The organism is Massilia pseudoviolaceinigra (assembly GCF_030846505.1).
Classification (GTDB): domain Bacteria; phylum Pseudomonadota; class Gammaproteobacteria; order Burkholderiales; family Burkholderiaceae_D; genus Telluria_A; species Telluria_A violaceinigra.
The window spans coordinates 107,792-165,462 of record NZ_JAVCWL010000014.1; the positions used below are offsets into that span (position 1 = coordinate 107,792).

The 57,671-nt window shown below is 64.6% G+C and carries 47 protein-coding genes (2 of these 47 running past the window's edge); 14 read left to right on the plus strand and 33 right to left on the minus strand.

The features are described 5' to 3' along the window. Window positions 1-152: the start of a putative bifunctional diguanylate cyclase/phosphodiesterase gene (locus tag RBA40_RS15565; protein ID WP_306648731.1), read on the minus strand. Its footprint begins 2,875 nt before the window's first position; only the first 152 of its 3,027 coding nucleotides appear in the window; it begins with the start codon at window positions 150-152; its stop codon lies off the left edge, out of view. A 102-nt stretch (window positions 153-254) separates the two neighbouring features. Further along, window positions 255-1,037 (minus strand): hypothetical protein, encoded by a 783-nt coding sequence (locus tag RBA40_RS15570; protein WP_306648732.1) that lies wholly within the window; start codon window positions 1,035-1,037, stop codon window positions 255-257. 201 nt (window positions 1,038-1,238) lie between these two features. On the opposite strand from RBA40_RS15570, the gene RBA40_RS15575 reads away from it, so the two are divergent. Further along, window positions 1,239-1,583, plus strand: a complete 345-nt coding sequence (locus RBA40_RS15575; protein WP_099877789.1) for a zinc ribbon domain-containing protein YjdM — start codon at window positions 1,239-1,241, stop codon at window positions 1,581-1,583. Between the two features lie 77 nt (window positions 1,584-1,660). Here RBA40_RS15575 and RBA40_RS15580 read toward each other — a convergent pair whose 3' ends face one another. The 10 genes from RBA40_RS15580 to RBA40_RS15625 all read right to left on the minus strand — a co-directional run bounded on the left by RBA40_RS15580 (window position 1,661) and on the right by RBA40_RS15625 (window position 13,894). Further along, entirely contained in the window at window positions 1,661-1,897 is a 237-nt protein-coding gene (locus RBA40_RS15580; protein ID WP_306648733.1) for a hypothetical protein, read from the minus strand. Window positions 1,898-2,071: 174 nt separating this feature from the next. Next, window positions 2,072-2,314 (minus strand): hypothetical protein, encoded by a 243-nt coding sequence (locus RBA40_RS15585; protein WP_306648734.1) that lies wholly within the window; start codon window positions 2,312-2,314, stop codon window positions 2,072-2,074. Further along, window positions 2,311-3,381 (minus strand): DUF3667 domain-containing protein, encoded by a 1,071-nt coding sequence (locus RBA40_RS15590; protein WP_306648735.1) that lies wholly within the window; start codon window positions 3,379-3,381, stop codon window positions 2,311-2,313. The genes RBA40_RS15585 and RBA40_RS15590 overlap by 4 nt, the downstream gene beginning before the upstream one ends. Window positions 3,382-3,455: 74 nt before the next feature. After that, entirely contained in the window at window positions 3,456-6,164 is a 2,709-nt protein-coding gene (locus RBA40_RS15595) for a nitrate reductase (protein WP_306648736.1), read from the minus strand. A gap of 13 nt (window positions 6,165-6,177) precedes the next feature. After that, a complete protein-coding gene (locus RBA40_RS15600) occupies window positions 6,178-7,419 on the minus strand; it encodes an NAD(P)/FAD-dependent oxidoreductase (RefSeq protein ID WP_306648737.1) in 1,242 nt (413 codons plus the stop codon). Beyond that, on the minus strand, window positions 7,416-7,763 hold the full coding sequence (gene nirD, locus RBA40_RS15605) for a nitrite reductase small subunit NirD (RefSeq protein ID WP_306627106.1): 348 nt from the start codon (window positions 7,761-7,763) through the stop codon (window positions 7,416-7,418). Before nirD ends, RBA40_RS15600 begins: the two co-directional genes overlap by 4 nt. A gap of 10 nt (window positions 7,764-7,773) precedes the next feature. Continuing rightward, the gene (nirB, locus tag RBA40_RS15610; RefSeq protein ID WP_306648738.1) at window positions 7,774-10,308 is read right to left on the minus strand and encodes a nitrite reductase large subunit NirB; all 2,535 of its coding nucleotides are present in this window, start codon (window positions 10,306-10,308) and stop codon (window positions 7,774-7,776) included. Between the two features lie 11 nt (window positions 10,309-10,319). Further along, the gene (locus RBA40_RS15615) at window positions 10,320-11,624 is read right to left on the minus strand and encodes an MFS transporter (RefSeq protein WP_306648739.1); all 1,305 of its coding nucleotides are present in this window, start codon (window positions 11,622-11,624) and stop codon (window positions 10,320-10,322) included. A gap of 418 nt (window positions 11,625-12,042) precedes the next feature. Beyond that, window positions 12,043-13,188: a CmpA/NrtA family ABC transporter substrate-binding protein gene (locus tag RBA40_RS15620; protein ID WP_306648740.1), complete on the minus strand. Its 1,146-nt coding sequence runs from the start codon at window positions 13,186-13,188 to the stop codon at window positions 12,043-12,045. 34 nt (window positions 13,189-13,222) lie between these two features. Beyond that, complete coding sequence (locus RBA40_RS15625; RefSeq protein WP_306648741.1) at window positions 13,223-13,894, minus strand: ANTAR domain-containing response regulator; 672 nt, start codon at window positions 13,892-13,894, stop codon at window positions 13,223-13,225. 145 nt (window positions 13,895-14,039) lie between these two features. On the opposite strand from RBA40_RS15625, the gene RBA40_RS15630 reads away from it, so the two are divergent. Beyond that, window positions 14,040-14,540 carry a SixA phosphatase family protein gene (locus RBA40_RS15630; protein ID WP_306648742.1) on the plus strand — a complete coding sequence of 167 codons (501 nt, stop codon included), beginning with the start codon at window positions 14,040-14,042 and terminating at the stop codon, window positions 14,538-14,540. Window positions 14,541-14,734: 194 nt separating this feature from the next. On the opposite strand, the gene RBA40_RS15635 is transcribed toward RBA40_RS15630, so the two are convergent. From RBA40_RS15635 to RBA40_RS15645, 3 genes are all read right to left on the minus strand, one after another. Continuing rightward, window positions 14,735-15,637, minus strand: a complete 903-nt coding sequence (locus RBA40_RS15635; protein ID WP_306648743.1) for an AraC family transcriptional regulator — start codon at window positions 15,635-15,637, stop codon at window positions 14,735-14,737. A 460-nt stretch (window positions 15,638-16,097) separates the two neighbouring features. After that, a complete protein-coding gene (locus RBA40_RS15640; RefSeq protein ID WP_306648745.1) occupies window positions 16,098-16,949 on the minus strand; it encodes a universal stress protein in 852 nt (283 codons plus the stop codon). A gap of 247 nt (window positions 16,950-17,196) precedes the next feature. Beyond that, window positions 17,197-18,306: a porin gene (locus RBA40_RS15645; protein ID WP_510184485.1), complete on the minus strand. Its 1,110-nt coding sequence runs from the start codon at window positions 18,304-18,306 to the stop codon at window positions 17,197-17,199. A 99-nt stretch (window positions 18,307-18,405) separates the two neighbouring features. Here RBA40_RS15645 and RBA40_RS15650 point away from each other — a divergent pair, with 99 nt between their 5' ends. The 3 genes from RBA40_RS15650 to eutC all read left to right on the plus strand — a co-directional run bounded on the left by RBA40_RS15650 (window position 18,406) and on the right by eutC (window position 21,859). Next, a complete protein-coding gene (locus RBA40_RS15650; RefSeq protein WP_306648747.1) occupies window positions 18,406-19,623 on the plus strand; it encodes a metal-dependent hydrolase in 1,218 nt (405 codons plus the stop codon). 74 nt (window positions 19,624-19,697) lie between these two features. Continuing rightward, window positions 19,698-21,068, plus strand: coding sequence for an ethanolamine ammonia-lyase subunit EutB (locus RBA40_RS15655; protein WP_306648788.1), 1,371 nt, complete (start codon window positions 19,698-19,700; stop codon window positions 21,066-21,068). Then, window positions 21,065-21,859 (plus strand): ethanolamine ammonia-lyase subunit EutC, encoded by a 795-nt coding sequence (eutC, locus tag RBA40_RS15660; RefSeq protein ID WP_306648748.1) that lies wholly within the window; start codon window positions 21,065-21,067, stop codon window positions 21,857-21,859. The genes RBA40_RS15655 and eutC overlap by 4 nt, the downstream gene beginning before the upstream one ends. 47 nt (window positions 21,860-21,906) lie before the next feature. Here eutC and RBA40_RS15665 read toward each other — a convergent pair whose 3' ends face one another. After that, window positions 21,907-23,259 carry a trypsin-like peptidase domain-containing protein gene (locus tag RBA40_RS15665; protein WP_306648749.1) on the minus strand — a complete coding sequence of 451 codons (1,353 nt, stop codon included), beginning with the start codon at window positions 23,257-23,259 and terminating at the stop codon, window positions 21,907-21,909. Window positions 23,260-23,389: 130 nt separating this feature from the next. Beyond that, entirely contained in the window at window positions 23,390-25,753 is a 2,364-nt protein-coding gene (locus RBA40_RS15670) for a penicillin-binding protein 1A (protein WP_445352053.1), read from the minus strand. 358 nt (window positions 25,754-26,111) lie between these two features. On the opposite strand from RBA40_RS15670, the gene RBA40_RS15675 reads away from it, so the two are divergent. After that, the gene (locus tag RBA40_RS15675) at window positions 26,112-26,612 is read left to right on the plus strand and encodes a hemerythrin domain-containing protein (RefSeq protein WP_306648752.1); all 501 of its coding nucleotides are present in this window, start codon (window positions 26,112-26,114) and stop codon (window positions 26,610-26,612) included. Window positions 26,613-26,798: 186 nt separating this feature from the next. On the opposite strand, the gene RBA40_RS15680 is transcribed toward RBA40_RS15675, so the two are convergent. Then, window positions 26,799-28,895 (minus strand): carbohydrate-binding protein, encoded by a 2,097-nt coding sequence (locus RBA40_RS15680; RefSeq protein WP_306648753.1) that lies wholly within the window; start codon window positions 28,893-28,895, stop codon window positions 26,799-26,801. A gap of 422 nt (window positions 28,896-29,317) precedes the next feature. Between RBA40_RS15680 and RBA40_RS15685 the strand changes: the two genes are divergently transcribed. Then, a complete protein-coding gene (locus RBA40_RS15685; protein WP_306648754.1) occupies window positions 29,318-29,896 on the plus strand; it encodes a KGG domain-containing protein in 579 nt (192 codons plus the stop codon). 146 nt (window positions 29,897-30,042) lie between these two features. On the opposite strand, the gene RBA40_RS15690 is transcribed toward RBA40_RS15685, so the two are convergent. From RBA40_RS15690 to modA, 5 genes are all read right to left on the minus strand, one after another. Next, window positions 30,043-32,019 carry a helicase-related protein gene (locus RBA40_RS15690; RefSeq protein ID WP_306648755.1) on the minus strand — a complete coding sequence of 659 codons (1,977 nt, stop codon included), beginning with the start codon at window positions 32,017-32,019 and terminating at the stop codon, window positions 30,043-30,045. A gap of 370 nt (window positions 32,020-32,389) precedes the next feature. Continuing rightward, window positions 32,390-32,776 (minus strand): winged helix-turn-helix domain-containing protein, encoded by a 387-nt coding sequence (locus RBA40_RS15695; RefSeq protein ID WP_306648756.1) that lies wholly within the window; start codon window positions 32,774-32,776, stop codon window positions 32,390-32,392. A 6-nt stretch (window positions 32,777-32,782) separates the two neighbouring features. Then, a complete protein-coding gene (modC, locus tag RBA40_RS15700; protein WP_306648757.1) occupies window positions 32,783-33,880 on the minus strand; it encodes a molybdenum ABC transporter ATP-binding protein in 1,098 nt (365 codons plus the stop codon). After that, window positions 33,874-34,548 carry a molybdate ABC transporter permease subunit gene (gene modB / locus RBA40_RS15705; protein WP_306648758.1) on the minus strand — a complete coding sequence of 225 codons (675 nt, stop codon included), beginning with the start codon at window positions 34,546-34,548 and terminating at the stop codon, window positions 33,874-33,876. The genes modC and modB overlap by 7 nt, the downstream gene beginning before the upstream one ends. 6 nt (window positions 34,549-34,554) lie before the next feature. Continuing rightward, entirely contained in the window at window positions 34,555-35,298 is a 744-nt protein-coding gene (gene modA / locus RBA40_RS15710; RefSeq protein ID WP_306648759.1) for a molybdate ABC transporter substrate-binding protein, read from the minus strand. 259 nt (window positions 35,299-35,557) lie between these two features. Here modA and RBA40_RS15715 point away from each other — a divergent pair, with 259 nt between their 5' ends. Further along, on the plus strand, window positions 35,558-37,264 hold the full coding sequence (locus RBA40_RS15715) for a methyl-accepting chemotaxis protein (RefSeq protein ID WP_306648760.1): 1,707 nt from the start codon (window positions 35,558-35,560) through the stop codon (window positions 37,262-37,264). Window positions 37,265-37,367: 103 nt separating this feature from the next. Next, complete coding sequence (locus RBA40_RS15720) at window positions 37,368-37,964, plus strand: hypothetical protein (RefSeq protein WP_306648761.1); 597 nt, start codon at window positions 37,368-37,370, stop codon at window positions 37,962-37,964. A 4-nt stretch (window positions 37,965-37,968) separates the two neighbouring features. Here the strand turns inward: RBA40_RS15720 and RBA40_RS15725 are convergent, their stop codons facing one another. The 5 genes from RBA40_RS15725 to RBA40_RS15745 form a co-directional block, all read right to left on the minus strand. After that, on the minus strand, window positions 37,969-38,373 hold the full coding sequence (locus tag RBA40_RS15725) for a DUF1801 domain-containing protein (RefSeq protein WP_306648762.1): 405 nt from the start codon (window positions 38,371-38,373) through the stop codon (window positions 37,969-37,971). A 39-nt stretch (window positions 38,374-38,412) separates the two neighbouring features. Next, window positions 38,413-38,994 (minus strand): hemerythrin domain-containing protein, encoded by a 582-nt coding sequence (locus tag RBA40_RS15730; protein WP_306648763.1) that lies wholly within the window; start codon window positions 38,992-38,994, stop codon window positions 38,413-38,415. A 119-nt stretch (window positions 38,995-39,113) separates the two neighbouring features. After that, window positions 39,114-40,487 carry a GH1 family beta-glucosidase gene (locus RBA40_RS15735; protein WP_306648764.1) on the minus strand — a complete coding sequence of 458 codons (1,374 nt, stop codon included), beginning with the start codon at window positions 40,485-40,487 and terminating at the stop codon, window positions 39,114-39,116. Between the two features lie 230 nt (window positions 40,488-40,717). Next, the gene (locus RBA40_RS15740; RefSeq protein WP_306648765.1) at window positions 40,718-41,731 is read right to left on the minus strand and encodes a LacI family DNA-binding transcriptional regulator; all 1,014 of its coding nucleotides are present in this window, start codon (window positions 41,729-41,731) and stop codon (window positions 40,718-40,720) included. A gap of 92 nt (window positions 41,732-41,823) precedes the next feature. Beyond that, window positions 41,824-43,059, minus strand: coding sequence for an ABC transporter substrate-binding protein (locus tag RBA40_RS15745; RefSeq protein ID WP_306648766.1), 1,236 nt, complete (start codon window positions 43,057-43,059; stop codon window positions 41,824-41,826). A 169-nt stretch (window positions 43,060-43,228) separates the two neighbouring features. Here RBA40_RS15745 and RBA40_RS15750 point away from each other — a divergent pair, with 169 nt between their 5' ends. Together RBA40_RS15750 and RBA40_RS15755 are read left to right on the plus strand one after the other, a co-directional pair. Further along, window positions 43,229-43,921, plus strand: a complete 693-nt coding sequence (locus RBA40_RS15750) for a DUF6445 family protein (RefSeq protein ID WP_306648767.1) — start codon at window positions 43,229-43,231, stop codon at window positions 43,919-43,921. A 183-nt stretch (window positions 43,922-44,104) separates the two neighbouring features. Continuing rightward, window positions 44,105-44,647, plus strand: a complete 543-nt coding sequence (locus RBA40_RS15755; protein WP_306648768.1) for an outer membrane beta-barrel protein — start codon at window positions 44,105-44,107, stop codon at window positions 44,645-44,647. A 110-nt stretch (window positions 44,648-44,757) separates the two neighbouring features. Here the strand turns inward: RBA40_RS15755 and RBA40_RS15760 are convergent, their stop codons facing one another. The 5 genes from RBA40_RS15760 to RBA40_RS15780 form a co-directional block, all read right to left on the minus strand. Then, window positions 44,758-46,278: a tryptophan halogenase family protein gene (locus RBA40_RS15760; protein WP_306648769.1), complete on the minus strand. Its 1,521-nt coding sequence runs from the start codon at window positions 46,276-46,278 to the stop codon at window positions 44,758-44,760. Between the two features lie 137 nt (window positions 46,279-46,415). Beyond that, window positions 46,416-49,067 (minus strand): TonB-dependent receptor, encoded by a 2,652-nt coding sequence (locus RBA40_RS15765; RefSeq protein ID WP_306648770.1) that lies wholly within the window; start codon window positions 49,065-49,067, stop codon window positions 46,416-46,418. Between the two features lie 342 nt (window positions 49,068-49,409). Then, complete coding sequence (locus RBA40_RS15770; RefSeq protein WP_306648771.1) at window positions 49,410-50,183, minus strand: SDR family oxidoreductase; 774 nt, start codon at window positions 50,181-50,183, stop codon at window positions 49,410-49,412. Next, complete coding sequence (locus RBA40_RS15775) at window positions 50,180-50,656, minus strand: hypothetical protein (protein ID WP_306648772.1); 477 nt, start codon at window positions 50,654-50,656, stop codon at window positions 50,180-50,182. Before RBA40_RS15775 ends, RBA40_RS15770 begins: the two co-directional genes overlap by 4 nt. 112 nt (window positions 50,657-50,768) lie before the next feature. After that, entirely contained in the window at window positions 50,769-51,656 is an 888-nt protein-coding gene (locus tag RBA40_RS15780) for a hypothetical protein (protein WP_306648773.1), read from the minus strand. Window positions 51,657-51,857: 201 nt separating this feature from the next. Between RBA40_RS15780 and RBA40_RS15785 the strand changes: the two genes are divergently transcribed. The 3 genes from RBA40_RS15785 to tagF all read left to right on the plus strand — a co-directional run. Then, complete coding sequence (locus tag RBA40_RS15785; RefSeq protein ID WP_306648774.1) at window positions 51,858-52,697, plus strand: M15 family metallopeptidase; 840 nt, start codon at window positions 51,858-51,860, stop codon at window positions 52,695-52,697. Window positions 52,698-52,832: 135 nt separating this feature from the next. After that, window positions 52,833-56,699, plus strand: a complete 3,867-nt coding sequence (gene tssM, locus RBA40_RS15790) for a type VI secretion system membrane subunit TssM (RefSeq protein WP_306648789.1) — start codon at window positions 52,833-52,835, stop codon at window positions 56,697-56,699. Further along, on the plus strand, window positions 56,696-57,671 hold the 5' portion of the coding sequence (tagF, locus tag RBA40_RS15795; RefSeq protein WP_306648775.1) for a type VI secretion system-associated protein TagF. It continues 11 nt past the right edge of the window; 976 of the gene's 987 nt are visible here — the first part of the coding sequence; it begins with the start codon at window positions 56,696-56,698; its stop codon lies off the right edge, out of view. The genes tssM and tagF overlap by 4 nt, the downstream gene beginning before the upstream one ends.

The following is a 57,671-nucleotide window of genomic DNA, read 5'->3' on the forward strand; positions in this document are numbered from 1 at the left end:
CGGTATTGGTTGTTCCAGAATGCCAGCGCCACGATCGAGAGTAGCGCAATGCCCAGCGGAACGAGATAAAAGGAGAGCAGGCGCAGCAGCGCTTCGAGAGCGCGATGTACGCTGTCGGGCAGCATGCGGGACGAAGAAGTCGACATTGACATGAGCGGCATCCGGCTACACAACAAGCGCCGCCATTCGTTGCTGTTAGGCGGCAATCATGTCAAAGCATACATCGTAACCGTCACGCCGTCCCGCTTGATTTCCTACGCGGCGAGCCCAACAACAACAGCGCCCGACGCCTGCTGACCACGCGGCAAGCCATGTTTCCAAGCAGAAGGCGCCTGGCGGCCGAGATCGATGTCTGGATGGCGCGTGTTGCAAAAGAAATCGAGCAAGGGATGGCGCGCCGCTTCCCAGCGCTCCTGGCCGCTGGCGATGTCGAAGTACATGATGCGATGCGGCAGGTTGCCCACATGGCGCAGGGTCACGGGCTCCCGGCTGGCAAACACATCGGTGAACAGCAGTTGCTCGTACTGGCGGTCGATCGGCGCACGGCCGCTGACGACGGCCGTGTCGACCCCGCTCTGTTCGCAATGCTCGAAGCACGCCTTGATCAGGGCCAGCTTGACTTGGCGGCCGATGCGTCCTTCCACGATGCCGAGTCGGGTCACCTCGGCCAGGCGCTGGGTTGACAGCCACAGCGGCAGATCGACCGACGTTTCCAGATGCAGCGGCTGGCGAAAGTTGGTCTGGACGCGCGTGCTGCCGAGCGCGCTGCCATCGGCCTTCGATTCGGCCAGCAGGATCACGGTGTCGCCGTCGTAATCGGCCGCTTCGGGTTGCTCAAGCGAGCGCGCGAAATCCGGCAGGTGGCGGGCGTAGGCTGCGTGACGCACGGCCACGGCCTTGCGCAGGTCGGCCTCGGTACGCACCGGCCGCACGGTAAAGGGTAGCAGTTCGATGGCGACCGGGGCACCTACCCCGGCACGGCTGAAGACGGGTTTGGCTGCCGGCTGACGAGTATTGTTGAATACGATATTTGCCACGGTCCTGCTCCTCATTCTTGTGGGAATCGATTGATTCTCTAAGGCAATTATCAGAGTTATCATCGGATTCAAAGCTGGAAGAAGAGCCATCTTTACATCACTGTTTACGAGAAGCATTGCCTTAAATCAATATGCAACTGGTCGTACAAGGCCGACGCCCTGTATACTCAGGCCCTTTCAAGCCAAAACAGGACGTTTCCTATGAGCGCACTTCCACCCTGCCCTAAATGCAATTCAGAATTTACTTACGAAGATGGCAGCAATCTGGTCTGCCCGGAGTGTGCCCACGAATGGAGCGCGCAGGAAGGTGCAACGGCGGCCGATGACGGCCCCAAGGTTTATCGCGATGCGGCGGGAAATGTGTTGCAAGACGGCGACACTGTCACCGTAATCAAGGACTTGAAGCTCAAGGGATCTGGCGGCACCGTCAAGATGGGCACCAAAGTCAAGAACATCCGCCTGGTCGACAGCGACCACGACATCGACTGCAAGATCGACGGTTTCGGCGCCATGAGCCTGAAGTCGGAGTTCGTCAAGAAAGTATAGTGCCAGCAGGCGCCAGACGCCGCAATGTCAGACCGCCGCCCTGACAGGTTTGCGGACAAGGCGGCATCGCGAATTGTCTAGTCGCCGTCGAGGGCATTGCCGATATCATCGAGGTCGGCGACATCGCGATCACGGCCGTACTCGTCGCTCCGACGCCGTCTTCCGTACCAGATCAGCAGTATGCCGATCAGCACCAGTGGCGCACCACCGGCTTGCCACTCCCATCCCGGCCGGTCGAAGGTCATCAGCAACACCATCAAGCCTGCGATAACGCTCAGGATCCCGGTCCAGCCAAGTAGGTCATCTTTGTTCATGCGGCACTCATCATTAGCATTAACATTAACAGGATATACGGCAGGAACACCACGCCCACATCGTCACGTCGCGCCTTCAGAAAAACAGCAGCCGCGGGAACGGGTTAGCGAGATTGGCAACAGCAACAAGGAAAACCTGGCAAAACCCGGTTCTGACCTCGCGCTGCGCAGAAACTAGTCCCCGTTCATGACATCGGCGATATCGTCCTGGAAGCCATCACCGATTATATCGTCGTAGCGGTCGTCGCTACGTCGGCGGCGATTGGAGCGGTAAATCAGCAGGAGGCCGATCAGTACCAACACCGCGCCGCTCGCCGGCCAGGTCCACCCCGGCCGGTCAAACGTCAGCAGCACAATCATCAAGCCTGCAATACTGGTCAGATAACCGGTCCATTCCATCGCGGTGAACTTATTCATGCGACACTCAGCATCAGAATCAAGCCGATATACAGCAGGAACACCACGCCCGCGATGCACAACAGCGCCAGGGTTCGCCAGACAGCTTCACCACGGCTGAGCGCATAGGCGCCGCGCAGTTGCAGGAACATGTGCACCGGCGGCAGGCACACCACCACCGCCCCGGCCAGGGTGCCGAAGCCGGCATGGCCGATCGCAAATACCAGCGCGAACATGAGCGCCATGAACGACAGCGAGTACAGGGAAAACACCGCGTGGTCATACATTGTCACGCCGCGCCGCCGGAAAAACAGCAGCCACAGGAAGGGAAGCGAGATCGGCACCAGCAAGAAGGAAAACTTGGCGCCGCTGCTCTTGAGCTTATACAAGGTCAACTCGGGATTGTCGGCCGCCTGCTTGACGGCGCCATTGAAGGCTGGCCAGCTGGTTTGCACCGACAATTTGTTCGATGCCAGCGTAACGCCGCCTTTGCTGGCGATGACGCCGGTTTTATCGAATTCCTTCAGCACATTCTCGGCTGCGATCACGTCGGCCGTGGCTTCCGCCAGCGCTTCCTTGTCAGGCCGGCTGACCTCGGCAGTACGCAGCGTGGCCCGCGATGTCTCCACATCGCGCACCAACCCGGCGCGCGTTTGTGCGGTCGCTTCCGGCGAGCCGGACCGGTTCACGCCCGACTTGCCACCAGTCAGCGACGCGACAAAGAACAGAAAAAACACCAGGAACAGGAACAAGGCCAGCGGCGAGACGAAACGGGTGCGCTGGCCATCGATGTAGCGCCGCGTGAGCTGGCCCGGCCTGGCAACAAGCATGGGAATGGTGCGCCAGCCCTTGGCGTCGAAATGCAGGATGCCGTGCAGCACCTCTTCGCCCAGGTGCAGCAGCGACTTGTGAACGTGCGCGTGCTGCCCGCACTGATGGCAAAACGCGCCCGCCAACGTCGCATTGCAATTGGCGCAGCTCGTCGCGTGTTCGTGAGCACCGTGCGCGGGCATGTGCATGCTATCCACCTCGCGCGCCACCAGCGGCGCTGCGGCCAATTCCCGCGCCGCTTCCAGTTCCATCGCCATCGTTGTGTTCCCGCAGATAATATTATTTAATGCGGGCAATAATATCATTCACATCATAGCCTTGGACAACAATTTCAGGCAGCTTCGCGTGCCCGGGTTTGGATTAGCAAGACTTTGATTTCCGGCACACAGGAACCGCAATTGCCGCCTGCTTTCAGGCAGGCTGTCACTTCCGGCACCGTCTTCAGGTCGTGGCTGACGATGGCATCGCAAATCGTATTGCGGCCCACTGCGAAACAGGAACACACGGTCGGCCCGGTGTCAAGCCGCATGCCCAGAGCCTGCCCGGCCAGCAGGCCGGCGCGGTCGAGCTGCGTCAGGGACTCGCTGGCGAACAGGCTGGCCAGCCAGGCGCGCGCCGGCAGGTCGGTACGCGGCGACAGGAAGATGCACTGTTCGATGCGCTCTCCCACCACGTGCACCGCGCGGTACACCCCATCGCTGGCGTCCTCGTAATCGAGCCAGTCTGCGTCATCGGTGACGCCGAGCAGCGCACGCGCCCATGCGGCCCGGTCGCGCAACTGGCCGCGTCCCGCCATTTCGTAGCGCGCAAAGCCGCGTCCCTGCACCCGCGTCCAGTGCGCGACCTGATCGAGCGCCAGTTCGCTGCGGCTGAGGACAAACGCATGCCACGCCACCCCGAAGCGCTCCACCTGCACCGGCGTATGCTTGAATTCCGGCTCGCCCGACACTGGATCGACCACCGGGTTGACCACGGTGCCAACGCGCGCGTCGGACGCCGTCTGGCCGTTCCAGTGAATCGGCACGAACACCGACCCGCGCGCGATGCCGCCGCCGTGCTGCACGCGTGCCACCATGGCGCCCCACTGGCTCGATACGCGCGCCAGTTCCCCTTCACGCACGCCGTACAGGAGCGCATCTTGCGGATGCATGTCGATGAAGGCTTCGGCCGTATGATCGGCCAGGCGCGGGGCGCGGCCGGTGCGGCTCATGGTGTGCCACTGGTCGCGCACGCGTCCCGTGTTGAGCACCAGCGGATACTCGGGATCGACCGGGTTGGCCGGTGCGCGCGGCGCCGTGGCGATGAAGCGCGCCTTGCCGTCGGCGTGAGCAAAGCGGCGGTCCGCGAACAGGCGCGCACTGCCTTCCAGGGCGCCATCGGCGCCGCGCCGCACCGGCCACCGCACCGATTCGAGCTTGTCGTATTGCGCTGCCTGCAGGCCGCACAGCCCGGACAGGTTAAGCACGCGCCGCTGCGCGCCTTCGTTGCGGAACACGGTCAGGCGCGCATGTTCGTCGAATACCTCGTGCGCGCTGGCGAAATCGAAACCGTCGAAGCCCAGCCGCCGCGCCACATCCGCCAGGATGCGCCAGTCCGCGCGCGCTTCGCCCGGCGCCGGCAGGAAGGCGCGCTGGCGCGAAATCAGGCGCTCGGAATTGGTGACCGTGCCATCCTTTTCGCCCCAGCCCAGTGCCGGCAGCAGCACGTCGGCAAAGGCATTCGTGTCGGTGCTGGCGATAATGTCGGACACCACCACCAGCTCGCACTTTTCCAAGGCGCGCTGCACCTGATTCGCGTCCGGCATGCTCACCATCGGGTTGGTGGCGATGACCCACACCGCCTTGACAGTCCCCTCCTCGATCGCCTTGAACAGGTCGACCGCCTTCAGCCCTCCCTTGGCCGCGATACGCGGCGACGACCAGAAGGTTTGCACGGTGTCGCGGTGCTGGGGATTGTCCAGGTCCATGTGCGCGGCCAGCATGTTGGCAAGGCCGCCCACTTCACGCCCACCCATCGCATTCGGCTGGCCGGTGATCGAAAATGGCCCCATGCCCGGCTGGCCGATGCGGCCCGTGAGCAGGTGGCAGTTGATGATGCTGTTGACTTTATCGGTGCCCGCCGACGACTGGTTCACGCCTTGCGAGAACGCCGTGATGACTTTCGTGGTCGCCGCGAAGCCGCCATAAAAGGCCATCAGGTCGTCGGGATCGACGCGGCAGTGGCGCGCCACGGCCAGCGGATCGGCGCAATCGACCTGCGCGGCATCGAGCGCCTGTTGCAGGCCGCTGGTGTGGGCCTCGATGAAGGCGGCGTCCCGCACGCCCGTGCGCGCCAGGTAGCTGAGCAAGCCGTTGAACAGCCACACATCGGTACCGGGTTTGACCGGCAGGTGCAGGTCGGCCAGCTCGCAGGTGGCGGTGCGGCGCGGATCGATAACGACAATCCGTACTTCCGGGCGCGCTTCCTTGAGGCGCGCGATGCGCTGGAACAGGATCGGATGGCACCACGCCGTGTTCGAGCCGACCAGCACCACCATGTCGGCCAGGTCGAAGTCTTCGTAGCAGCCCGGCACCAGGTCTGCCCCGAAAGCGCGCTTGTGGCCCGCCACGGCCGACGACATGCACAGGCGCGAATTGGTGTCGATGTTGGCGCTGCCGATATACCCTTTCATCAGCTTGTTGGCCACGTAGTAGTCTTCGGTCAGCAGCTGACCGGACACATACAGCGCCACGGCGTCGGGACCGTGTTCGTCGATGATGGCGCGCAGGCCGCCGGCGACGCGCTCGAGCGCTTCATCCCAGGATGCCTGGCGCAGCACGCCGTCTTCGCGCAGGGCCGGATGCAGCAGGCGGCCTTCAAGACCGATGGTTTCGCCCAGCGCCGCCCCCTTCACGCACAGGCGGCCCCGGTTGGCCGGATGGCTGGCGTCGCCCGCGATGGCGATGGCGCCGTCGGGCAAGGGCGTGGCGGTCACGCCGCAGCCCACGCCGCAATAAGGACAGGTGCTGCGCACCGCGAGTGGTATAGGTGAGAGGTTCACGTCAGGCTCCGTTTCAGGCGGCTTGGGCGCACAAGGCTTCGCCGAACAGCAGGCGACTGCGCATGGCCGATATGTCGGTGCGGTTCTGGATCAGGCCGAAGTACCACGGGCCATCCTGCACGTCGCCGTACAGGACCGCGCCCGCAATGCGGTTCCCGGCCAGCACCAGGCGTTTGTAAATGCCGCGACGCGGATCGCGCAGCACCAGGTCTTCGCTGCCCTCGCCGCCGATAAAGTCTCCGACCGAATACAGGTCGACGCCGGTCACTTTCAGTTTGGTGGGCGTGGCCTGCTGCACGTAGCGGCGGTGGCCGTTGCGCGCCAGGTGCGCGCCGCACACCTTGGCCTGGTCCCAGATCGGGGCCACCAGGCCAAACGTGGCGCTGCGGTGCTGCACGCACTCGCCCACGGCGTAGACGCGCGGGTCGTACGTCTGCAAAGTGTCGTCCACGACGATGGCGCGCTCGCAGTGCAGGCCGGCCGATTTGGCCAGTTCGATGTTCGGGCGCACGCCGGCGGCCATGACCACCAGGTCGGCCGGGATTTCGTTGCCATCCTTGAAGCGCACGGCTTTGACGCGCGTGTCGCCCACGATCTCGCTGGTGTGCGCTTCAAGCAGGAAGCGCAGGCCTTTCAGTTCCAGCGCGGACTTGAGCAGCAGCGCCGCTGGTTTGTCGAGCTGCTGGTTCATCAGGCTGTCCATCACATGCACCACAGTGACCTGCATGCCGCGCCGCAGCAGCCCGTTGGCCGCCTCCAGCCCGAGCAGGCCGCCGCCGATGACGACCGCGTGGCCGCCGCTGCGGGCCGCTTCGAGCATCGTGTCGACATCCTGGATGTCGCGAAAACCGATCACGCCGGCCAGTTTATGGCCTGGTACCGGCACGATGAAGGGCTTGGAGCCGGTGGCTAGCAGCAGCCGGTCGTACCAGACTTCGCGCCCCGATTCCGAACGCACCATGCGCTTGCGACGGTCGATGTGCACCACCGGATCGCCCGCGTGCAGGGTGATGCCGTTGGCGGCATACCATTCGCGCGTGTGCAGCATGATGTCATCGATGTTCTTTTCGCCGGCCAGCAGCGGCGAGAGCAGGATGCGGTTGTAATTACCGTGCGGCTCAGCGCCGAACACCGTGATGTCGTACAGCTCCGGCGCCAGCTTGAGCATTTCCTCGACCGTGCGCATGCCGGCCATGCCATTGCCGATGACGACCAGCGATTGCCTGGCGACGGGCGCTGTCGTGACCTTTATCATGCGCAGACCCACACCTTGCCGTCCTCGACCCGCGCGCGGTAGCTGGGCACCGAATGTTCCGGCGCTTCCAGGCATTCACCGGTGAACAGGTCGAAGTGCTGTTTGTAGATGGGCGACGCCACCACGATGCGGTCGCCCAGGCTGCCCACCAGCCCACGCGAGAGTACCGACACGCCGCTGTTCGGATCGTAGTTCCCGATCGCGAAGACGCGCTCTTCGGCGTCAAGCACGTGGAACACGGCGACCTGTTCGCCTTTCAAGAGCGCGCACACGCCGGTGTTGGGGACGATCTCGTCGAGCGAGCAGACGGCGGTCCAGTTGGTCAGTTCGATATCGCGGTGCATGAGCTTCTCCTTAGGCGGTTTTGACGATGAGTGGAATGACGCGCTTGCGTTCTTCGACCGTGGCCGGACGAATCTGGCCGCGCTCGGGCATGAAGACCACGTTCTGGTCGGCCTGGTCGCTGTTCACAAAATGGCGGAAGCGCTGGCGCGTGGCAGGATCGTTCACGGCGTTCTTCCACTCGCAGGCGTAGGTGTCGACCACGTGCTGCATGTCCGCTTCCAGTTCGGCCGCCAGGTGCAGCTTGTCGTCGATGACGACCGACTTGAGGTAATCGAGGCCGCCTTCGAGGTTGTCGCGCCAGACGCTGGTGCGCTGCAGGCGGTCGGCCGTACGTACATAAAACATCAAAAAGCGGTCGATGTAGCGCACCACGGTTTCCTGGTCCAGGCTTGATGCGATCAGTTCCGCGTGGCGCGGCTTCATGCCGCCGTTCCCGCACACGTACAGGTTCCAGCCTTTTTCGGTGGCGATCAGGCCCACGTCCTTGCCCTGCGCTTCGGCGCATTCGCGGGTGCAGCCGGATACGCCGAATTTGATCTTGTGCGGCGTGCGCAGGCCCTTGTAGCGGTTTTCCAGCTCGATCGCGAAACCGACACTATCGGCCACGCCGTAGCGGCACCAGGTCGAGCCGACGCACGATTTGACGGTGCGCAGCGACTTGCCGTACGCATGGCCCGACTCGAAACCGGCTTCAATCAGCTCTTCCCAGATCAGGGGCAGCTGTTCGACGCGCGCGCCGAACAGGTCGACCCGCTGGCCGCCGGTGATTTTGGTGTACAAGCCATATTTTTTGGCCACCATGCCGACCGCGATCAGGCCATCGGCCGTCACTTCTCCGCCCGGCATGCGCGGCACCACCGAGTAGGTGCCATCCTTCTGGATGTTACCGAGGAAGTAATCGTTCGAATCCTGCAGGCTGGCGTGTTCGGGCTTCAGCACGAAGTCGTTCCAGGTCGACGCCAGCACGTTCGCGGCCACCGGTTTGCAGATGTCGCAGCCGCGGCCCGTGCCGTGCTGCGCCAGCAAGTCCTCGAAAGATGTGATCTTGCCGACCTTGACCAGGTGGTAGATTTCCTGGCGCGAGTAAGGGAAGTGTTCGCAGACGTGGTTATTGACGGCCATGCCCTGCTTTTTCATTTCCGCCTTCATCACCTGCGTGACCAGCGCCACGCAGCCGCCGCAGGTGGCACCGGCCTTGGTGCAGCTTTTCAGCGCGCCGATGGTGGTGGCGCCGCCGCAAACGGCCGCGCACAGGTCGCCCTTGGAGACGTCGTTGCAGGAGCAGATCTGGGCCGTGTCGGGCAAGGCATCCACGCCCAGGCCCGGGCGCGCCTTGCCGTCGCTTTGCGGCAGGATGAGGAATTCGGGCGACTCGGGCAGCTCGATTTTATTGAGCATCATCTGCAACAGGGTGCCGTATTCGCTGGCGTCGCCCACCATCACGCCGCCGAGCAGGAATTTGCCGCAGTCGGAAACGACGATCTTCTTGTACACCTGCTTGCGTTCGTCGGTGAACTGGTAGGAGCGGCTGCCCGGGCTGGCCGCGTGCGGATCGCCGATGCTGGCCACGTCCACGCCCATCAGTTTGAGCTTGGTGCTCATGTCGGCGCCGGTAAAGGCGGCGGCCTGCTCGCCCAGCAAATGGCGCGCGGCCACGCGGGCCATGTCGTAGCCCGGCGCCACCAGGCCGAACAGCTGGCCGTTCCACAGCGCGCACTCGCCGATGGCGTAGACGTCCGGGTCCGAGGTCAGGCAGCTGTTGTCGATGGCGATGCCGCCGCGGGGACCGATCGTCAGGCCGCACAGGCGCGCCAGGTCGTCGCGCGGGCGAATCCCGGCCGAGAACACGATCATGTCGGTGTCCAGATGGCTGCCGTCGGCAAAGCGCATGCGGTGCGTGCCCTCTTCGCCGTCGACGATTTCCAGCGTGTTCTTTTGGGTGTGGACGGTCACACCCAGGTCTTCGATTTTTGCGCGCAGCACGCGCGCGCCGCCATCATCGACCTGCACCGCCATCAGGCGCGGCGCGAATTCCACCACATGGGTCTGCAGCTGCATGTCGCGCAGGGCTTTGGCGCACTCCAGGCCGAGCAGCCCCCCGCCGATCACCACGCCGGTTTCCGAGCGCTTGCCGCATTCGAGCATCGCTTCCAGGTCTTCGATGGTGCGGTAGACGAAGCAGTCCTTGCGGTCCTTGCCGGCAAGCGGCGGCACGAACGGGTACGACCCGGTGGCGAACACCAGTTTGTCGTAGGCCAGCACTTCGCCGCTGCCGACGGTGACGGTTTTGGCTGCACGGTCGACGGCGACGGCTTTTGCGTTCAGCTTGAGCAGCATATTGCCGCCCTCGAAGAAGCCGGCCGGCACCAGCGACAGGTCCTCGGCCGATTTACCGGCAAAAAATTCCGACAGGTGCACGCGGTCGTAGGCGGCGCGCGGTTCTTCGCATAGAACCGTCACTTCCAACCCCGGCGCGGCGGTGGCGCCGAGCGACTCGAGGAATTTGTGGCCTACCATGCCGTGGCCGATGACGATGATCTTCATGCTGATTCTCCTTACGCGACAGCGTTATTGACGGCGACCGGACGGTCGTCCACGGCGGCGGTGAGCCTGACCGCGATGGCGCACAGCGCCGACAGCAGCACCAGGCCACTGAGGATGGTGAGTGTTTGGGCGATGTCGCCGGTGCCTTTCATGAGAAAGCCCGCCGCGACCGCGCCCACGTTGCCGCCGGCGCCGATGATGCCGGCTACGCCGCCCAGCGCCTTGCTGTCGATGAAGGGCACCAGCGCGTAGGTGGCGCCGCAAGCCATGTGGGTGAACAGGCCGAATACCAGCATGGCGATCACCGCGAAGACAACGCCGTCGGCCTTGGCGAACCACAGCAGGCCGGCGCCTTCGCCGATCATCAGCACGAACAGCAGCGTGACGCGGCTGTTGATGGTGCCGCGCATCGCCAGCTTGTCCGATACCCAGCCGCCGAGGGCACGGGCAAACAGCGCCAGCAAACCAAAGCTGCCGGCCGCCATGCCGGCTTCTTTCAGGCTCAGTTTGAAATGGTCGACGTAGTAGACGGCGGCGATGTTGTGGATGAAGATCTCGATGCCGAAGCAGGCGCCGTAGGTGACGAACAGCAGCCACACGCGGTGGTTGGCGCTGGCGGCCTTGAAGCTCTCCCAGCCGCCCTTCTTGCCGCCTTCGATGGCGATGCCGGCGGCGCGCATGTCGTCGTAGTTACCTTGCGGGCAATCCTGGGTGAATTTCCAGTACAAGCCAGCCATGACGACCATCAGCACGCCCGGCACCAGCAGGGCCACGCGCCAGCCGAGGGCTTCGCTCACGCCCAGCATCAGCAGCGCGCCGACCAGCAGTGGCATCAGCGCCTGCGCCGCGCCGCCGCCGGCATTGCCCCAGCCGGCTGCGGCTGCATTGGCGGTGCCGACGACCTTGGGGCCGAACATGACGGAGGTGTGGTACTGGGTAATGACGAAGCTCGCGCCCACGGCGCCGATGCCGAGGCGGAAGAACAGGAAGCTTTCGTAGCTTTGCGACGCCGCCACGCCGAGGACCGGGATGGCGCCGAGCAGCAGCAGGCCGGTGTAAGCCTTGCGCGGCCCGAAGCGGTCGCACATGGGGCCGACGATCAGGCGTACCAGGATCGTGATGGCGACGGCAGCGATGTTGATGTTGGCGACCTGCGCGAGGGTCAGGCCGAATTCGCCTTTGATGATGGGCATCAGCGGCGCGCAGGCGAACCAGGCGAAGAAGCAGACGAAGAAGGCCATCCAGGTCAGGTGGAAGGCGCGCATCTGCGGTGTGCTGATACTAAAGAGTTCGATGGTGTTTGCTTTGGTGGCCATTGTTTATCCCGTTAAAAACAAAAAGGCGTCCGGCCAGACCCGGTTGTCAAAAACCAGGTTGGACGGACGCCGTTGTCCTGCCGATCCGTCGTTAGATCAGCGCAAGTTGTTCAGGGGATCGCCATTGATCCGATAGGTACTGTTTAGCAAACGCCGTGCCAGGGTGGGTGCGGGGCGGGATGGGAGGGCTGAAGCAGGAAAAACAGGCGAGCGCTACATTGCGGTGCACAAATGCCCGAAAATGATGCGTGGGAGCGTGCGGCGCCTTTCCCCTGCTTTGTCGTTACGCTGCCGCCCTGTCGTCCCCCCCCCACCCCGTCGTTCCCGCGCCAAGGCGGCACTCGGCGGGAAGTCGTTTCTGGCAATGCCAGGAACGACGGGGGTGGGGGCGGACCAACGACGTGGGGGGAATAGGCCCTTACCCCGGATGAATCCGAAACGACTGCGCATACCCCTGCGGATCGCTGCCATCCCACTCCACGCCGTCGATCAGCGTGGAGCTGCGCATCGGCGACGATGGCACCGAAGTCCCTGTCATTTCCGCTGCGCCGCGGTATAAATCGATCCGGTTGACTGCCTGCGCCTGCCCCAGGTAATCCGGTTCATCCCTGAGCAAGCCCCAGCGCCGCTGCTGCGTCATGAACCACATCCCATCGGACAGATACGGGAAATTCACCTCGCCGTCGCCATGAAAACTCAGCGCCTTTTCATCCATCCACTGGCTGCCGGCGCCATTGTCATACTGCCCCATCAGACGCGCTTCGATGGCTTCCCGGCCCGTATTGAGATACGCCGACCTGGCCAGCACCGTCGCCGTCTGCTCCTTGTTGGCCTTCGAGGCCTCGATCCAGCGGCTGGCATCGAGTACCGCCGCGATCATCGCGCGGCAAGTGCCCGGATCGCTCCCCGCAAACGCCGCCGTCGTTCCCAGCACCTTGCCCGGATGATCGGGCCAGATCCGCTGGCTGGTCACCGCCGTCACCCCAACACCGTCGTCGATGGCGCGCTGGCCCCACGGCTCGCCGGCGCAGAAACCATCGATCATCCCGGCGCGCAGGCTGCCCACCATCTGGGCCGGCGGTACCGTCAGCGCGCGTGCGTGGCGCAGCGGGTCGATCCCGTGCGCCGCCAGCCAGTAATACAGCAGCATTGCGTGATTGCCGGTCGGGAAAGTGTGGGCGAAGGTATAGACGCGCGGTGCCTCCCGCATGCGCCGCGCCAGGCTCGGCCCATCCACTACGCCCTGCTCCGCCAGCGCGCGCGACAGCGTCACGGCCTGGCCGTTGCGGCTCAGGTTCATCAGCACGGCCATCGCCTGCTGCTGGCAGCCGATGCCCAACTGTACCCCGTACATCAGCCCGTACAGCACGTGGGCGGCGTCGAGCGCGCCCGAGCCCAGCTTGTCGCGCACGTTCGCCCACGAGGTTTCGCGGCTGAGCACGATCCTGATGCCATATTGGCGGTCGAAACCGCACTCGGCCGCCATCACCAGCGAGGCGCAGTCGGTCAGCGGCATGAAGCCGATCCTGACCGTGCGCAATTGCTTCACATTTATCTCTGCCATACAACTCCTTGCTTTCCTGTAGCTACGCGGCGGCTCAACCGAGCAGATCCTCGACATCGAGGATGCGCTGGGCAATCTCCGCCAGCTTCAGATTCTTGTTCATCGCCATGCTGCGCAGTTTCTGGTACGCCTGGTCTTCGGTCAGCCGGTGATGGGTCATCAGGATGCCCTTGGCGCGGTCGATCACCTTGCGTTCGGCCAGCTTGTGACGCGTCTCGCTCAGCTCGGCCAGCAGCTTCTGCTCCTGGCGGAAGCGCGCCAGCGCCACGTTCAGCACCGGTTTGATGCGCTCGGACTGCAGGCCCGCCACGATGTAGGCCGACACGCCCGCAGCCATGGCCGCGTCCATGCTGGTGGTGGTGTCGTCCTCGGTGAACAGCACAATCGGGCGGCGCTCGTCGCGGGTGGCGATGACGATGTGTTCGAGCACGTCGCGCGCATCCGATTCGGCATCGATGATGATCATGTCGGGTTGAAGTTGAGCGATCCTTTCGGGCAAGTAGATATCGGCGGGCAGCGACGCGACGATGTCGTAGCCCGATTCGAGCAGGCCGATGCGTAGCGCGTTGCCGCGCCTGACCTGGACGGCCAGGGCGGCGTCGTGCTCGCCGCCTTCCGGCACGATCGTATTGACGACGACAATGCGCAGCTTGCGTGGGGGATGCGCGGGGCTTTTGGACATATTGTTGGTTGAGAGTGTGGCCATGTTCTTACAAGACAAGCAAGATATGCGCCAACACGAGAGTCTGCTAGAAGGGCGGCGCGAACCGCATGGTGGAGCGGGAACAGTTGCGCTTCCTCGCCAGGCTGGGATACATTGCTGTTTTTATATCTGAAAGCCGACCATGCGCATGCGCTCTTCCCTTCTTGGCGGCCTGTTCCTGGCCGCCGCCTTGCTGGCGCCCGGACTGGCCGCAGCCGACCCGACCATCATCTATCTGGTGCGGCATGGCGAAAAGGCAGCAGTGGAGAAAGATCCGGAGCTGACCACCCAGGGCAAGGCGCGCGCACGCAATATCGCCGCCATCCTCAAGTCGACCGGCATCGCGCATGTTTACAGCAGCACGGCGCAGCGTACACGCCAGACCGCCCAGCCGCTCGCCACCGACTTGGGATTACAGGTGCAGGTGTACGATCCCGCGCAAAGCGCCAACCTGGTCGCGCAGGTCAAGGCGGCGGGCGGTACGGCCTTGGTGGTGGGCCATTCCAATACCGTGCCCGAACTGGTGCGCTTGTTCGGCGGCAAGCCAGGTAGCGATATCGGGGATGATGAATTCGACCGGCTATATCAGCTCATCGTCGACAAGGATGGCAGCGTGACGACGGTATTGCTGCATTCCGTGGCGCCTTGACGAATTGTACGACGCTGCCGTTAGCGGATACGAGCATGACCGCGTGTTCCGGGTGGCGCTTTCGACGTCGCGCGGCTGCGACAGCCAGCGGGATGCGCCTTGCACCGGTACCGCCGCCACCAACCCGCTTATTTGCCAATACTTGAGCAGTCCGAGAGCTTGAGCGGGATGACCAGCTTCTTCTGCCGTTCCGGTTAATGCGCGCTAACGTAGCCGGGCGGCTCGCTCGGCGCCTGGCTCAGGAGCGTTTTCATCATCGCCGCCTCCTGCACCGGACTGCGGCCGAAAAAGCGCTTGAATTCGCGGCTGAACTGCGAACTGCTTTCATAGCCGACCCGGTTCGAGGCGGACGAGGCGCTCATGCCCTCCTGCACCATCAACAGCCTTGCCTTGTGCAGGCGCGTGCTCTTGAGATACTGGATCGGCGAGGTTTGCGTCACCGCCTTGAAATTGGCGTGGAAGGCCGCCACGCTCATGCCTGCCTCATGCGCCAGTGTCGGCACATCCAGCTCGCCGCTGAAACCCGCATGGATGCGGCGCAGCGCCTTGCCGATCTTGCCGAACTGGCTGTGCTGGGTCAGGGCCGCACGCACGGCGCCGCCCTGCTCCCCAGTCAGCACGCGATACAGAATTTCGCGCAGGATGCCCGGCCCCAGTACGCGCGCTTCCACCGGGCACAACAGCACTTCGAGCAGGCGCAGCACGGCGTCACCCATGGCGTCGTCCATCGCGGTCGAGCACATGCTGACCGGCGTGCTGTGGGCTGACGGCGCGGGGCCGAGCGCCAGCGCGAGCTCGGCGGCAACTGCGAGGTCGATGTGCATCTTGAGCGCCAGCAACGGCTCGGCTTCGCTGGCGTCGGTCTCGCTCTCGAAAGGCAACGGTACCGACAGCACCAGAAACTGCTGGGCATCGTAAATGAAACTCTGCTCGCCCAGATACCCCCGCTTGCGTCCCTGGCAGACGATCACGATGCACGGCTCGTACAGCACCGGCACGCGCGCCATCGCCCGGTTCGCGCGCATGAAGCGCACGTCGTCGAGCGCGGACGCGGTGTAGCCCTCGGATGGCGCCAGCCTGCCCAGCAAGGCGATCATGCGGTCTTGTCTGCTCGGCGGTATTGGCATCGGCTCCTCTGTGACGGGTTCTGCAGCCACCAGTGTAAGCCGCAAAACGCCGGTGCGCCAAGATCCAATCCTCGCGCAGGCTTGCCTGATTCTCTTGCGAGGCCGCCAGGGCGCATGCCGATGCAGCAAATTGGTGCATGCCCCACTGCCCGCGCGCTGCGTGCTGCCGTCCCCTGCTGGCCGGCACCGATGGCGACGCATCCATGATGGCACCGACATCGCCAGCGGCAGCGACACCACGGGTGCCGCACGTCTCGCGCACGCCTGCCGCCCCGCGCCAGCGCGGCACGCACTGCCTCGCCCGCCCGCGCTGTTGGCAAGCCCGCGACGGCGTAGGCGTGAGCCCGGCCCCATGCCTCCCACCTTGAATGCACCTGCCACCGCTAATCGCGATGTCCGGATGCGTGCTCCTGCTTCCTGGCGCCCGCGTCTAGTGGGCCATCCAGAGCGGCAATGTCGACGACCGGAGCAAGGTCCTGGTCGCGCCGCCAAGCAAGACTTCGCGAAAGCGCGAGCGGCCGTAAGCGCCCATCACGATCAGGTCGGCGCCCGCCTCGCCCGCCGCCGCCAGCAGCGCCCGCCCCGGGTCCGCGTGACTGTCGACTTCACGCACGTTGACCCGGATGGCGTGCCGCGCCAGATACAAGGCAAGGTCGGCGCCCGGTGTCGCACCGTGCAGGTCGCCCTGCGCCCGCGCATCGGCTACCACAATGTCGACCTGGCGCGCGCGTTGCATCAGCGGAATCGCACTGGCGATCGCACGGCTGGCCGGGGCGCTGCCGTTCCAGCCGACCACAATCCGCTGCCCCAGCGGCGGTCCAACGAACGCGTCCTTCAACCCCGCGGGCACCACCAACACCGGTTTGGCGGAGTTGAGCAGGACGTACTCGGGAAAATCGGCGCGCATGCCCGGCATGGGATGTGCGGCATCGTGCTGCCCGATCACGACCAGATCGCAATAGCGCGCCTGCAGGCTCATACCCAGCCCGATTTCTTCCTCCAGCCGGCGCCGTTCGACCGAGAGCACACCCTGCGCGTTAGCCCGCTGCTCAAAGGCATCGAGCGCGCAGTCGGCCAGACGGCGCAACTCATCCAGCGGGGCCTGCACCGGCGGCAGGCTGGGATCGAGCCCGCTCAGCGCGAGCAGGCGCGGCGGCAGGTTGGTCAGCGCGCTGCCGATCAGATGCGCATTGTGCTCGATGGCCAGCCGGGCCGCGGCGTCAATACGCACAGCGGCCTGGGGCGACTCGTCGACATGCACCACGATCGTTTTGTACTCCATGTTGGCCTCCTTTCTGACTCCGTTGCGACCGGTCGCGCCCGACAGGCAGCGCATCACCCGGCACGCCGCAAGTCCAGCAACAGTACCGAGCGTGGGCCATGTCTCGAACAGACGAACTCCCGCAGCGCCGGGCAAGCACCGCACAAACCAGACTAGCCTTGTGCGCTCACCTCAATTTGCGCGATGTCAAACGCGTTCGCCCGATTAAATGGAACTTATCCGGGTCCGCGTAACACGCCATGGGCCGTCAGAACACATGCCGCACGCCCAGGTTGAAGGCGCTGTCGCCGCTGCCTGGTTCCGTATTGTTACCGACGGTGTAGCCAGCGCCGCGCTTGTTCTTGATGCGCGCATACGCCGTGTACAGGCTGGTGCGCCGCGACAGCGCATGGCCCAGCCCCACGCCCCACTGATGCGCATCCTGGTTGTACGCTGTCCGGTCGTTCTTGCGGATATACGATGCCATCAGCGTGGTCATGCCGAACGGGACCGAGGCTCCCAGCAGCATGTCGCGGCTGTCGGTCGAGGCGGTGGGACGCACGCCCCCATACGGATTGCCGCTGTTGGGCAGCAGCGCGCTGTTGGTACCCTTGTCCACGCCATAGGCGGCGTATGCCCGGGCGACGCCAAAGTCGTAGTTGGCCGCCAGCAGCGTGTTGCGCCCGATGTCGCGGTCGGCGGCAGGCAGCGGCGGCAACGAAGCCGCGCCGGCCGCCGTGGTGACGTCATTGTTGCGGTGGTTGTAGGCCAGGCGCGCATTGAGCCCGCCCTGGCTATAACCGAGGGACAATCCGAACTGGCGTCCGGCCGTGCTGCTGCCGGGCTGCTCGCCGAGCGCGTAGGACACCTCCCCCGTCACGCCCATGATTTCCGGCATCGAATAGACGATGGCGTTGCTGGAGCCCGTATTCTGGCCGCCGGCAGGGAACAGGTTCTTGGCAGTGCCCGCGTAGCCGCCGCCGAACGGGTCCGCCACGCCGGTCAGCGCATTATAGTAAGGCGTGTACTGGCGCCCCAGGGTCAGCCCGCCATACTCCCGATGACGCGCCCCCACGTAAGCCTGGCGGTGGAACAGCGCCCCGGCGGCCTCCTGCTCGCCCGTGTCGATCCGCGCGCCCGCTTCCAGCAGGAAGTTGGCGCTCCAGCCGTACCCGAGGTCTTCCGATCCGCGGAACCCGATGCGTGTCGCCGAGCCGACACCACTGCTGACCCGCGTGAGGTTGCCCCCGGCGCCGCCCTGCTCGCGCACGAGGCCGGCGTCGACAACGCCGTAAATGGTCACGGACGACTGCGCACATGCCCAGCCGCTTAGCGAACCAAGCACGGCTGCTCCTGCAAATGAGATGAGTAGTTTCATTATCTGTTTCCCCCGTTTGATGCTGCGTTTCTCCAATGACGGCTCCACCGGCATCAAACTCATCTGCATGGACGATGCAGGCACGGTAAGATCGCCGTCATGGATAATTTAAGTCACTCGTTGGTTGGACTGGCCGTTGGCGAACTGGTTCACCGTACTTTGCCCGCGGAAGCCGATCCGGCCCACCAGCGCACCCGGCGCCGCCTGATGCTCGTGTCGTGCTGGGCTGCCAGCAACTTTCCCGACCTCGACCTGGTGCTCACCGGGCTCCTGCCCCAGCCGCTGGGCTACCTGCTGCATCACCGCGGCCACACCCATACGCTGCTGTACGAAGTGCCGCAGGCGCTGCTGCTGATCGCGCTGCTGTGGATGCTGTGGCCCGGTGCGCGCGCCCTGCTGCGCACCAGCAAACCGGCCCGCGCCGGCCTGCTCGCGGCCATCGGCGCCGGCTTCCTGCTGCATCTGGGAATGGATGCGCTGAACTCGTACGGCGTGCATCCGCTTTATCCGTTCGATGCACGCTGGTTCTACGGCGACGCGGTCTTCATCCTCGAACCGGTGTTCTGGGTGGCCGGCGCCGTGCCGCTGGCGATGACGCTGGGCAGCCGCGTCTGGCGCGGGCTGCTGCTGGGCACTCTGGCCGCCGTGCTCGGCTACTTCACCATGCGCGGCTATCTGCACTGGGGTTCGCTCACGGCACTGCTGGCCTTCGGTGCCGTGCTGGCCATGCTGCAGCAGCGCGCCGGCAAGAGCGGCAAGCTGGCCTTGTGCGCCGCGCTGCTGGGCGGCGTCGGCTTCGTGGCGATCCAGGGCGCGGCGATGCAGCGCGGCAAAACCATCGTGGCCGACCACCTGCGCCAGCTCGATCCGGCCAGCACCCTGCTCGACACCGCCATGACAGCATTCCCCACCAACCCGGCATGCTGGATTTTCGTGTCGGCCGAACGGGATGCCGTCGCCGGCACCTACCGGTTGCGGCGCGGCATGGTCAGCGTGGCGCCAAGCGTGCTCGCGCTCGATGCCTGTCCGGCGGCCCTTGCCGAAGGCATACGGCCGCTCAAAGCGCAGCTCGTCGTCAACTGGAGCGAGGAAGCGTCGCTGGCCCGCTTGCGCAAACTTCAGACCAGCAACTGCCGCTTCGATGCCTGGCTGCGCTTCGCGCGCATGCCCGCGCTGGGTCCGGATAATGCGTCTGACGCGCGCTTCAGCAACACCCCGGCGGGCAACTTCACCACCTTGCCTATCGATCACGCCAATGGCCAGCCCTGCCCCGCCGGCGCGCCGACCTGGGGCTACCCGCGCGCGGACCTGCTGTAGCGCGGGACCGTGCTATGCTGTTTCCAAGCTAATCACCGCCGGATATCCCCGTGACAACACAGCGGTTTTCCCACATGGTCGGGCCGCGCACCTATGCGTTTCGCGACCTCAAGGACTTGATGGCACGCGCCTCGCCGGCCCGCGCCGGCGACCTGCTGGCGGGCGTGGCCGCTGCCAGCGCCGAAGAACGGGTGGCCGCCCAGATGGCGCTGGCCGACCTGCCGCTGCGCACTATCCTCGACAATCCCCTGATCCCCTACGAAGACGATGAAGTCACGCGCCTGATCGTCGACAGCCACGATGCCGCCGCATTCGCGCCCATCGCGCACCTGACCGTCGGCGAGCTGCGCAACTGGCTGCTGAGCGACGCGGCCGACAGCCCCACCCTGGCTGCCGTCGCGCCAGGCATCACGCCAGAAATGGCGGCCGCGGTATCAAAAGTCATGCGCATCCAGGACCTGGTGCTGGTGGCGCGCAAATGCCGCGTGGTCACGGCCTTTCGCAATACGCTCGGCCTGGAAGGCCGCATGGCCACGCGCCTGCAGCCAAACCACCCGACCGACGACGCCACCGGCATCGCGGCCAGCATGCTCGACGGCCTCATGTACGGCAGCGGCGATGCCGTGATCGGCATCAACCCGGCCACCGACAACGTGGCCCAGGTCGTCACGTTGGTGGGCATGCTCGACGCCGTCATCGCCCGGTACCAGATTCCCACTCAATCCTGCGTGCTGACCCACGTCACCAACACCATCGAGGCGATCAACCGCAGCGCCCCGGTCGACCTGGTGTTCCAGTCGGTGGCCGGAACCGAGGCCGCCAACCGCGGCTTCGGCATCGACCTGGCGCTGCTGGCCGAAGCGCGCAGCGCCGCCCTGTCGCTGGGACGCGGCACGGTCGGCGACAACGTCATGTATTTTGAAACCGGCCAAGGCAGCGCGCTATCGGCCAATGCCCACCACGGGGTCGACCAGCAGAGCTGCGAAGCGCGTGCCTACGCGGTGGCGCGCGCGTTCAAGCCGCTGCTGGTGAACTCGGTGGTTGGTTTCATCGGCCCGGAATACCTGTACGACGGCAAGCAGATCATCCGTGCCGGGCTGGAAGACCACTTCTGCGCCAAGCTGCTCGGCTTGCCGATGGGCTGCGACGTTTGCTACACCAACCATGCCGAAGCCGACCAGGACGACATGGACGTGCTGCTGACCATGCTCGGCGCGGCCGGCTGCAATTTCGTGATGGGCGTGCCGGGGTCGGACGACATCATGCTCAACTACCAGAGCACGTCCTTTCACGACGCCTTGTACGCACGACGTGTGCTGGGCCTGCGTGCCGCACCCGAATTCGAAGCCTGGCTGCACCGCATGCAGATCTTTTGCGGCGATGGCGCCGCGCAACTGCCGGACGCCCTGGCGCCGGCCTTTCAGCAAGCCTTGCTGCGCTTATGAACCAACCCAAACATGTGCTGTCCAACCCCTGGCAGGCCTTGCGCGGACTGACCCAGGCGCGCATCGCGCTCGGGCGCAGCGGCGTGAGCGTGCCGACGTCGGCGCAGCTCGATTTCCAGCTGGCGCACGCCCGCGCGCGCGACGCGGTGCACATGGCGCTCGATACCGGTGCGCTGGCGGCGGCATTGTCCGCAAACGGGCACGCCTGCGTTGCCGTGCACAGTGCCTGCCCGGACCGCGCCACCTACCTGCAGCGTCCGGACCTGGGTCGCGTGCTCGATGCCCCGTCGCGTGCCGCCTTGATGGCCGCGGCGCCGGCGTCGTGCGACCTGGCGCTGGTCATTGGCGATGGCTTGTCGGCCCTGGCCATCGCGCAGAACGCGCAAGCGTTCCTGGCGGTGCTGCTGGCGCGCTTGCAAGAGGAGCAATGGAGCGTGGGACCGGTTGTCATTGCCAGCCAGGCACGCGTGGCCATCGGTGACGAGATCGGGCAATTGCTGAACGCACGCGCGGTAGCCGTGCTGATCGGCGAACGGCCCGGCCTCAGTTCGCCGGACAGCATGGGCATCTACATGAGCTGGGCGCCGCGCGTGGGCTTGACCGATGCCGACCGTAACTGCATTTCCAATGTGCGGCCGGCCGGGCTGGGCTATGAGGAGGCGGCGTACCGATTGCATTACCTGCTCACGCACGCGCGCCAGCGCGGGATGTCGGGAGTGTTGCTCAAGGATGATACGGTGGCCGATGCTGGTGCGCTGACAGCGGAAAAAGGGAATTTTTTGCTGCGCTGAGGGCGTCGAAGGCAGCGTATCTGGCAACGCAGCCTTCGCAGAAAGACCTAACGCCGCGCGCAGACCAGCCGCTGGCCCACGTTGAACTTGAGGATCATCTTGTCACGCGACAGTTCTTCCATCCGCATGGTATCGGCCACGTTCGCAAACTGAATTCCCAGCTGGCCGTCGCGGTACATCCAGCGGCCGGGCGAGACGCGGTTTTCATAGCGCATTTCCAGCGTGCGGTCGTCATGGAAGGAAATCAGCACCGAGGTACCGCCGATCGTATCGTGGCAATGCCACTGGCCCACCACCATGTCGCCATTGCGCGCGCTCTGGGCCGGGTCGCTCTGGGCGCGTTCCGCGCTCATCTTGCCGATCAGCCCCCCACCGCTGCGCGTACGCATGCTGCCGATCCATTCGGCCGGCGCGGCAAAATTCAGATTCTGTCCCGTGCGCATCTGGAAGGTGACGATTCCGACCAGCCGGCCCGCACTGTCGAACAGCCCGCCACCGCTCGACCCGGGCGAGACCGGGGCCGTGGTCTGGATCAGCGTGCCGCCATCAAGCGGACGCAGCGACGACACGATGCCGTCGCTGATCGTCAGATCGAGCCCGTGCGGAGCGCCAATGGCAATCACGCGCTGGCCGGTGCGCACGTCGCTCGACGCGCCGATCACCACGGCCGGGGCATTAAGGCCCTTGACAGAGAGCTTGCACAGGTCGCGTTCTTCGTCGGCCACGGCGACGGTCGCTTCGTAGCTGTCCTGCCCCAGCTTGACCTGGAGGCGCGTGCCTGCCAGCGCCACATGGCAGTTGGTAATGATCGCGTCGCCGCCGAGTGCCACGCCGCTGCCGGTGCCGGTCTGGGTGCCGCCCCTGTACATATTAATACGCGCCACATACGGCGACAGTTTGGCGAACAGCTCTTCCATGCCCATCGCGCCGGACGAGCCGCCAGCGGGCGCTTGCACGGCCTGGGGCTGGTTGGCAAATGGATCGGCGCGCGCGCCGCTGTCCTGCATCAGCACCGGCGTCGCGCCTTGGTTCGCGCCTTGGTTCGCGCCTTGAGTGGCCATGACCGGCGCAGGTGCCGGCGGGCGGCCCTTGGCAAAATACACCAGCCCGGCCACGAGCAGGCCTGCGGCCAGGCCATAGCGCCAGTCGAGGCTGAAACCTTCCTGCCTGGGCGCCGGCTCGACGCTGCGCGTCAGCGGCGGCGCGATCTGGCTGCGGTCGTACATGGCGCGCTTGTCGGTATTCGACAGCACGGCATAGGCTTCGCGCACCAGGACCCAGTCGTTGCGGTCGTACGAACCACTCTGGAACGCCGCATGCAAGCGCGCGTACGCGGCAGCGATCTCTTCAGAAGTGGCGAGGGGATCGACACCCAGAATGGTGTACAGCGTTCGTTTCATGTGCAGCGTCTCCGACGGAAACGTCGATGATAGCGTAAATATCATCCATCAACATAGCCCCGAGGAAATATTGCTTTTTCTTCGTCGCCGCCGCGAGACAGCGGGCATCACATGCCCGCTGTCCATTTTCTTATTCGCGCTGGAGCGGCGGCGCACCGGAATCGGGTTCAGGCGGCGGCGCGGGTGGCGGCATTGGTAGCGGCAAGGGCAGCTGGCCGGACGATGGATCGGCGCGATCACCCGTCATCGGTTCTTCTCCCTCCTCTTCCATGTCATCCGGGTCGGTCGGCGGCGGCGGCGGTGGCGGCACGCCTTCTTGCTGCATTTCGCCCGCTTCTTCGCTGATATCGCCCGGATCTTCTTCCTGCACCACCGGCGCCGGGCGTCGTCCGCCGGCGAACACCGCGGCGGCATCGACCTTTCCATCGGCAATGGCCGCCTTGAAGAAGTCGCCGACTACCAGGATTGCGTTGTGGCCGCCCTGCCCCCAGTAATTGCTGCGCATGGTAACGCGATTGTCGTTGAAGCCCACCCAGGCGCCGGCCACCAGTTTGGGGTGCATCATGATGAACCAGCCGTCGGCATTATTCTGGGTGGTGCCCGTCTTGCCGGCAACGTCGCCATTGATGCCGAAGCGATAGCGGATGGCCGTGCCCGTGCCGCGGTTGATCACACCGCGCATCATGTCGATCAGGCTGGCCGCATTCTCCGCCGTCATCGCCTGCTCCGACACCGGATCGCCAAAATGCGCCACCACCTTGCCCGCCCGGTCCGTGATTTTCGTGACGAACACGGGTTTGCGGTATTGGCCCTGGGCGGCGATGCTGCTGTAGGCGTTGACCATTTCCAGCAGGGTCACGGGACTGGTGCCCAGCGCCAGCGACGGTACCTTTTCAAGCTTGCTCTCGCGGATGCCGAGGTCGCGCGCCAGTTTGATGATGCCGGGCAGCCCGACATCCTGCATCACCTGGGCCGTGATGGTGTTTTTGGAAAACACCAGGCCATCGTGCATGGTCATCTGGTTACCGCTCGAACCGCTCATGTCGGTCGGGCGCCAGATGGTGCCGTCGCCCGCCTTGATATTCATCACCGCGTCGCGGTACGGACGGTTCGGCGCGAAACCTTTTTCCAGCGCGGCGCCGTAGACGATCGGCTTGAAGGTCGAGCCGGGCTGGCGCGCGGCCTGCACCACGTGGTCGTACTGTTCTTTATGAAAGTCGCGGCTGCCGATCCACGCCTTGATGTGACCGCTGTCCGGGTCCATCGCCACGAAGCCGGTCTCCAGGCGCGTCTTGGCGGCGCGCAAGCGGGCGATGAAGGCGCGGTCCGACTTGAGCCGCTTGAGCGCCACCAGTCCGGTGTCGCCGCTTTCGATGGCTTTTTTGTACTCGGGCGTTTCGCGGATGAAGGCGTTGACCAGCGTCCCTTTGGAACGCCAGAAATGTTCGAACGGCGTGATCGATCCGTGCATGCCCGCGTAGGCCCCGGCCGAGCCGGACCCGCCGCTGTCGGGCTGTGACCATTCGACGTCGGCAATAATCTGCAAGGCATTGCCCTGGCGCTCGACGGCCTTCATGGCCGCTTCCTGCAGGGCGTAATCGAGCGTGGTGTGCACCACCAGGCCATCGCTCTGCACGTTGTAGTCGTTCTTGTCGGCCCATTCGATCAGCCATTTGCGCACGTAGGCGGTGAAGTGGGTGTCGGTCGGGCTGCGCTCGGCCTGGCGCGAAAAGGAGACGCGCAGCGGCTTCTTGCGCAAACTGTCGTAGCGCTTCTCGTCGAGCATGCCGTGCTTGCGCATCTGGGCCAGCACCACGTTGCGGCGCTGCACCGAGCGCTGGGGATTACTCACCGGATTGTAGTAGTTGGTGCCCTTGAGCATGCCCACCAGCGTGGCGCTTTCCAGAATGTCGAGCTTGGCGGCGGTGGTGTCGAAATATGTGCGCGCCGCCATTTCGATGCCGAAGGTGTTGTACAAGAAGGGCACCGTGTTCAGGTAGGCTTCCAGGATCTCGTCCTTGCTGTAGGCCGCTTCGATTTTGACTGCCGTAATCATTTCCTTAAGCTTGCGGTTGAGGGTGCGCGAGCGGCCTATCTCTTCCGGAAACATATTGCGCGCCAGTTGCTGGCTGATGGTCGAGCCGCCCTGGGGGTCGCCGCCGATCGTGTACACAACCGACGCCAGGGTGCGCTTGTAATCGATACCGTGGTGGTCCTTGAAGCGATGGTCTTCGGTGGCGATCAGCGCGGCGATCATGTGGGGTGAAATCTGCGCCAGGGTCACGCGTTCCTGCAAGCCCTCTTCAAAGCTGGCCAGTTCCTTGCCGTCGGCCGAGACCAGGATCGACGCCTTGGCGGCGCGCGCCTGCTTCAGGTCGGCTACGCCGGGGGTGAAAGGGATCAGGATCAGCACCCACACCAGCAGCAGCGCCACGGGTGCGGCAATACACCACAGCAGCGTCAGTCCGATGCGTTTATACACCGGCTGCGCCATCAGATACGCGCGGCCGCGGCCAAGTTGCTCGCCAGCGGCGCGCAGGCCCTGCTTCAGCCGTCCTGCCAGATTGCGTTCTTCACCCACTGTTATTTCCTTGCTTAATAGTCATTAACTTGCCTGACAGTATATCCGAGGGGACGGGGCCGCACGCATCGATTGGAGGGGCCGACATGCACGAGCATGGTTCCTGATAGGCCGAGGTGGTTTTGTCCTACGCGAAGGTTGCCAGTGCGCCTACTCCCCGCACGACTGAGGCCGCCTATCATGACCTTTCTGCTACAAAACAGGCAGCCAGGAAATATCCCAGCCACCCGGTAGCGCATTAGTTACCATAGAAAATATCAGGAGCAATATTATGAGAACCTCATCGTCGACCACCCGTACTACGTCAAAGGCAGTCCCAGGCGGCCAGGAAGCCCAGGATGCGATTGCGCTGCTGATTGAAGACCACGAGAACGTCAAGCAGATGTTCGAACTCTTTGAAGGCCTGGGCGACCGTGCTCATGCAACCAAGAAAAAACTGTCCATGCAAATCTGCGCCGAGCTGACCAAGCACGCGACGGCCGAAGAAGAAATTTTCTACCCAGCAGTGCGCGCCGCGACCAAGAAGAATGAAGATCTGGTGGACGAAGCAACTGTCGAGCACGCATCAGCCAAAGACCTGATCGCACAGATCATGGAAATGGAAGCGACCGAAGAGCTGTTCGATGCAAAGGTGAAAGTGCTGTCCGAGATGATCGAGCATCACGTCGAGGAAGAAGAAAACGAAATGTTTCCGATGGCGCGCAATGCCGGCCTGGATCTGGAAGCGCTGGGGCAGCAGATTGCCGAGCGCAAGGCGCAGATCACGGTGTAAGTCGGATTCACCCCGCTGAGGCGGGTTAGCACACGGCTCCTCCATAGCCCGCTGGCGCAAGCGCGGGTTGTCGGGGAATCGTTTGCGTTGTAGCCTTCGTGCCGAGTGCCGCCCTCGCGCTAACGGCATTGCAGATGCACAGAAAAAAAGCGCGCCGGATCGTTCTCCGGCGCGCCTCAAACCACCCTACTCCGCGTTCATCTGCAGCCAGTTCATGTTCCAGCCGCCAACGCGCGCGTAAATCGCCAAGTCCTGCTGACCGGCTTCCAGATAAGCCCGCCCCGTCACCGTCTGCCAGTTCTGCCATCCACCGGTATTGGGCACGGTCACCGCCGCCAGGTCGCTGCCGCTCTTGCTCAATGCGAATTGCCCACCGTTGTAGATACTGGCAACCCGGAATTGCAGCCTGTACCACCCGGCCTTGGGCACATTGACCGGATAGCTCATCCAGTCATTGTTATCGATATTGCTCACATTAAAGCCGCCGCCCGCGTCGGTTGTCGTTTCCATGCGCATGCCGCTGTGCGTGGTAAACATTTCCGCCTCGATGCGCGCACCCACTTCCGGCTTCCAATTCATCCAGTACGCGATGCTTTCATTGCGCACCAGCGGCTGCGTGGCGAAAGCGCGGAAATAGCTTTCGATCTGCGCGCTCGACGCCGTGCTGACGTTCAGGCTTCCCATCGCGCCGCCATTGCTGCTGTTGGTCACCATGCCCCACCCCCAGGCATTGGTATCGCCATTCGAGCCGCCGTAGGTCACGTTCTTGTACGCCCAGTTGGTCGCCGCCCAGCCGTACATATTGTAGGCATCGTAGGTCTTGCGGGTAATCTGTCCGCCGTAGCTGCCCAGCAAAGTCCAGGGCTGGAATTCGCCGATCAGGAAGGGCGTGTTCAAGCCGGTGAGCTTGGCGTTCCAGTCGCAGCTCTCGCCCGTGCCGTTGGGATTGCAGTGCAGCCAGTTGGCGTGCATATTGGCCTGGTTGGCGGCGCCCTGCACTTCGTTCCAGCCCCACAGGCCGGGGTAGAAATGCATCCAGAACGCCACGTTGGTCAGGCCGCGCGTGTTCGGATTGCCATAGGCATCGATGCCGCTGTTGTGGCCGGGCAGCAGAATCACGTGGTTCGGGTCTTTCACGCGCACCACGTTGAACAGCTCGTAGGCGTAATTGGCCAGGGTGGCCGCGTCCGTCCCCCACGGCTCGTTGAGCAAGTCGTAGGCGGCCACGGCGTTGCGGCCCCTGTAGCGCTCGGCGATCTTGTCCCACAGCCACTTGGTGCGGTCGCGGTAGGCCGCGTTCGACCACAGCTGCGCCGGCCCGACGCATCCGTCATGCTGCTCCTTCTCCCCGGCCTGGCCGCCGACAGTGCCGTGCAGGTCGAGGATCACGTACATGCCGCGTTTTTCCGCCTCGTTGATGGCGAAATCGAGATGCTTCCAGGCGTCCGCGCGCAGGTTGTAGGGGCTGTATTCGTTTTCCACCAGACTGAAGTAGAACGGCACGCGGATCACGTTCATGCCCATGCCCTTGATCAGGTCGAAGTCGCGCGTGGTGATCCAGCTGTCGCGGTACACGCCCATCAGGCGTTCCTTCTCCGCATTGCCGAAGCGCCCCGCCAGCGTGCCTTCGAGCGTGCACTGGTCGTTGACCGCTCCGTTGCTGGTGGACATGCTGTTGTTCAGCATCCAGAACTCCATCTGCAGCCAGTTGCCCAGGTTGACGCCGCGCAGGTTGACGCGCTTGCCGCTGCTGTCGACCCAGTAGCGTCCGTTCTGACGGATCGCCGGCAGGGCGGCTGGCGCGTTCTCGGCGGTGAAGTTGATCCAGTTCAGGTTAAATCCGCCTCCCTTGGCGAACACGGCCAGGTTCTGCGGCCCGGCATTGAGGAACACGCGCGAACTGATGGTCGACCAGGTCTGCCAGCCGCCGGTGTTGGGCACGCCCACCGCCTCGCTGATGTCCTTTGCGTTCTGGCTCAGCACAAGCTGGCCGCTGCTGCCGCCCGAGGCCACCCGATACTGCACCGTGTACCAGCCGCTGGTGGCCGGATTGACCGAATAGTTCATCCAGTCGTTGGTCTCGATCCAGCCGACGTTGGCGCCGCCGCCCGCGTCCGACGTCGCTTCGGTGGCAACGCCCTGCATCGACGCGTAGCTCTCCGCTTCAAGTTTGCCGGGCAAGGCCGTCTGTGCAGCGCACGCCGCGCTGAACAAGGCGCCGGCCACGGCGCAGGCCAGTTTCGGCAGCCCGATGCTCAAGTCCCTGTGAAGGGTAGGTTCCATGGAAAGTCTCCTGTTGTTATAGGAAGCAGCGCGGTTCCAGGCCGTGCCGCCGGGGAAGACAAGGATTACACCATCCGGGGTGGAAACGTTCCCATACCGTGCAGTCGATAGTATGGACTTCGCCATGCGGCGTCAACGTAAATATAAAAAGCTATAGGGAAACTTCGCTTGAAGTGGCGCCAGCATGGCTGCGCTGCGGGGAAAGTTTGTGCCCGTACAGATGACTTTCCGGCGACAAATTTGGTCAGTCAACCCGGCGGACTCAGCTTACTTTAGTCCTACACGCCAGTTGCGAGTGCTCCTACTCTAATGCTCGGCCCGCTGACCTAAGATGTCTCTACTCGCTGACGAACAACAAGTCCGACGGCGAACACAAGGTAGTTCTTGCAGTTTCTTTAATTAAAACATTAGGAGAAATCATCATGGCATCGAACAACAACCAAGGCGGCAACAATCAAGGTAGCAACAAAGGTAACAACCAGTCGGACAGCGGCTCGCAAAGCGGCAGCAAGGGCGGCCAGGGTAACAACCAGAGCGATACCAGCAACCGCGGCTTTGCCTCGATGGATCCTGAGCAGCAGCGCGAGATCGCAGCCGAAGGCGGCCGCGCAGCCCACGCTTCGGGCAATGCCCATGAGTTCACTTCGGAAGAAGCCCGCGAAGCAGGCAAGCTGAGCCACAGCGGCGGCGGCAACCAGCAAAGCGGCTCCGGCAGCAACAAGCAGAGCGATTCGGATAGCGGTTCGTCGCGTGGCTCGTCGGCCAGCAACAAGAGCGATTCGGACAGTGGTTCCTCGCGTGGCTCGTCGGCCAGCAACAAGAGCGATTCCGATAGCGGCACCTCGCGCGGCGGCAACAAGCAAAGCGGCTCCTCGGACGACGATTCGTCTTCGGGCGGCAAATCGGGCGGCTCCAACAATGCCAGCTCGGGCGGTTCGAAATCGGGTTCCGGTTCCGGTTCGGGTTCCGGTTCCGGCTCGGGAAGCAAGGGCTCCAAATAAGCTAGCCGCACCCTGCCCCGTTCACGCGGGGTAATGCAAGACGATAGCCTGCCTCGTGCAGGCTATCGTCATTGTGCCGTTCATTGCGGCGACGGTAACCGGCGCCGGCGAAGCGAACGCGCCAATAACAATGGCGCCGCCGGCGCTTATCGGAACTTCTTGTCGTGACGCTTGCGGGCCGCCGCATTTTGCGTCTGCAGGATCGAATCGACCCGCTCCGACGCGCTGCGCGCCAGTTCCTGCGCCAGCGCGACACTCGGAAAGAAATCAGGCGCCCGATAAGCCAGCCAGGCGTACGCCGAATACAGGCGGCAGCTATCTTCCACCTCCTGCAGGTTCTGCCAGGCCTGCTGGCCCGTATCCTCGTGCAGCTTGCAGATCTTTTTCTTCGCCAGCGACTGCGCCCACATTTCCCAGGCGCGTTGCAGCGACGGCACCTTGGTCGACACCGGCACCAGCGACAGCATGAATTTCTCGGCCACCGACAGCGGCAAGGAATCGAGCCACACGGCGCGTTCGGCCTGCTCCTCGGTAATGCGCGGATAGAAAAAGCCGTCCGGCACATCGATATTGTGGACGAAGCGCCTGAGCAGGCGCACCAGCGACGTCTCGCCGGTCACGGCCGCGATCCGGTGCAGATGTTCGACCGATGGCGCGACCGAAAAGCCGGTGGCGTTGAGCGGCGCCAGCTTTTCCTTGAGCAGCGCGCGCATGACCTCGTGCGTCTCGTCATCGTAACCGGCCACCTTGCCCTCCTCGTGCACGCCGTAGCGGCCGGCGCGGCCGGCGATCTGGCGCGCCAGCGAGGCTGAAATTTCCTCTTCCTCCACGCCGTTGTACTTGACGCTGGTGGTCATCACGATGCGCTCGATCGGCATGTTCAGGCCCATGGCCAGCGCATCGGTGCCGACCACGATATCGGCCCTGCCCTCGCGGAAGCGTTCAGCCTGGGCGCGCCGCACCTCGGGCGCCAGGTTGCCGTACACGGTCGCCACCGACAAGCCCATTTCCGTGATCATGTCGCGCCACATCAGCACCTCGCGCCGCGAAAAGCAGATCACCGCGTCGCCGCGCTTGAGGTTGCGCAACTTGCGCACAGCGCTGGGCTCCATCGACAGCGGCGCCATGCGCTTGAGCATGTGCACCTCCAGCGGGCATTCGAGGCGCTCGGCCAGCGCCTCGATCGCGCGCCGCGCTTCCGGCGCGCCGACCAGGTAGACCACCGAGGCCGGGGCGCCGCACACGGCCGCGGTCCAGGCCGATCCGCGGTCGCGGTCGGCCAGCATCTGGATTTCATCGATAATGGCAACCTCGACCGGCGTGCGGGTATCGAGCATTTCGACCGTACTGGCCACGTGGGTGGCATCGTCCGCGATGCGGCGCTCCTCGCCCGTGACCAGGCTGACCGCCAGCGGCTTGCCGTGCGGGCGCGCGCTTTGCAGGCGCTCGAAGTTCTCCAGCGCCAGCAGGCGCAGCGGCGCCAGATAGACCCCGCTCTTGGCCTTCGCCAGGGCTTCCATCGCGCGGTGCGTCTTGCCGGAATTGGTCGGGCCGAGCAAGGCGATGAACTTGCGCGGCAGGCGGCGCGCCACCTCGAAGGAATCGGGATACTCGGCCAGGTTGATGCTGGCGCGGGTGCGCTCGGCGTGACGCTCCTCCTGGGCGCGCTCGACGGCGTGGGCGACGCGCTGCTCGATGCGCTCGAACAGATAGCTGGCCGGCTCGGACGTATCGACCTCGAACAGCGGGCCGAGGAAGGTGGCGGCGTCGAGGTTCTGGTCCTCGCACTCGCCGGACATATCGCGCACGAACACGCGCACGCTCTGATGCAGGTCATCGATGGCGCGCGGGGTGACCCGTTCGCGCAGCAGGGTGCGCTTGGCCTCCCGATCCATCTTGCGCCACTTGCTCGGCTTGGCCAGCACGCCCTGGGCAGGCACGAGGTGGTAAGGCACATTCAGGCCGCCTTCATCGACCTCGCCGGAAAACTGCAGGAACACCCGGCCCTCCATCTTCACCAGGCGCACCTGCTGATGGTCGAAGCCCAGTTCAGCGATGAGGGCATCGTCATCGCTATCGTCGGTGGTGGAAGGAGGCAATTGCTGAGTTATGGATACTGTCATTGGTACGGATCAAGTTGTATAGGCGATGAACGCCAACTATATCGCGTCTGCGACTGTTGCGTAGTTCCAATGCCTGCATCAGCACATCTATTGTCGGGAAGCAGGCATTTTGGTAAAACCGGGGTCAGAGCTTTGACTTGTGGTAAAACCGGGGTCAGAGCTTTGACTTGAAACATTTATGCGGTTGAACGCGGAAACTGCTCTCGATCACGCAACAATTTGGCGTCGCCAACGTGGATGTAAGACATGTCAGCAGCCAGCGCCATAGGAGAAAGCCGTGTTGTTTGCTATCGGGCATGTGGCGACACAACCGGGGTCAGAGCTCTGACTTGAAATATTTCGAGTCAGAGCTCTGACCCCGGTTGTGGGACTAATCGTCGGGGCGCAGGAGTTTGGTGAGGGCGGCGGCGTACGGTGCGGTGGCGGCACTCGCAGCCGCTTGCATGGCGCGGTAGTGGGTCAGCACTTCCAGGCCCATCTCGGTCACGCTGGCGCCGCCGCCCTGGCTGCCGCCAGCCGCGCTGCGCACCAGCGGTGCGCCAAAGCTGCGGTTCATGACGTCCACCAGCAGCCACGCGCGCCGGTACGACATGCCCATCGCACGCGCCGCCGCACTGATCGATCCGGTCCGCGCAATCGCGTCGAGCAGGTCGGCCTTGCCCGGTCCCATCGCAATCTCGCCGCCCTGCAGCAGGCGCACCTTGACGTCGATGTCGGCGTCCACCAGCCCCGCCCTGTCGTCGTTCTGATCGTTCATCGCGCCTCAGCCGCCCGAGAGCAGCGCCGCTGCCTTGACCTGGGCCCACACTGGCATCCCCACTTCCAGCCCCAGCTGGTCGCGCGAGCGCCGCGTGATGCGCGCCAGCAGCTGCGTGCCGCCGGCATCGAGCCGCACCATGACATGGGCCGGATCGTTGCCGGGGGTCATCTGGACCACCGTCGCCCGCAACTGGTTGAGGATCGAACTGCCCGCCTGCGCCAGCAAGGTCACGCTCACGTCGCGTGCCAGCACCCGCAGCCGCAGCCGCGTGCCGGGTGCCAGCGCCGCATGCGCGATGTACATCGCACCGCCCGCCGCCTTCAGGCACAGCAGGCCGTAGACGGCGTCGACGGCCTCGACCACGGCGTCCACCAGCGCCCCCGCATCATCCTGCATGGTGCGCGTCACCTCGGGCCGGACCAGGGTGTCGGCCGCCGGCCCGCTGGCCACCACCCGGCCGCCGTCGAGCAGCACGATGTGGTCGGCCAGGCGCGCCACTTCCCGGGTCGAGTGACTCACGTACAGCATCGGGATGGCCAGCTCGGCCTGCACCCGTTCCAGGTAGGGCAGCACTTCGTCCTTGCGCCGCCCGTCGAGCGAGGCCAGCGGTTCGTCCATCAGCAGCAGTTGCGGGGCCGTGAGCATGGCGCGGGCGATCGCCACACGCTGGCGCTCGCCGCCGGACAGGCCATCCGGACGCCGCTCCAGCAAATGGCCGATGCCAAGCAGCGCCACCGCGTGCGCCATCACCTTGTCGCCACCGGCGGCGCGGGCCCGCTGGCGGGCAAAATCAAGATTGCCCTGGACCGACAAATGCGCGAACAGGCTCGCTTCCTGGAATACATAGCCGAGCGCGCGCTGGTGCGTGGGCACGAACACGCCGGCCGCATCGTCCTGCCACAGCTGGCCGTTGACTTCGAGGTAGCCGTCCGCATGACGCTCCAGCCCGGCAATCGCGCGCAGCAAGGTGGTCTTGCCGGAGCCGGAATGGCCGAACAGCGCGCTCACGCCACGCCCGGGCAAGTCGAGCTGGACCTGCATGGCGAAGCCGCTGCGCCGGATGTCGAAACGCATGCGGATAGCTGAGGCGGCCGTCACCATGTCCTGCGCGTCGGATTGAACCGGTACAGCAGGAACAAGGCGATAAAGCTGATCACCAGCATCCCTCCGGACAACCAGTGCGCCTGGGCATATTCAATCGCTTCGACATGGCCGTAAATCTGGACCGCCACCACCCGCGTCTGCTGCGGTATGTTCCCGCCGATCATCATCACGACCCCGAATTCCCCGACCGTGTGGGCGAAGCCGAGCGTGGCGGCGGTGATGAAGCCGGGCCGGGCCAGCGGCAACACCACTGAAAAAAAGGTGTCGAGCGGACTGGCGCGCAAGGTGGCGGCCACTTCCAGCGGACGCGGGCCGATGGCCTCGAAGGCATTTTGCAGCGGCTGGATGACAAAGGGCATCGAGTACAGCAGCGAGCCGATCACGAGCCCGGAAAACGTGAACGGCAGCAAACCGAGCCCGAGCCACTGCGTCAGGTATCCGAGCGGCCCGTCCGGCCCCGTGGCGATCAGCAGGTAAAACCCGAGCACGGACGGCGGCAGCACCAGCGGCAGCGCAACCACGGCGCCGACCACGCTCCTGGCGCGCGAGCGCGTGTGCGCCAGCCACCATGCGACGGGCGTGCCCAGCAACAGCAGCAGCACGGTGACCGTGGTCGCCAGTTTCAGGGTCAGCCAGACGGCGCCCCAGTCGTCAGCGCTCAGCATGCGGCCCTACAAATCGTAACCGTAGGAACGAACAACCGCGCGCGCCGGCTCGCTCTTGAGATAGCGCAGAAAGGCGAGCGCGGCCGGCTTGCCCTTGCCCCGCTCCAGCAGCACGGCATCTTGCCGGATCGGCGTGTACATGTCAGTCGGAACGATCCACGCCGATCCGGATTGCAGCTTGCCGCCGCCGTACACCTGCGACATGGCGACAAAACCGAGCGTGGCGGCGCCCGATACGACGAATTGATGGGCCTGGCCGATGCTGTCGCCCTGCACCAGGCGCGGCGTCAGGCGCTCCTGCAAGCCGAGCTTGCCCAAGGTTTGCATGGCGGCCGCGCCATACGGCGCCAGCTTGGGGTTGGCGATGGCCAGATGGGCGAACCTGCCTTGCGCGAGCACCTGCCCCTGCGGGTCGACCAGGCCGGCTTGCGCGCTCCACAGCACCAGCTTGCCGATGGCGTAGGTAAAGCGGGTCTCGGCGACGGCGCTGCCCTCCTGGTCGAGGCGGGCCGGGGTTTCGTCGTCGGCCGCGAGCAGTACCTCGAACGGTGCGCCATTCTTGATCTGGGCGTAAAACCTGCCGGTCGCGCCGATGGTCGCAAGCACCTTGTGTCCGGTGTCGCGCTCGAAGCGGGCACTGATATCTTTCATCGGCGCGCTGAAATTGGCGGCCACGGCCACGTGCACCTCCTCGGCGCGGGCCATTCCGGCCACCATCAATGCAAGCCACACGCTGGCAAATCGTTTCATGCGAAAACTCCGGTGGGGGCAAACGCGCCGCAAACAGCGCTATATCCGATTATATACGACGCGCAAGATGAGCTCGGACAAAACGGACCTGCAGGGCTTGCGCAAGCGAGCGATTCAAGTGTGGCGAATACACGACCAAATGTGAATTTTCGCCGTGTGGCGGCTGCGCAAAACGCATAATGGCTATGACGATGGCGAGTGGAAATGCATGGCCATGCTCCCAGCGATAGCGATGTTTCACTTTTACAAGGGAACTTTGATGACACTGTCTGACATGAAAATCGGCACGCGCCTGTATCTTGGATTCGCCGCCGTTGTGCTGCTGCTGGTGGTACTTGTGACGGTGGCGTATGCCAACTTCACCAAGCTCAGCGCGGCTAACGATATCAATGTGCACACGTATCAGGTGACCGCCGAGGTCCATGGGGCATTGGAGCAGCTGATCAACATCGAAACCGGCCAGCGGGGCTTTCTGCTGACCGGCAATCCGGCATCGCTCGAACCCTACAATGGCGGCAAGGCCGACTTTCTCAAGCGCGTGGCGCGGGCCACTTCGCTGACAGCGGACAATCCGCGCCAGCAGGAGCGCCTGCAGCGGCTGCAACGCGAGCAGGAAGCATGGATGGCAGCGGCGATCGATCCGACCATCGCCCTGCGCAAAGGCGCGGCCGACGGTGACATGGCGGCCGTGGTCGCCGCCGTCAGGGAAGGCAAGGGCAAGAAAGGAATGGATGCCATGCGCGGCCTGATTGCCGAGATCGTCGCGGCGGAAGAAGTCTTGCTGGCCCAGCGCGCCAAGGATGCCAAGGCGCTCGATTCGCTCACCGTCACCACCCTGGTCGGCGGCGGCGTGCTGGCGGCGGTCATGGCCGGCATCATCGCGGTGTGGCTTGCCCGCAATATCACCGTGCCACTGCGGCGCGCCGTATCGTTCGCCCAGCAGGTGGCCCAGGGCGACCTGACCGCTCACGTCGATGCCGGTTCGCGCGATGAAATCGGCGAGCTGCTGCATGCGCTCAAGGCCATGAACGCCTCGCTGGCCCGCATCGTGGGCGAGGTGCGGGTCGGCACGGACACGATTTCGACCGCCTCGGCCGAAATTTCGCCCGGCAACTTCGACCTGTCGTCGCGGACCGAACAGCAGGCCGGGTCGATCGAGGAAACCGCCTCGTCGATGGAAGAATTGACCGCCACCGTCAAGCAAAATGCCGACAACGCGCGCCAGGCCAACGACCTGGCCGCGACGGCGTCGGAAGTGGCGGTGCGCGGCGGCGCGGCGGTGTCGCAAGTGGTCCAGACCATGGGCGCGATCAACGATTCGGCCAAGAAAATTGTCGACATCATCGGCGTGATCGACGGCATTGCCTTCCAGACCAACATCCTGGCCCTGAATGCCGCGGTGGAAGCGGCCCGCGCCGGCGAGCAGGGCCGTGGCTTCGCGGTGGTTGCCTCCGAGGTGCGCAACCTGGCCCAGCGCTCGGCCGGCGCGGCCAAGGAAATCAAGGCCCTGATCGATACCTCGGTGGAAAAAGTCGACATGGGAACGCGCCTGGTCGACCAGGCCGGGCTGACGATGGACGAGGTGGTCGGCAGCGTACGCCGCGTCACCAGCATCATCAGCGAGATCGCCAATGCCAGCGAAGAACAGCGCGCCGGTATCGAACAGGTCAACCAGGCGATTACCCAAATGGACGAGGCGACCCAGCAGAACGCGGCGTTGGTCGAGCAGGCAGCGGCAGCGTCGGCCTCGATGCAGGACCAGGCCGTGCAGCTGGCCGAGGTGGTCAGCGTGTTCAAACTCGATGGCGCCGCCACGATGCGCCCCGCCCCCGTGGCCCGCACATCCGCCCCGCCGCCAGCAGTGCGTCCGACGGCGCCGCGCAAGGCCTTGCCGGCGGCCCAGCGCGCTCCCGTCAGGCAGCCAGCGCCGGCCACCGGTGGCGATGACACCTGGGAAGAGTTCTAAGCGCAGGAAAGCTTTTCGAATTTGCAAGCTTATGGCAGGATGCGAAGGCGCGATCACGCGTCTTCCTGCCGGTTCGCGGCGGGGCTAACTTTTGCGGAGCCTTATGTCGACTTCACCCGTACGCAGCATCGTCGCCCTCCTGATCGCCACGGCGCTGGCCGTGCCCGCCTCCGCCGCCGGCCTGAGCATCTCCCTCAAGCATGGCAGCGCGCACGAGCAGGACTTGCAGAAACAGCTCGAACGCCTGACGGCCGCCCATGATCTGAGTACCTGGATCCAGACCGACAAGATCATCGTCGACGAGAAGACGATTCCGCACAGCCATCCGGTGCTGACCCTCCACACCAGGCACTTCAACGACGATGGCGCGCTCGTGTCGACCTTTATCCACGAGCAGATGCACTGGTGGCTGTCGAAGCATCCGCGTCAGACGCGCCAGGCGCTGCGCGAGATCAGGAAGCGCTACCCTGCCCTGCCGGTCGGCTATCCGGACGGCGCCGACAGCCTGGCCGCGTCGCAGGAGCATTTGCTGGTGATCTTCCTCGAGCTCGACGGCGTGGAAAGGGTGCTGGGCAAGGCCGAACACGACCGCCTGCTCACGTTCTGGAGCAACGATCACTACAAAAAACTGTACCACATCGTCGCCCGCGACCGCGAACAGATCGGCGCCATCCTGCGCAAGCACCAGCTGATGCTGTGAACGCCTAGGCGCGGTGATAAGTGAGCGCGCTGGCGATACAGAAAGCCAGCGCATCGGCGGGCACGCTATCCGCTTGGTCGAACACCAGCGCGCGGTTGCCTTCAAACTCGAAGTCATGCGGAAACAGGCTGCGGAAGGTGTCGACCAGGGTGGTCTTGCAGTTGAAGTAGATGGCGTAGCGCGACGGCGCCGCTTTTTTCCAGGCGATGCGGATCGTGCTGCCGCTTTTGCTGTGGGTAGTCAGGTAGGCCGGCTCACCCCATTTGAGGGTTTCTTCGAGCGGGCCGACACCGCCGGTCGACGCCGCGGTCGCAAAAATCAGTTCGCGCAGCGCCATCAGCTTGCCCCGCACCGGGGCGGGATAGGTGTCGAAGGTGCACTGCACGGCAGCGTTGGCAAATGGCGTCATGGTCTCCCCGGTTGGGCCACGACGCCGGGACGATGATCCTCAGGCCGTAGCTTTTTTCGTTACGAATCGCGCCGCGACGAGCGCACTGGCCAGCCCCACCACGATCGCCGTGGTGCTGCCGGAAAAACCCACGGCCGTGTTGGCGGCGATCTTGCCAACCTTGGGTTTGAGCAATTCCAGCCGGCGCCTGGTCATTTGCACGCCCAGCTCGTTGAGCCGGTTCTTGTCCAGCATGCGCTCAGCCTCGGGCAGCAGCACCGTTTCTTCGTCGGCCACGTGATGCATCACGTCGCGCATCAGTTCATGCAGCAACTGGTCGTGGCGGCGGTCGGTGGGACCGGTTGCGCGTAGCTCGGCGATCAGGCGGCGCATTTCATCATGTTCCGGCTGGCTTTTCTGGATCACCGGCTCGGCCCCGTTCAAACGGCGCAGCACCGGATAGAACACTTCCTCTTCCAGTGTCGCATGGATTTCCAGCGCGTCGCAAATGGTTTCGGCCAGCGCCTTCTTGACGCTGGGACGCGCGGCGGTGGTGTACTGGTGGAAGGTGACCAGCACATGCGAGTGATCGAAGCGGATCATGTCGGTCACGGAAGGGCTCAATTTATTCAAAGAAAACATGATTCATCCTCCTGAAAAGTCGTGCCCTTATCTTAAAGATACCCACCTTCCGCTCGCGTAGGACGGCGCCTCATTTTCGTGTCGGCCAACTGCACGCGCCACCGTGCACTCAAGCAAGCCTAGCGCTCGTGGCGTCCATGCAGAAACTCGCGGTACCAGCGTCCGCTGCTTTTCAGGGTGCGCTGCTGGGTCTCGAAGTCGACGTGGACAATGCCGAAGCGGCGCAGGTAACCTTCCGACCATTCGAAATTGTCGAGCAGGCTCCAGGCGAAATAGCCTTTCACGGGCACGCCCTGCTGCTGGGCCGCGCGCACGGCGGCGAGGTGGCGCACCAGATAGTGGCGGCGCGCTTCGTCATCGACGCTGCCATCGGCCTGCACCACGTCCTCGTAGGAAGACCCGTTTTCGGTCACGTAGACGTCGGCTGGCTGGTATTCGTTGGCGATGCGCAGCAGCAATTCGGTCAGCCCGTCGGGCGCGACTTCCCAGCCGAAGGCGGTGCGCTCGCGGTCCTGCGGCAAGACGACCTCGGTGCGCAGGAAGCCGGCGGCGGGCGCGTCGCGCACGATTTCGGGGAAATAGTAGTTCAGGCCGACGAAATCGGTCGGCGCCGCGATGGCCTGCATGTCGCCCTCCAGCACCACGGGCGCGGCCTCGCCCAGCAGCGCCAGCGTCTGTTGCGGGTAGCCGCGGCCATACAGCGGATCGAGGAACCAGCGGTTGCGAAAGCCGTCGTGGCGCAGCAAGGCCTGCTGGTCCGCTTCGCTGTCCGAGGCGGCGCGGATCGGGTGCAGGCTGAGCGCGATGCCGACCCGCGCGTGGGGCACGTTGGCGCGGATGACCGGCGTGGCCAGGCCATGCGAGAGCAGCACGTGGTGGCACACCTGCAGCGCTGTCGGCGCGTCGCGCAGGCCGGGTGCGTGCATGCCATCGAGGTTGCCGTGCATGGCGGTGCACCATGGCTCGTTGTGGGTGATCCAGTGGCGCACGCGGTCACCCAGGCGGTGCGTGACCACGTCGGCATAGTCGACAAAGGCGGCCACGGTATCGCGGTTGGCCCAGCCGCCCTGGTCCTGGATGGATTGCGGCAGGTCCCAATGGTACAGGGTGGCCCACGGCTGCAGGCCGCGTTCGAGCATGCCGTCGACCAGGCGCTCGTAGAAGTCGAGGCCCGCTTCGTTGGCCGCGGCGCCGGTGCCGCTGACAATGCGCGGCCACGCGATCGAGAACCGGTACGCGTTCAGGCCGAGCGACTGGCCGATGTCGAAGTCTTCCGGCCAGCGGTGGTAATGGTCGCACGCCACGGCGCCGTTGGAGCCGTCGCGGATCTTGCCGGGGGTGGCGCAGAAGGTATCCCAGATCGACGCCACGCGAGCGTCGGCGCTGCCCGCCCCTTCGATCTGGAAGGCCGAGGTGGAACAGCCCCACAGGAAGTCGTCGCCGAAACTGGCGCGTGCGAGAGGCTGGTGCGGGTCGTTTTTCTGGTTGGTCATAGGGAGATCGGTCAGTGTTAAAGTTGCTCGATGAAAAATTGGAATCGCTTCCACTTTACCACAAAAAAAAGCGCCGGCAAGGGCGATGGGGGATTATTTGATCGTTGCGTTGCGCCGCTTTCAGGGCACTGATCTGCCGGCCGCTGACCGCTAATCCGTCGTTCCTGCCAGTGGCAGGAACGGCGGCTCGACGGCTGCAAGGCTCCCGGTGGCGCTACCGGTACCCGCCCCTAAACGACCTTCGCCTTACCCAACGAAGCCCGCAGCGCAATCGTCACCGGATATGCATGCGTCACCGGCCGCTCCATGTCATAACAGCGATTGAGCAGGCAGTTCAAGCCATTGAGCGTCATCTCGGTCCACGGCATGTGCACCGTCGTCAGGCGCGGCGCCGTGTACTCGGCGCTGTTGGTATCGTCGTACCCGAGCACCGACACTTGCTCCGGCACCGCAACGCCAGCCTGCTGAAAATACGACAGCGCCCCCACCGCCATGTCGTCATTGGCGCAAAACACGGCGGTAAACGGATAGCCCGATTCGGCCAGTTCCCTGGCCGCTTCCCACCCGCCCTTCGGTGCGAAATCGCTTTCGGCCACCCACATGCCGTCAGTGTCGATGCCGGCCTGCGCCAGCTCGCCCAGGAAACCGTCGATGCGCTCGACGTTGTCGGGGGCGCCGCGCGGCCCGGCGATGACGGCAATATCGCGGTGCCCCTCGCGCAGCAGGGCCTGCGCCGCCAGACGGCCGCCGTACAGATGGTCGATGGTGAAACTCTGGCTGGCGATCGAAGGCACGCTGTGATTGAGCAGCACCAGGCGCGACTTGCGCGGCCCGAGCGCCTCGATGTCTTCGTCGCGCAGCACGTTACTCATCACCAGCACGCCATCGCAGCCGCGCTCCTTGAGAAAATCGATCCCCTGCACGGCCTGGGTGCGCTCGTCATCGCTGCCGATGCCGAAACCGACCACCATGTTCAGCCCCGCGGCGCGCAATTCCGAGTAAATCAGCTTGAGAATCGGCGTGTAGAAGGTGCCGCTCAGGTAGGGAATGTACACGCCGATCATCTGCGAGCTGCCCAGCATCAGCGAACGGGCCGCGTACGAGGGATGAAATTCGAGTTCCTCGATCGCCTTCTGGACCCGCGCCAGCGTCTTGGGCGACACCGCCCCCTTGCCGCTAACGACACGCGATGCGGTTCCGAGGCCGACGCCGGCCCGCAGTGCTACGTCTTTGAGAGTTGCCACGCGCGCTTCTTCCGTTTAAAAATGGGGACTGCAAAAATCGCAGCATACTGCATTCGGGCGCTCTCTCACAAGCGCGCGCGGCCCGATCCCCGTCACTGCTCGTTCCTGAGGGCGGCGGCGATCAGCTTTTGCGCTTTTTCGGCCGGCATCTTGGTATTCCAGAACGATGTCAATACGTCCTGCATGGCGCCATTCTGGTCCGGCGTCAGATACACCTCGCCGATGCCGACGTGGCGCGTGCGGTCCTTCATGATCGCCATGCCAGCCTTGGCGCAGGGGTCCATGCCTGACGCATCGACGTCGCCCCGGATCGGAATCGAGCCTTTGAGCTTGTTGAATGCGATCTGGGTGCGCGGCGCGACGATCACGCTGGCCAGCAGCTTCTGGTACTTGATCTGCTGCGCATTGCCGGTCTTGGGGAAGACGAAGGCGTCGCCCTGGATCAGATAGGGCGAGCGCGGGCCGAAGCCGGGGATGCAGCCGTATTCCTTGCCGGCGCTCTGGCGCGCCGCGCCGAATTCGCCCTTGGCCCAGTCCCCCATCACCTGGATGCCGGCCTTGCCGGAGATGACCAGGGCGGTGGCGTCGTTCCAGTTGCGGCCCGGCGCGCCGGCATCCACGTACGATTGCAGGCGCTTGAAATTGAGCAGGACGCGGCGGAAGGCCTCGGAATTGATGGCCGCCGGATCGCGCTCGCGCAGCACCTTCAGATACAGGTCGGTGCCGCCCATGTGGGCCAGCATCGACAGGAACAGGATGTTTTCCTGCCACGGCTGGCCGCCGTGCGCGAGCGCGATCAATCCGGCCGCTTTGAGCTTGTCGAGCGCGGCGAACAGTTCGTCGACGCTGGCCGGCTCCTTGGCGATGCCGGCCTTCTGGAAGGCCGCCTTGGAATACCAGATCCATGCCTGCATGTGGATGTTGACCGGGACCGCGTAGTAATGGCCCTTGACGCGGATGACGCTGAGCACCGGCTCGGGCAGGAACTTGTCCCAGCCTTCCCTGAGCGCGACGTCGTCGACGTTATTGAGCATGCCCTGCTCGACCAGGTCGGTGAACTGCTTGGTGGTGTTGAACTGGGCCGCCATCGGCGCATTGCCGCCGACGATGCGGTTGATCGCCACCGCGCGCGCCTGGTCGGCGCCGGCGATCGCGGTATCGGTCCAGGCGCCGCCGGCGGCGCGGTAGGCGTCGGCGATGGTGCGCACCGCGGCCGCTTCGCTGCTCGAGGTCCACCAGTGGATCACTTCCGGTTTGGGGTCGGCGCCAAAGGCGGCGCCGGCGCTTGCCAGCGCCAGCGCGGCGGCCAGAATTCGTTGTTTCAACATGGTCTCCGGTGAAAGCAGGTCTGTGCCCGTCTTGAATTGGAAGGCTTTCCAATCTTGTCGGTTGACTATATCATTCAAAGAATTTCAATGTCAACGCGCAAGGCTATCATGGCGCGTCGTGATAGCGTTTTCATCCTCTTGTGTTCATCCCTCTTCGCATGGAGCCGCCGTGTTCAATCCGCGCCCGCAAGTCCGTTTTATCGCCATCGCCGGGCACGCGCCGTGCGTCGTGGTGGACGATTTCCTGCTCGATGCGCGCGCCATGGTCGCGCAGGCCGTCGCCGCGCAGGCCCGCTTTGCCGTCGACCCGGACAACTACTATCCCGGCCCGGAACTGGACCTGGGCCAGGAGACGGCCTTCCGCCTCGACGAATTCTTCATCCAGCACGTGCGGCGCGCGCTGGGCGCCCAGCGCACCGTCAGCGTGGCGGCGCGCCTGGCGCTGGCCACCCTGCCCCCGGACCGGCTCCATCCCCTGCAGCGCCTGTGCCACCGCGATTGCGCCGACCTGGCGCCGGGCGTGGGCGCGGCGGCGGCCGTGGTGTACCTGTTCGACGACGCCCGCATGGGCGGCACCAGCTTTTACCGCCCCACCCAGCCCCCCGAAGCCACGGCGCGCCTCTTGCGCGCAGCCCATGCCGGAACGCCCGCTGATGCCGGCGGCGCCGGCTACCTGACCGCCTCGAACGCCCACTTCGAGCAAATCTGCACCATTCCCGCGCGCTTCAACCGGGCCATTTTCTACGATGGCGCCATTTTCCACGCGGCCCAGATCGAGGCGCCCGCCCTGCTCCACAGCGACCCGGCGCGCGGCCGGCTCACCATGAACGGCTTCTTTCGCTTCCGCAAACGCAGCGCCTGAGCCACCATCGGCGGGCATGACAGGCCATTGCCGCGTTGTTTTACAGCAAATTTGAGCCAAAACTGAGGCCCATAACGATACCCAAAAGCATCTTATAAGGTTGGTCGATATATAATTTCGGCTGTTTTTGCCGAATGGCGACATTTGGCGATCTATTTTTACAAACCCATTACAGGATTCCACGTGAAAAACAAACTCGCTATCGCCATGCTGGCCGCCGCCACCGCTCCTATGGCAGCGCAGGCCGAAAGCTCCTACGTTGGTGTTGGCATTGGTGCCGCAGAGCAAGTTCTGAGCATCACCGAAGGCACCTACAAGGACCACGACGTTGCAGCCAAGGTATTCACCGGCTACAAATTCGACAAGAACTTCGGCGTCGAAGCCGGCTTCACCCACTTCGGCACCGCCGAAACCGGCGGCAAGCGCAGCGGTTCGCGCGCGCGTTCGTACTTCGCCGCCGGCACCCTCACCCTGCCGCTGGGCGAGAAGTTCGCCATCACCGGCAAGCTGGGTATCGCCAAGAACCGCACCATGCAGCTGCTGGTCGGCGAAGGCGACGACAAGCAGAAAAAGACCGATGCGCTGCTGGGCGTTGGCGCAACCTACGCCGTGACCAAGACCATCGCCGCGTTCGTCGAATATGAAAACTACGGCGCCGTCGCAAAAGGCAAAAATGGTTCGCTGAAAGCGACGATCCTGTCGACCGGCATGCGTTTCTCGTTCTAAGCTGCCAGCTCCACAAAAAAAACCGGCTGCGTGCCGGTTTTTTTACGTCCCTCGTCCGCGCCGCCGTCAGGCCGGGCTGCGTCAGGCCGGGCCGCGTAGGCCGGGCCGCGTCAGGCCGCGCGGCGCAGCGCCGCCGCCTGGCAGTTGGCCTTGATGAATGCCTCGTGGCTGGACATGGCGTCCACGCACTTGCGGATCACCGCCTGCGTCCCCTGCAGGAAGTCGGCGATCTCGTCCGGGGCGCGCTGGTCGACCACCGGGTTGTAGCCGCGCGCGCGCAAGCCCTGCCCGTGCATCACCTGCAGCCAACTATCCTCGGGAAACAGCTCCTCGTTCTCGCGCAAGATGCGCCCGTGGCTGGCGTACAGGTCGAGCTTGCGCCGCAGCTTGTCCGGCACCTCCATGTCGCGGCAATAGCGCCAGAAGGGCGAATCGTCGCGCGTGCTCACTTTATAGTGCAGGATCAGGAAGTCGCGAATCTGCTCGTACTCCTTGTCGCACAGGCGGTTGAAGGTGTCGATGTCGACCTGGTCGAAGCCGCGGTCCGGGAAGAAACTGATCAGGCGCATCAGCGCCGTCTTGACCATGTGGATGCTGGTCGACTCCAGCGGCTCCATGAAGCCGCCCGACAGGCCGATCGCCACGCAGTTCTTGTTCCAGGCGCGCTTGCGCTTGCCGGTGGTGAACTTGAGCAGGCGCGGTTCGGCCAGCGGCTGGCCGTCGAGATTGTTCATGAGGATGGCCTGGGCTTCGTCGGCGCCCATGAACTTGCTCGAAAACACATGGCCGTTGCCGGTCCGATGCTGCAGCGGAATGCGCCACTGCCAGCCGGCCGTGTGCGCGGTCGAGCGCGTCAGCGCCGCCATGGGACCGTGCGATTCGCAGGGCACGGCAATGGCGCGGTCGCACGGCAGCCAGTGGCTCCAGTCTTCATAGCCGGTGTGCAGGGCCTGCTCGATCAGCAAACCCACCATGCCTGAGCAATCGAGAAAGAAGTCGCCGGCAACGCGTTCGCCATTTTCCATCATCAGCGCGGCGATCGATCCGTCCGGATGCAGCACGGTCTCGACGATGCGGCCTTCGGTGCGCTGCACGCCGCGCGCTTCGCTGTAGCTGCGCAGGTAGCGCGCATACAGGCCGGCGTCGAAATGGAAGGCGTAGGACAGGTCCGCCAGCGGCGAATTGGGCAGGTCCGGACGTCCGCGGCTGAACTTGCCCAGGCGCGCAGCCATGGTGTTGATCGAGTACGGCTCCAGGCTGTCGGCCTGCCCGGCCTGGTGCTTTTTCAGCCAGTAGTGGAAGAAATTGGCGGTCGGCTGGTCGCGCCCGACCGAGCCGAAGCCGTGGATGTAGTTGCTGCCCTGCTGCCCCCAATTGACAAATTCGATGCCGAGCTTGAAGGTGCCCTGGGTGGCGCGGATAAAGTCGTTCTCATCGATGCCCAGGTGCAGGTTGAAATTGCGGATGCTGGGGATGGTCGCCTCCCCCACCCCGATGGTGGAAATCTGGTCCGACTCGATCAGGCGGTAATGGTGGCCCACGGGCAGCAGCTGCGACAGCGCCGCGGCGCTCATCCAGCCGGCGGTGCCGCCACCGACGATCACGATCTGCTTGATGCGCTGGTCTGTCATCTGGTTCTCCGGTCGATGGTGTAACTAAATAAGTGCGCATGCAAAAAAACCGGTGTGGCCTGGGGGACAGGACACACCGGCCCACCGCGCGCCTTGCGGCACGCGGGGCTCGCCAAACGGTTAATGTCAGTAGCGCATCAGTAGCTCAATCCGGCGCGCAGCCCGAACATGCGTGGTTCGTTGTAGCTGGCGATCATCTGCCCCCCCAGGCCGCTGTTGCCGGACGTTTTCACCTTCTTGTCCGTCACGTTGCGCACATACAGTTCCGCATGCCAGTTGCCATTCGGCGCGTCGACCCGGAACGAGGCGTCGCCGACCGCATTGGCTTTCTGGAAGCGGCCGATGTGCTCGAACTCGTCGTTGCGCACGTCGAAGTAGACCTTGTCGCGCCAGTTGAGCTTGAAGTACGGGGTCAGCTTGTAGCCGCCGTCGAGCACGAACGCTTGCGAGGCGTGCAGCATGAAGGTGTACTTCGGCGCGTTCGGCAGGCGCTTGTTGGTCACGTCGTACAGGCGCTTGCCGTTGTCCGGACCGGCGCCGGCGTACGGCGCCGGGCAGCGTTCCTGGTTGAATTCGACGCGCTCGTCGCACAGGTAATCATCGCTGTAGGAACCGTAGTCGCGGATCGAGGTGTTCAGGTTCGAAAAGGCGCCGCCGACCTTGGCGCCCTTCCATGGCTTGTAATCCCACTCGACTTCGATACCCGAAATGCGGTTGTTGCCGACGTTGATGGTGCGCCAGGTTTCGTACACATCGCACTTGGGCTGGTCGCTGGCGCACGGCTTGCCGTCGTCCGGACGGTATTTCGAGACGAAATAGGTGTTGGTCAGCTGCTGGTCCTTGTAGCGCATCATGAAGGCGACAGCCGACACGCTCAGGCGGTTTTCCAGGAACTTGCCCTTGTAGCCGAATTCCAGATTGGTGACCAGTTCCGGCTTGTACGGCAAGAAGGTTTCCACGCCTTTTTTGCCGTCGACGCAGGTGTGGCCGCCGCAGCTGTCGACCTTGTCGCCGAAGCCGCCGGCCTTGTAGCCGGTCGACAGCGCCGTGTAGGCCATCTGGTTCTCGGTGACCTGCTTCTGCAGGCCGAGGCGCCAGGTGACTTTCTTCCATTCTTCCTTGTGATCGTTCGGCGATGGCCGGCCGTAACCGGAATACGCCTCGACGCTGCCGCCCATGCCCGGTTTCAGGTCATTGGCTTGCGGAAAACGGTAGCCCGGCGTGTTCGGAATGCCGCCGTTGTACTGGCCGCGGTAGAACGCCGTCTCGCCGGCCCAGCCGCCCAGGTTCAGGCCATTCTTGTCTTCCTTGGTATCGACGCTGTAGCGCGCGCCGGCGGTGGCGGTCCAGGTCGGGATGAATTTCCAGTCGGCCTGGGCGAACACGGCCTTGGCGTCGACCTGGCGGTCCGGCTGCGAGTAAAACGCGCCGGAGGCGATGCCGTGCGGCTTGCGGAAGAAATCGACGACTTCGTAGTTGATCTGGTTTTTCTCGTGCATCCAGAACAGGCCGGCCACGTATTGCAGGGTGTCGAACTGCTGCTTGAGCTGGAGTTCCTGCACCGAGGACTTGTATTTCGAGTCCCAGGTGGCCTGGTAGCGGTCGTCCAGCGGCCAGGTGCTCCAGTTGGCCGCGTCCGGACGGTTCGGGTAATCTGCCGTCACCTGGAACGGCAGCGCGGCGGTCAGGCCCTTGTCGGCGTCGTACAGCTGCGAGCGCTGCTGGTCGGCCAGCATGAAGCTATAATCGATGCTGGTGTTCTTGTTGACGTTCCAGCTGACCCCGGCGCGCAGCGACTTGATGGTCATGTCGGTCTTGCCGGGCACGTTGATCAGGAGGTCCCACTGGCCGCCGGTGCAGGCGTAGCGCGTGCCGGCTGCCTGGTCGCAGTCGCGGAAACTGGTGTTGCCGGCGCCATTGTCCTGGAACAGCTCGTAGGCGGCATTCAAGGTCAGGTCGGGCGTGATCTTGAACTTGGCCGCCAGGCGCGCCGCGTACTCATCCTGGTTGGTGTAGAAATCCTTGGCGCTCACCGGGTGGTTGTAGCGCTGGTCGACGTCGGGAATGCCATCCGGAATCCAGCCCTTGGACGGCACGTTCGCTTCGCGCGTGTCCGACATCTGGTTGGCCCAGCCGTTGCGCGTGACCTTGGTGAACGAGCCGCGCAGCGCCAGCTTGTCGTTGACGGCGATGTTCTGGATCAGGTTGACCTGCTTCTTGCGGTAGTTGCCGATGTCGACTTCGGCCTTGCCGTAGTTGCCCGAGAAATCAGGCTTGGCCGAAATGACGTTGACGCTGCCGCCGGTGGAGTTGCGCCCGAACAGGGTGCCCTGCGGGCCGCGCAGCACTTCGACCTGGTCGACGTCGAACATGAGCGCCTGGGCGCCCTGCGGACGGGGCGAATACAGGCCGTCGATGTGAAAGCCGACGGCGGGGTCGCCGATTTCGGTGGTGTTCGAGGAGGTCACGCCGCGGATGGTGATCTGCACCGCCGAGTCGCCGGTGGCCTGGAACGTTACGTTGGGAATTTCGTTGGCCAGATCCTTGGCGCTGGTGATGCCCATGCGGTTCAGGTTATCCTGGCTGTAGGCGGTGACCGCCAGCGGGGTTTTCAGCAACGAGGTCGAGTAGCGGGTGGCGGTGACCTTCACTTCGGGAATGACTTCCTTTTCGCTTTCGCTGGCCGGGGCCGGCGCCGGAGCCTGGGCATGGGCGGACATACCGATCAGCCCGCACGCGCTGGCAACGGCCAGGCTGACCAGGGTCCTTCTTGTCTTCGGATACAACATTGCGTCTCCTCGTTGATTTTTTTGATTATCGTTTTTAGTCCGCGGCCCGGACCGGCGCCGCGTCTGCACTCCACTACACCCTGCCGCCGCCTCGGGCAGCTCATCCATGATCGGCTGTTCCGGCACCTCCACACTGATTGGAAACGCTCCCAATCGATGAGCAAAATATATCACTCAATGTTTTTCAATGTCAACGATACTTTGTGCGGAGTTAAAAAAGCAACAGCGCCGGGAGCGCCGGCGTAGGGGAAGCCATGGCGCCATGGCGCGTGCATGGAAAGTATTTCATTCGGCGAAGCTTGCGCCGCTCTCCCCCTGCGCGTGGGAGAGCTGCGGCGCGGTTTAGTGGCCTGCGCTGCGCAGATCGTTGACCACCACGTTCCCGAAGTCCGGGCTCAGCAGATAGCTAACCACGCCAACCGCGCACTGCTCGGGCGAGATGAGGGCGCCATCGCGATGGAAGGCAATGAAGCGCTCGCGCTGGGGAAACCGGCTCTCGGGCGTGGCCCGGATGCGCGCCTGCATGGCGGTATCGATGACGCCGGGCGCCAGGCTGCAAATGCGTACGCCGGCACCAGCATCCCGCGCCTGCGGCTCGAGCGGATAATCGAGCGCCACGGCGCGCGCATGGTGGTCGAGCGCGGCCTTGGTGGCCCCGTACACGCTCCAGCCGGTGTAGGCATTGCGCGCGGCGCCGCTCGACACGTGCAGGATGCGGCAGTCGGCTTGCCGGGCCGCGGCGGCCACGGCGGTGGCCAGCATCATCGGCGCGGCCACGTTCAGCGCCACCGCTTGCGCGACCGCCAGCGGGTCCTGGTCGTGCAGCGCGCCGACCGGTTCCACCATGCCGGCGTTATTGATCAGCAAAACCTGGGTGCTCGCGCCCACAAAGTCGCGCAAGGCGGGCGTGGCCAGCCAGGCGGCCAGCGCGGCGCTGTCGGCCAGGTCGGCCTGGTGCTCGCGCAGCAGCGGGCCGAAGCGCGCCGCCAGCTCGGGCGCCGTGCCGCGCGCCAGTCCCAGCACGGCGATCCCGCGCGTCATCAGCTCGGCCGCCACGGCGGCGCCAAGTCCCTGGGTGTGGCCGCTGACGACGGCCGTGACGAGGGCGCCGGTCATGATTCCGATTGCTCGGCGGCCTTGCGGCGCCGGTAGTCGGCGTCGATGCCTTCGCCGCGCTTGCTAAGGACCGGCACCCGGCGCGAGAACATGAACTCGACCGTGGCGTCGGGATAGATGTGCACCGACACATAGCGCGCGTCCGATGGAATCTCACCCATATTCGGTGTGTTGGACGAGTTCACGACCTCGCTCGTCTCCTCGCCTTGGGTACCCGCGACACGCCAGGTGACCTTGTGCGGGCCGTTGTTAAAGCGCGCGCCGATCTTGCTGCGGCGGCCGCTGTACGGATACGGACCGGCGCCGCCCACGCGCACGCCGCCGACGGTCACGTCGAGCAGGGTGCGGTTCGAATAATTGAAGACCACGACATCGAGCACCTTGTCGGTCTGGGCCATGGTGGCCGATGTTCCCAGCAACCACAGCGCGGCGCCAGCCAGCAGCGTGCGGCGGGAAACGGTCTTGTTCAGCATGTCGTGCTCCTGCAGAAAGTGAAGCCGTTATTGTGAAGGAAAATCACGCTGCCGACGAGGATTGTTGCACGCGGCCCGCGGCGGCCGTGCCGGGAGGCCGCGGGCGCCAAGCTCAGTCGTCCGCCGGCTGGGGTGCGCGCCGCGACTTGCACTGCGGATCATCCTTGGCGCTGCCGGCGCACAGGCGCACCAGGCATTGCTCGGCCTGGGCCGCATTGAGCTGCTTGCACTGCTTGAGCGAGGTGGGCGCGGCGGCGGCGTTGGCGGCTGTGCGCTGCTCTCCTTTTTGCTCCTTCGAATGGGCCACCAGGGCAGCGAGCAGGCTGGCGTCGTCGGTGGGCTTGGCTGGCGCCTTGGGTGCGCCCTTGGCCGGCGGCTCGGGCTTTTTCTCGCCCGCTTTCGCCACCGCCGCCGGTTTGGCCACGGTGCCAGCCGCCTTGGGAGCGGTGCCGGGCGCCTTGGAAGCGGCCTTTTTGGGTTCGGCCGGCGAGCTGGCCAGCAGCTTGGTCAATTCTTCTTCGGGGGATTTGGGCTTGGGCTTCGATGGCGTGTTGAGTATGTCCTTGATCGAAGGATCTTTCGGCGGCGCGGCGGGCGCGGGCGCGCCCTGCTCCAGGATGGTGGCGGCGGACACCTCGGGCTCGGCCGGGTTGGACACGGCTGTCGGCGCGCTCGCCGACACGCTCGCCGATGCGGGCGCGGGCGTCACCGGATCGGCAAGCACCTGGTCGGCCGGGCCGGCTGCCACCACGGCTGGCATCTTGTCGGCGTCGAGCGCCATCCACACGCCGGCGCCGGCGCACAGGGCTACCAGCACCGCGCCGCCGGCCAGCCAGCCAGCCTTGCCGCGCCCGGCCTTGCCGGACTCGGGCGTGGACTTGTCGGCCGCTTGCGCCGCCTGGCGTGCGTCGGCGCTCGCGCGCGCCGCCTCTTCTTGCTGCTCTGTGGAAAGTAAACTGGGCCGCCTGTAGGCTGGCGGCGGCTGATCGTCATGTTGCAAAGGGTGCTCCTTGTTGATTTCTACATAACTTTACGCTATTCAAAAAAAACGTGAAGCTTTTTTACCATGTCAACAGCCCGGCGCCCCTCACAAAAGAGTGTGGAATCACCTGTCGGATTGCTATAACTGTAAGATATACTTCCAAGCAATCCTTTATGTCAGTATCGCACTTTTTGTTTTGAATGTCTTGATGAGGTCCCTGTGCTGTTCCTTGCAGTAGCCCTGTACTTTCTGCTGGCGTGCGCGATCAGCTTTCTGGCGCTGTTTCCGGCCGGCCGCGCGTTCGTGCTGGGGATGCTGGCACGTGCCGGCGTGCGCCTGCGCGGCTGGTTCGGAGAGGCGGCGCGCGTCAAAGGACAGAGTGTTGCGGCAATACGACAGTCCGGCAGTGCCTCGGCGCGCGGCACCAGCCAGTTTTTACGCCGCCATTACCTGCTGGTGATCGGCGGGCTGGTGCTGGTGTCGGTGCCGCCGCTTGTGGCCCTGTTCAGCGGCGGCACGGCCCTCGGCGGCTTCGAGGAATCGACGCGCGAAATGGATACCCAGGTCGCCGGCCTGCTCGAAGGCGAGAACCTGGTGCCGCCCGCGCCCCTGCCGCCGATGCTGTTCGCCACCGTGGAAGTGGAGCAGGAACGCCCGATGATCGTCTCGGCCAGCCGCGACTGGTCACTGATGAATCCGGCGTACACCCAGCGCCTGCTCCAAGCGTTTAAAATAATGAAAGAACGTCATGGTTACGATATGGCTATCCTGGAAGGCTACCGCAGCCCGGAACGCCAGAACAAGCTCGCCGCGATGGGCTCGTCGGTGACCAACGCGGCCGCGTTCCAGAGCTGGCACCAGTACGGACTGGCGGCCGATTGCGCCTTCGTGCGTAACGGTAAAATTGTAATTTCGGAAAAAGATCCCTGGGCCATGCGCGGTTACGAGCTGTACGGCGAAGTCGCCGAATCGCTCGGACTGACCTGGGGTGGACGCTGGAAAATGATGGATTTCGGACATACCGAGCTGCGCCTGCCCGGCGTGATGAAGCGCCGCTGATGCGCACCCGGCAGCGACGGTGCATGTCGCGCGCTGTTGCCTGAACAAGGAAGACCCCTTCCGTCGCTGCGCCGCCCTGATCCGGCCAGCTTCGGTCCCGTCGTAAATGTTTTTTAAACTGAGTTTCTGATAATGATGCAATCAATCTGGCAGTTTCTGACAAGCCGTCGCACCCTGATCGTCGTCGGGTGGGTGGCGTTTGCCGCCGTCTTGCTGATCGGGGCGGCGGTGCTGGACCTCCCGGCCGAATACGCGTTCGCTGTGCTCGGCGTGGCGCTGTTCTTCGGCCTGCTGGTCTGGCTGTGGCGCCGCCACAAGCGCCAGCGCGCCGCCAGCAACCTGGGCGAGATGCTCGAACAGCAGGTCAACCACACACCGGTGCGCGCCGATCCCGCCCAGCGCCAGGAACACGAGACCATCAAGAAACGCATGCTCGATGCGATCGCCACCATCAAGGGCTCCAAGCTGGGCCAGCTCTCCGGTGACGCCGCCCTGTACGAATTGCCGTGGTACATGATCATCGGCAACCCGGCGGCCGGCAAGAGCACGGCCATTGCCAGTTCCGGCCTGCAGTTCCCCTTCGCCGACAGCAAGATCGTCCAGGGCGTGGGCGGCACCCGCAACTGCGACTGGTTCTTCACCACCGACGGCATCCTGCTCGATACCGCCGGGCGCTATTCGGTGGTCGACGAAGACCGCACCGAGTGGTTCGGCTTTTTGTCGCTGCTGAAGAAATACCGCAAAAAGGCCCCGATCAACGGCATCATCATCGCCGTCAGCGTGGCCGAACTGACCGGCAACCGTCCCGAATTCGCCATCAACCTGGCCAAGAATTTGCGCCAGCGCGTGCAGGAACTGACCGAGCGGCTCGAAGTGCACGCGCCCGTGTACGTGGTCTTCACCAAGGCCGACCTGATCGCCGGCTTCAACGAATTCTTCCAGGACACCGAACGCGCCGAACGCGACCGTGTCTGGGGCGCCACCCTGCCCTACAGCCACGCGACCGGCAGCGAACAGGTGCTGACCCAGTTCGACGCCCGCTTCGACGAGCTGTACGACGGCCTGAAAGACATGAGCGCGGCCAATATGGCGCTCCAGTGGCGCGAGCGCATGCCGCCGGGCGTGTTCACCTTCCCGCTCGAATTTTCGACCATCAAGGCGCCGCTGCGCACCTTCATCGCTACCCTGTTCGAGGAAAACCCGTTCCAGTTCAAGCCGGTGTTCCGCGGCTTCTACTTCACCAGCGCGCTGCAGGAAGGCGAATCGATCTCGGCGTCGTCGCAAAAAGTGGCGCAGCGCTTCGATATCAAGCTGCAGCCGCAGCACCACGCCGAAACCCAGAACCAGAGCGGCTTCTTCCTGCTCAACCTGTTCCGCAACGTGATCTTCGCCGACAAGGACCTGGTCGCCCAGTACGCCAGCCCGAGCAAGACGCGCATGCGCTACGCCGCCTTCTTCCTGGCCACCGCCATGGTCGGCCTGACCCTGGGGGGCTGGAGCTGGTCGTACATGAGCAACCGCAAGCTGGTCGAAAACGTCCAGGCCGACCTGGACCAGGTCGTCAAGATCCAGACCAACAAGATCGACCTGCAATCGCGCTTCGAAGCGCTGCAGATCCTGCAGGACCGCATCGAGCAGCTGGAAAAATACCGCGACAGCCGTCCGCTCTCGCTCTCGCTTGGCCTGTACCAGGGTGAACTGCTCGAACGCAAGCTGCGCGAGGAATACTTCAGCGGCGTGCGCGAAATCATGCTCAAGCCCGTGGCCGGTTCGCTCGAAACCTTCCTCACGGAAGTGAACAGCAATGCCAGCGCGCTGCAGGGCGGCGTCAAGCCGGCCACCGCCGACGCGACCACCGGTGCCGTCGGCACGCCGGCCACGCCAGCCGCCGCCCCGGCCGTAGCCGCAGCTGCCGCCGCGCCGGCCGCGACCCAGTTCAAGGATGCTTCGCCCACGAGTACCGAAGACGCCTACAACGCCCTCAAGACCTACCTGATGCTGGGCGATAAATCGCGCTTCGAAGGCGGCCACCTGAACGACCAGCTGACCCGCTTCTGGCGCGTGTGGCTCGACGCCAACCGCGGCGCTATGCCGCGCGAGCAGATGATCCGCAGCGCCGAACGCACCATTTCGTTCTACCTGGCGCAGGTGGAAGACGTGTCCTGGCCGCAGATCGACAGCAAGCTGGCCCTGGTCGACCAGACCCGCGACACCCTGCGCCTGGTGGTGCGCGGCATGCCGGCGCGCGAACGCGTGTACGCCGACGTCAAGGCGCGCGCCGCCACCCGATTCCCGTCGATGACGGTGGGCCGCATCGTGGGCGACCAGGACAAGGAACTGGTCCTGGGCAGCTACGCCGTACCGGGCAGCTTCACGCGCGAAGCCTGGGAAGGCTTCGTGCAGGGCGCCTTCAAGGACGCCGCCAACAAGGAACTGCAAAGCGCCGACTGGGTGCTCAAAACCGCCTCCAAGGACGACCTGACGCTCGAAGGCAGCCCGGAACAGATCCAGAAGGCGCTGGTCGAGATGTACAAGAACGACTACGCCAAGGAGTGGCAGAAGTTCGTGCAGGGCGTGACCATCCGCGACCTCAATGGCTTCGAAGCGGCGGCGGCGGCCATGAACCGCCTGGGCGACCCGCAAACCTCGCCCATCCAGAAGCTGATCACGACCGTCTACGAACAGACCTCGTGGGACAACCCGTCCCTGGTGGACAAGGGCATGGCCAGCGCCAAGCGCGACATGATGGGGTGGTTCCGCGAAGTGATCCTGCGCCGCAAACCGTCGCACGTCACCGTCGACCTGCCTCCGACGCAGAGCGGCAGCAGCATCACGCCGCTGCCGCTGGGCCCCGTCGGACGCGAGTTTTCCGGCGTGGCGCGGCTGGTGGTGGCCAAGGACAAGGATGCCTCGCTCATGCGCGGCTACATGGAGCACCTGTCGAAACTGCGCAGCCGCTTCAACACCATCAAGAACCAGGGCGATCCGGGTCCGGGCGCCAAGCAGCTGATGCAGCAAACCTTGGATGGCAGCGGTTCCGAACTGGCCGAAGCGCTCAAGTATGTCGATGAACAGATGCTGACCGGGATGAGCGACATCCAGAAGCAGGCCATCCGTCCGATCCTGGTGCGTCCGCTGATGCAGACCTTCTCGGTGATCGTGCGTCCGACCGAGGCGGAGATCGACAAGGTCTGGGCGGCCCAGGTGCTGCAGCCGTTCCGCCAGAACCTGGCCACCAAGTACCCGTTCGCGGCCGACTCGCGCTCGGAAGCGACCAACGAGGAAATCGGCCTGGTATTCGGGCCCTCGGGCGCGATCGCCAAGTTCTTCGATACCACCATCGGCCCGCTGGTCGTGCGCCGCGGCGATGTGGTGGCGGCCCGCACCTGGGCCAATATGGGCATCGGCCTGTCGCCGTCGGCGGTGTCGAGCTTCCCCGGCTGGATCGCGCCGCTGTCGGCCGGCGGCGTGGCCGCCGCAGCTGCAAGCAGCGCCAGCGGCGAAGCCCAGACCCAGTTCGACCTGCAGGCGCTGGGCGCGACCGGCGCCACCGAATTCACCATCGAGATCGATGGCCAGACCTTGCGCTGGAAAGGCCAGCCGCAGCCATGGGTGCACATGGTCTGGCCGAACCCGCAGGGCACGCCGGGCTCGCGCATCACCGCCATCACGCCGCAGGGCCAGACGGTGGTGCTGCTCAATGAACCGGGTCACTTCGGCCTGCGCAAGATGGTCGAATCGGCCCAGCGCAAGCGCAAGGATGGCGGCGTATTCGAGCTGAGCTGGGAAAATGCCGGCGTCAAGGTCACCTCCAACCTGAAGATCATCCCGGCCGGCGCCAAGCCGGCAGCTGCGGCGGCCCCGCAGCCGGGCAGCGGCTTCAAGCGCATGCGCCTGCCAGACACGATCATCAGTTCGAGCACGCCAACGGCCGTGCCAGCGGCCGCGCCAGCTGCGGCCGCGCCGGCCGCTGTCACGGCCGGTGCGGGAGTGCGTCCATGAACCGCGCCGTCACGCCGATCGCGGTCGGCTATTTCGGCAAGATCCCCAGCCGGGGCGACTTCGTCAAGGGCAGCGACAATCCAGGCCTGATCAAGGTGCTGGACGACTGGCTGGCCCAGGCCATGGACCTGATGAGCGCCGACGCGCGCTGGAAACTGAGCTACGACGCGGTCGCGCCGCTGCACTTCGCCTTTATCGGCCCGCGCCGCAGAAATGCCATCGCCGGCCATATCGTGGCCAGCAGCGACCAGTCGAACCGGCGCTTTCCATTCCTGATGATGAGCGCGATGGAGGTGCCCGATCCGGCCACCTTCGTGCCGGACGCGCCGCTGGTGCTCTCGCGCCTGTGGAACCGGCTCGAGACGCTCAGCGCCGGCGTGATCGGCGCGGCCGACGCCGCCGCCCCGCTGCAGGCGGCCGCCAGCCACACGATCGACGTCGACCTGCGCGCCTCGGCCTACGAAGCGGCGTTCGAAGACTTCCTCGACATGCAGACCGTGGGCGCGCTCGATGGCCTGCTGAACCAGGCCGGATACGCCTGCTCGGCGCGCCAGGTGCTGCTGGCGCTCGGCATGCTGATGCAGCCGGTGATGGCCAGCAGTTCGAGCCGGCTCGAAAAGAGCCTGGTGCTGCCGCTGCCGGTCGATCCGATCTACCGCAACCTGGTGGCGGCGTTCTGGATGCACCTGATTACCCCGTTCCTGGCGCGCGCCGACTTCGAGCTGTCCCTGTTCGTGGCCCGCATCGATCAGCGCCCGGCGCTGGTGGTGGGCTTTTCCGGCGCCTCCCCGCAAACGCTGCAGGCGATCATGGACCCGACCGCGGCACTGGAACGCCACATCACGTTCGACCATCTCGACTGGGTCGACGAACAGACCGACACGGACTACGCCGTCCAAAAACTGTCCACCTATCTGGCGCAAGCCAATTTGTCACTCAAATCCGCGCTGGAATCGTTGCGCGCGGCGTTTA

Bases quoted from the DNA above. Each gene is read 5' to 3' on its own strand.
- RBA40_RS15675 (WP_306648752.1), top strand. From the start codon at position 26,112: ATGAGAACCTCATCGTCGACCACCCGTACTACGTCAAAGGCAGTCCCA.
- RBA40_RS15575 (WP_099877789.1), top strand. From the start codon at position 1,239: ATGAGCGCACTTCCACCCTGCCCTAAATGCAATTCAGAATTTACTTAC.
- RBA40_RS15665 (WP_306648749.1), bottom strand. From the start codon at position 23,259: ATGAAACGAACGCTGTACACCATTCTGGGTGTCGATCCCCTCGCCACT.
- RBA40_RS15635 (WP_306648743.1), bottom strand. From the start codon at position 15,637: ATGATCGCCTTGCTGGGCAGGCTGGCGCCATCCGAGGGCTACACCGCG.
- RBA40_RS15735 (WP_306648764.1), bottom strand. From the start codon at position 40,487: ATGACCAACCAGAAAAACGACCCGCACCAGCCTCTCGCACGCGCCAGT.
- nirB (WP_306648738.1), bottom strand. From the start codon at position 10,308: ATGAAGATCATCGTCATCGGCCACGGCATGGTAGGCCACAAATTCCTC.
- RBA40_RS15690 (WP_306648755.1), bottom strand. From the start codon at position 32,019: ATGACAGTATCCATAACTCAGCAATTGCCTCCTTCCACCACCGACGAT.
- modC (WP_306648757.1), bottom strand. From the start codon at position 33,880: ATGGTGACGGCCGCCTCAGCTATCCGCATGCGTTTCGACATCCGGCGC.
- modA (WP_306648759.1), bottom strand. From the start codon at position 35,298: ATGAAACGATTTGCCAGCGTGTGGCTTGCATTGATGGTGGCCGGAATG.
- RBA40_RS15585 (WP_306648734.1), bottom strand. From the start codon at position 2,314: ATGAATAAGTTCACCGCGATGGAATGGACCGGTTATCTGACCAGTATT.
- RBA40_RS15745 (WP_306648766.1), bottom strand. From the start codon at position 43,059: ATGTTGAAACAACGAATTCTGGCCGCCGCGCTGGCGCTGGCAAGCGCC.
- RBA40_RS15680 (WP_306648753.1), bottom strand. From the start codon at position 28,895: ATGGAACCTACCCTTCACAGGGACTTGAGCATCGGGCTGCCGAAACTG.
- RBA40_RS15720 (WP_306648761.1), top strand. From the start codon at position 37,368: ATGTCGACTTCACCCGTACGCAGCATCGTCGCCCTCCTGATCGCCACG.
- RBA40_RS15655 (WP_306648788.1), top strand. From the start codon at position 19,698: ATGGTCGGGCCGCGCACCTATGCGTTTCGCGACCTCAAGGACTTGATG.
- RBA40_RS15630 (WP_306648742.1), top strand. From the start codon at position 14,040: ATGCGCTCTTCCCTTCTTGGCGGCCTGTTCCTGGCCGCCGCCTTGCTG.
- tssM (WP_306648789.1), top strand. From the start codon at position 52,833: ATGCAATCAATCTGGCAGTTTCTGACAAGCCGTCGCACCCTGATCGTC.
- RBA40_RS15695 (WP_306648756.1), bottom strand. From the start codon at position 32,776: ATGAACGATCAGAACGACGACAGGGCGGGGCTGGTGGACGCCGACATC.
- RBA40_RS15640 (WP_306648745.1), bottom strand. From the start codon at position 16,949: ATGGAGTACAAAACGATCGTGGTGCATGTCGACGAGTCGCCCCAGGCC.
- RBA40_RS15600 (WP_306648737.1), bottom strand. From the start codon at position 7,419: ATGATAAAGGTCACGACAGCGCCCGTCGCCAGGCAATCGCTGGTCGTC.
- RBA40_RS15645 (WP_510184485.1), bottom strand. From the start codon at position 18,306: ATGAAACTACTCATCTCATTTGCAGGAGCAGCCGTGCTTGGTTCGCTA.
- nirD (WP_306627106.1), bottom strand. From the start codon at position 7,763: ATGCACCGCGATATCGAACTGACCAACTGGACCGCCGTCTGCTCGCTC.
- RBA40_RS15620 (WP_306648740.1), bottom strand. From the start codon at position 13,188: ATGGCAGAGATAAATGTGAAGCAATTGCGCACGGTCAGGATCGGCTTC.
- RBA40_RS15615 (WP_306648739.1), bottom strand. From the start codon at position 11,624: ATGGCCACCAAAGCAAACACCATCGAACTCTTTAGTATCAGCACACCG.
- RBA40_RS15590 (WP_306648735.1), bottom strand. From the start codon at position 3,381: ATGGCGATGGAACTGGAAGCGGCGCGGGAATTGGCCGCAGCGCCGCTG.
- RBA40_RS15580 (WP_306648733.1), bottom strand. From the start codon at position 1,897: ATGAACAAAGATGACCTACTTGGCTGGACCGGGATCCTGAGCGTTATC.
- RBA40_RS15775 (WP_306648772.1), bottom strand. From the start codon at position 50,656: ATGCTGAACAAGACCGTTTCCCGCCGCACGCTGCTGGCTGGCGCCGCG.
- RBA40_RS15625 (WP_306648741.1), bottom strand. From the start codon at position 13,894: ATGGCCACACTCTCAACCAACAATATGTCCAAAAGCCCCGCGCATCCC.
- RBA40_RS15650 (WP_306648747.1), top strand. From the start codon at position 18,406: ATGGATAATTTAAGTCACTCGTTGGTTGGACTGGCCGTTGGCGAACTG.
- RBA40_RS15730 (WP_306648763.1), bottom strand. From the start codon at position 38,994: ATGTTTTCTTTGAATAAATTGAGCCCTTCCGTGACCGACATGATCCGC.
- RBA40_RS15685 (WP_306648754.1), top strand. From the start codon at position 29,318: ATGGCATCGAACAACAACCAAGGCGGCAACAATCAAGGTAGCAACAAA.
- RBA40_RS15725 (WP_306648762.1), bottom strand. From the start codon at position 38,373: ATGACGCCATTTGCCAACGCTGCCGTGCAGTGCACCTTCGACACCTAT.
- RBA40_RS15760 (WP_306648769.1), bottom strand. From the start codon at position 46,278: ATGACAGACCAGCGCATCAAGCAGATCGTGATCGTCGGTGGCGGCACC.
- RBA40_RS15670 (WP_445352053.1), bottom strand. From the start codon at position 25,753: ATGGCGCAGCCGGTGTATAAACGCATCGGACTGACGCTGCTGTGGTGT.
- RBA40_RS15765 (WP_306648770.1), bottom strand. From the start codon at position 49,067: ATGTTGTATCCGAAGACAAGAAGGACCCTGGTCAGCCTGGCCGTTGCC.
- RBA40_RS15770 (WP_306648771.1), bottom strand. From the start codon at position 50,183: ATGACCGGCGCCCTCGTCACGGCCGTCGTCAGCGGCCACACCCAGGGA.
- RBA40_RS15715 (WP_306648760.1), top strand. From the start codon at position 35,558: ATGACACTGTCTGACATGAAAATCGGCACGCGCCTGTATCTTGGATTC.
- modB (WP_306648758.1), bottom strand. From the start codon at position 34,548: ATGCTGAGCGCTGACGACTGGGGCGCCGTCTGGCTGACCCTGAAACTG.
- eutC (WP_306648748.1), top strand. From the start codon at position 21,065: ATGAACCAACCCAAACATGTGCTGTCCAACCCCTGGCAGGCCTTGCGC.